This window comes from Nocardia sp. NPDC055053 (assembly GCF_053608285.1).
In genome coordinates this window covers 1-56,881 of the sequence record NZ_JBSGVD010000038.1, presented here as the reverse complement: position 1 = coordinate 56,881, position 56,881 = coordinate 1, and the positions used below count along the sequence as shown (strand labels likewise).

56 protein-coding genes and 1 pseudogene (1 of these 57 cut by a window edge) are annotated in these 56,881 nt (G+C 66.8%); 34 read left to right on the top strand and 23 right to left on the bottom strand.

The features are described from left to right. Positions 1–1,272 carry the 5' portion of an acyl-CoA dehydrogenase gene (locus ACWF82_RS28960; protein WP_452506260.1) on the bottom strand. Its footprint begins 558 nt before the window's first position, so 1,272 of the gene's 1,830 nt are visible here — the first part of the coding sequence; its start codon is at positions 1,270–1,272; its stop codon lies off the left edge, out of view. 230 nt (positions 1,273–1,502) lie between these two features. Beyond that, the gene (locus ACWF82_RS28955) at positions 1,503–2,711 is read right to left on the bottom strand and encodes a TetR/AcrR family transcriptional regulator (RefSeq protein WP_452506258.1); all 1,209 of its coding nucleotides are present in this window, start codon (positions 2,709–2,711) and stop codon (positions 1,503–1,505) included. Between the two features lie 275 nt (positions 2,712–2,986). Between ACWF82_RS28955 and ACWF82_RS28950 the strand changes: the two genes are divergently transcribed. The 8 genes from ACWF82_RS28950 (at position 2,987) to ACWF82_RS28915 (ending at position 11,050) form a co-directional block, all read left to right on the top strand. Continuing rightward, entirely contained in the window at positions 2,987–3,811 is an 825-nt protein-coding gene (locus ACWF82_RS28950; protein WP_452506256.1) for a lysophospholipid acyltransferase family protein, read from the top strand. Between the two features lie 106 nt (positions 3,812–3,917). Next, the gene (locus tag ACWF82_RS28945) at positions 3,918–4,778 is read left to right on the top strand and encodes an alpha/beta fold hydrolase (protein ID WP_452506272.1); all 861 of its coding nucleotides are present in this window, start codon (positions 3,918–3,920) and stop codon (positions 4,776–4,778) included. After that, positions 4,775–5,800 carry a VOC family protein gene (locus tag ACWF82_RS28940; protein ID WP_452506254.1) on the top strand — a complete coding sequence of 342 codons (1,026 nt, stop codon included), beginning with the start codon at positions 4,775–4,777 and terminating at the stop codon, positions 5,798–5,800. The genes ACWF82_RS28945 and ACWF82_RS28940 overlap by 4 nt, the downstream gene beginning before the upstream one ends. Further along, the gene (mhpA, locus tag ACWF82_RS28935) at positions 5,797–7,551 is read left to right on the top strand and encodes a bifunctional 3-(3-hydroxy-phenyl)propionate/3-hydroxycinnamic acid hydroxylase MhpA (RefSeq protein ID WP_452506252.1); all 1,755 of its coding nucleotides are present in this window, start codon (positions 5,797–5,799) and stop codon (positions 7,549–7,551) included. The genes ACWF82_RS28940 and mhpA overlap by 4 nt, the downstream gene beginning before the upstream one ends. Then, positions 7,548–8,363, top strand: coding sequence for a 2-keto-4-pentenoate hydratase (locus ACWF82_RS28930; RefSeq protein ID WP_452506251.1), 816 nt, complete (start codon positions 7,548–7,550; stop codon positions 8,361–8,363). Before mhpA ends, ACWF82_RS28930 begins: the two co-directional genes overlap by 4 nt. Next, positions 8,363–9,307, top strand: coding sequence for an acetaldehyde dehydrogenase (acetylating) (locus ACWF82_RS28925; RefSeq protein ID WP_452506248.1), 945 nt, complete (start codon positions 8,363–8,365; stop codon positions 9,305–9,307). The genes ACWF82_RS28930 and ACWF82_RS28925 overlap by 1 nt, the downstream gene beginning before the upstream one ends. After that, positions 9,304–10,314, top strand: a complete 1,011-nt coding sequence (gene dmpG, locus ACWF82_RS28920) for a 4-hydroxy-2-oxovalerate aldolase (protein WP_452506246.1) — start codon at positions 9,304–9,306, stop codon at positions 10,312–10,314. The genes ACWF82_RS28925 and dmpG overlap by 4 nt, the downstream gene beginning before the upstream one ends. 94 nt (positions 10,315–10,408) lie before the next feature. Continuing rightward, a complete protein-coding gene (locus ACWF82_RS28915; protein ID WP_452506245.1) occupies positions 10,409–11,050 on the top strand; it encodes a TetR/AcrR family transcriptional regulator in 642 nt (213 codons plus the stop codon). 196 nt (positions 11,051–11,246) lie between these two features. Here the strand turns inward: ACWF82_RS28915 and ACWF82_RS28910 are convergent, their stop codons facing one another. After that, positions 11,247–11,918, bottom strand: a complete 672-nt coding sequence (locus tag ACWF82_RS28910) for a TetR/AcrR family transcriptional regulator (RefSeq protein ID WP_452506243.1) — start codon at positions 11,916–11,918, stop codon at positions 11,247–11,249. Positions 11,919–12,182: 264 nt separating this feature from the next. Between ACWF82_RS28910 and ACWF82_RS28905 the strand changes: the two genes are divergently transcribed. The 5 genes from ACWF82_RS28905 (at position 12,183) to ACWF82_RS28885 (ending at position 16,933) form a co-directional block, all read left to right on the top strand. Then, on the top strand, positions 12,183–12,671 hold the full coding sequence (locus ACWF82_RS28905; protein ID WP_452506241.1) for a DUF6841 family protein: 489 nt from the start codon (positions 12,183–12,185) through the stop codon (positions 12,669–12,671). Continuing rightward, the gene (locus ACWF82_RS28900) at positions 12,664–13,566 is read left to right on the top strand and encodes an alpha/beta hydrolase (protein ID WP_452506239.1); all 903 of its coding nucleotides are present in this window, start codon (positions 12,664–12,666) and stop codon (positions 13,564–13,566) included. The genes ACWF82_RS28905 and ACWF82_RS28900 overlap by 8 nt, the downstream gene beginning before the upstream one ends. Further along, complete coding sequence (locus ACWF82_RS28895; protein WP_452506238.1) at positions 13,566–14,447, top strand: alpha/beta fold hydrolase; 882 nt, start codon at positions 13,566–13,568, stop codon at positions 14,445–14,447. Before ACWF82_RS28900 ends, ACWF82_RS28895 begins: the two co-directional genes overlap by 1 nt. After that, the gene (locus tag ACWF82_RS28890) at positions 14,444–15,301 is read left to right on the top strand and encodes an MBL fold metallo-hydrolase (RefSeq protein WP_452506236.1); all 858 of its coding nucleotides are present in this window, start codon (positions 14,444–14,446) and stop codon (positions 15,299–15,301) included. The genes ACWF82_RS28895 and ACWF82_RS28890 overlap by 4 nt, the downstream gene beginning before the upstream one ends. Positions 15,302–15,520: 219 nt before the next feature. Further along, positions 15,521–16,933: a class I adenylate-forming enzyme family protein gene (locus ACWF82_RS28885; protein ID WP_452506234.1), complete on the top strand. Its 1,413-nt coding sequence runs from the start codon at positions 15,521–15,523 to the stop codon at positions 16,931–16,933. 221 nt (positions 16,934–17,154) lie between these two features. Here the strand turns inward: ACWF82_RS28885 and ACWF82_RS28880 are convergent. After that, positions 17,155–17,486 (bottom strand): annotated as a pseudogene (locus tag ACWF82_RS28880) (PaaI family thioesterase); the annotation flags it as partial. Between the two features lie 84 nt (positions 17,487–17,570). Then, positions 17,571–17,699: a hypothetical protein gene (locus ACWF82_RS28875; RefSeq protein ID WP_452506232.1), complete on the bottom strand. Its 129-nt coding sequence runs from the start codon at positions 17,697–17,699 to the stop codon at positions 17,571–17,573. 366 nt (positions 17,700–18,065) lie between these two features. On the opposite strand from ACWF82_RS28875, the gene ACWF82_RS28870 reads away from it, so the two are divergent. The 3 genes from ACWF82_RS28870 to ACWF82_RS28860 all read left to right on the top strand — a co-directional run bounded on the left by ACWF82_RS28870 (position 18,066) and on the right by ACWF82_RS28860 (position 20,840). Then, positions 18,066–18,728 (top strand): trypsin-like serine protease, encoded by a 663-nt coding sequence (locus ACWF82_RS28870; protein WP_452506230.1) that lies wholly within the window; start codon positions 18,066–18,068, stop codon positions 18,726–18,728. Between the two features lie 555 nt (positions 18,729–19,283). Next, complete coding sequence (locus ACWF82_RS28865; protein WP_452506228.1) at positions 19,284–19,916, top strand: helix-turn-helix transcriptional regulator; 633 nt, start codon at positions 19,284–19,286, stop codon at positions 19,914–19,916. A 66-nt stretch (positions 19,917–19,982) separates the two neighbouring features. After that, on the top strand, positions 19,983–20,840 hold the full coding sequence (locus ACWF82_RS28860) for an alpha/beta hydrolase (protein ID WP_452506226.1): 858 nt from the start codon (positions 19,983–19,985) through the stop codon (positions 20,838–20,840). Positions 20,841–20,923: 83 nt separating this feature from the next. On the opposite strand, the gene ACWF82_RS28855 is transcribed toward ACWF82_RS28860, so the two are convergent. Then, the gene (locus ACWF82_RS28855) at positions 20,924–21,412 is read right to left on the bottom strand and encodes a DUF6326 family protein (RefSeq protein WP_452506224.1); all 489 of its coding nucleotides are present in this window, start codon (positions 21,410–21,412) and stop codon (positions 20,924–20,926) included. A gap of 159 nt (positions 21,413–21,571) precedes the next feature. On the opposite strand from ACWF82_RS28855, the gene ACWF82_RS28850 reads away from it, so the two are divergent. The 4 genes from ACWF82_RS28850 to ACWF82_RS28835 all read left to right on the top strand — a co-directional run bounded on the left by ACWF82_RS28850 (position 21,572) and on the right by ACWF82_RS28835 (position 25,278). Continuing rightward, complete coding sequence (locus tag ACWF82_RS28850; protein ID WP_452506222.1) at positions 21,572–22,711, top strand: sensor histidine kinase; 1,140 nt, start codon at positions 21,572–21,574, stop codon at positions 22,709–22,711. Continuing rightward, positions 22,708–23,364, top strand: coding sequence for a response regulator (locus tag ACWF82_RS28845; RefSeq protein WP_452506220.1), 657 nt, complete (start codon positions 22,708–22,710; stop codon positions 23,362–23,364). Before ACWF82_RS28850 ends, ACWF82_RS28845 begins: the two co-directional genes overlap by 4 nt. A 209-nt stretch (positions 23,365–23,573) precedes the next feature. Beyond that, positions 23,574–24,443: a CPBP family intramembrane glutamic endopeptidase gene (locus ACWF82_RS28840; protein WP_452506218.1), complete on the top strand. Its 870-nt coding sequence runs from the start codon at positions 23,574–23,576 to the stop codon at positions 24,441–24,443. A 112-nt stretch (positions 24,444–24,555) separates the two neighbouring features. Further along, positions 24,556–25,278, top strand: coding sequence for an alpha/beta fold hydrolase (locus ACWF82_RS28835; protein WP_452506217.1), 723 nt, complete (start codon positions 24,556–24,558; stop codon positions 25,276–25,278). Positions 25,279–25,432: 154 nt separating this feature from the next. Here the strand turns inward: ACWF82_RS28835 and ACWF82_RS28830 are convergent, their stop codons facing one another. Further along, positions 25,433–25,981 carry a DUF1062 domain-containing protein gene (locus ACWF82_RS28830; protein ID WP_452506215.1) on the bottom strand — a complete coding sequence of 183 codons (549 nt, stop codon included), beginning with the start codon at positions 25,979–25,981 and terminating at the stop codon, positions 25,433–25,435. A gap of 449 nt (positions 25,982–26,430) precedes the next feature. Between ACWF82_RS28830 and ACWF82_RS28825 the strand changes: the two genes are divergently transcribed. Both ACWF82_RS28825 and ACWF82_RS28820 read left to right on the top strand, forming a co-directional pair. Then, complete coding sequence (locus ACWF82_RS28825; RefSeq protein ID WP_452506213.1) at positions 26,431–26,895, top strand: hypothetical protein; 465 nt, start codon at positions 26,431–26,433, stop codon at positions 26,893–26,895. Positions 26,896–27,056: 161 nt separating this feature from the next. Continuing rightward, complete coding sequence (locus tag ACWF82_RS28820; protein ID WP_452506211.1) at positions 27,057–27,794, top strand: class I SAM-dependent methyltransferase; 738 nt, start codon at positions 27,057–27,059, stop codon at positions 27,792–27,794. 483 nt (positions 27,795–28,277) lie between these two features. Here ACWF82_RS28820 and ACWF82_RS28815 read toward each other — a convergent pair whose 3' ends face one another. From ACWF82_RS28815 to ACWF82_RS28760, 12 genes are all read right to left on the bottom strand, one after another. After that, positions 28,278–28,748: a hypothetical protein gene (locus ACWF82_RS28815; RefSeq protein WP_452506209.1), complete on the bottom strand. Its 471-nt coding sequence runs from the start codon at positions 28,746–28,748 to the stop codon at positions 28,278–28,280. Further along, a complete protein-coding gene (locus ACWF82_RS28810) occupies positions 28,727–29,407 on the bottom strand; it encodes a LuxR C-terminal-related transcriptional regulator (protein ID WP_452506207.1) in 681 nt (226 codons plus the stop codon). Before ACWF82_RS28810 ends, ACWF82_RS28815 begins: the two co-directional genes overlap by 22 nt. Then, positions 29,404–31,839: a hypothetical protein gene (locus tag ACWF82_RS28805; protein WP_452506205.1), complete on the bottom strand. Its 2,436-nt coding sequence runs from the start codon at positions 31,837–31,839 to the stop codon at positions 29,404–29,406. Before ACWF82_RS28805 ends, ACWF82_RS28810 begins: the two co-directional genes overlap by 4 nt. A gap of 720 nt (positions 31,840–32,559) precedes the next feature. Then, positions 32,560–33,756: a hypothetical protein gene (locus ACWF82_RS28800; RefSeq protein WP_452506203.1), complete on the bottom strand. Its 1,197-nt coding sequence runs from the start codon at positions 33,754–33,756 to the stop codon at positions 32,560–32,562. Between the two features lie 3 nt (positions 33,757–33,759). Beyond that, positions 33,760–35,079, bottom strand: a complete 1,320-nt coding sequence (locus ACWF82_RS28795; protein ID WP_452506201.1) for a radical SAM protein — start codon at positions 35,077–35,079, stop codon at positions 33,760–33,762. Between the two features lie 15 nt (positions 35,080–35,094). After that, a complete protein-coding gene (locus ACWF82_RS28790; protein ID WP_452506199.1) occupies positions 35,095–35,649 on the bottom strand; it encodes a hypothetical protein in 555 nt (184 codons plus the stop codon). A gap of 483 nt (positions 35,650–36,132) precedes the next feature. Continuing rightward, a complete protein-coding gene (locus ACWF82_RS28785) occupies positions 36,133–36,270 on the bottom strand; it encodes a hypothetical protein (protein ID WP_452506197.1) in 138 nt (45 codons plus the stop codon). Between the two features lie 840 nt (positions 36,271–37,110). After that, complete coding sequence (locus ACWF82_RS28780; protein WP_452506195.1) at positions 37,111–37,590, bottom strand: hypothetical protein; 480 nt, start codon at positions 37,588–37,590, stop codon at positions 37,111–37,113. Beyond that, entirely contained in the window at positions 37,587–38,222 is a 636-nt protein-coding gene (locus ACWF82_RS28775; RefSeq protein ID WP_452506193.1) for a hypothetical protein, read from the bottom strand. The genes ACWF82_RS28780 and ACWF82_RS28775 overlap by 4 nt, the downstream gene beginning before the upstream one ends. Next, a complete protein-coding gene (locus ACWF82_RS28770) occupies positions 38,219–38,779 on the bottom strand; it encodes a hypothetical protein (protein ID WP_452506191.1) in 561 nt (186 codons plus the stop codon). Before ACWF82_RS28770 ends, ACWF82_RS28775 begins: the two co-directional genes overlap by 4 nt. Beyond that, positions 38,776–38,925, bottom strand: coding sequence for a hypothetical protein (locus tag ACWF82_RS28765; RefSeq protein ID WP_452506190.1), 150 nt, complete (start codon positions 38,923–38,925; stop codon positions 38,776–38,778). The genes ACWF82_RS28770 and ACWF82_RS28765 overlap by 4 nt, the downstream gene beginning before the upstream one ends. A gap of 137 nt (positions 38,926–39,062) precedes the next feature. Then, on the bottom strand, positions 39,063–39,548 hold the full coding sequence (locus tag ACWF82_RS28760) for a hypothetical protein (RefSeq protein ID WP_452506188.1): 486 nt from the start codon (positions 39,546–39,548) through the stop codon (positions 39,063–39,065). Positions 39,549–40,574: 1,026 nt separating this feature from the next. Here ACWF82_RS28760 and ACWF82_RS28755 point away from each other — a divergent pair. The 9 genes from ACWF82_RS28755 (at position 40,575) to ACWF82_RS28715 (ending at position 50,778) form a co-directional block, all read left to right on the top strand. Then, positions 40,575–41,465 carry an SDR family NAD(P)-dependent oxidoreductase gene (locus ACWF82_RS28755; RefSeq protein WP_452506186.1) on the top strand — a complete coding sequence of 297 codons (891 nt, stop codon included), beginning with the start codon at positions 40,575–40,577 and terminating at the stop codon, positions 41,463–41,465. 64 nt (positions 41,466–41,529) lie between these two features. Then, positions 41,530–43,197 (top strand): acyl-CoA synthetase, encoded by a 1,668-nt coding sequence (locus ACWF82_RS28750; RefSeq protein ID WP_452506184.1) that lies wholly within the window; start codon positions 41,530–41,532, stop codon positions 43,195–43,197. Between the two features lie 76 nt (positions 43,198–43,273). Continuing rightward, positions 43,274–44,941: a 4Fe-4S binding protein gene (locus ACWF82_RS28745; RefSeq protein WP_452506182.1), complete on the top strand. Its 1,668-nt coding sequence runs from the start codon at positions 43,274–43,276 to the stop codon at positions 44,939–44,941. Between the two features lie 146 nt (positions 44,942–45,087). Further along, positions 45,088–46,293, top strand: coding sequence for a cytochrome P450 (locus ACWF82_RS28740; protein WP_452506180.1), 1,206 nt, complete (start codon positions 45,088–45,090; stop codon positions 46,291–46,293). Then, entirely contained in the window at positions 46,293–47,090 is a 798-nt protein-coding gene (locus ACWF82_RS28735; protein WP_452506178.1) for an SDR family oxidoreductase, read from the top strand. The genes ACWF82_RS28740 and ACWF82_RS28735 overlap by 1 nt, the downstream gene beginning before the upstream one ends. After that, on the top strand, positions 47,087–47,290 hold the full coding sequence (locus tag ACWF82_RS28730; RefSeq protein ID WP_355280367.1) for a ferredoxin: 204 nt from the start codon (positions 47,087–47,089) through the stop codon (positions 47,288–47,290). Before ACWF82_RS28735 ends, ACWF82_RS28730 begins: the two co-directional genes overlap by 4 nt. 31 nt (positions 47,291–47,321) lie before the next feature. Continuing rightward, on the top strand, positions 47,322–47,873 hold the full coding sequence (locus tag ACWF82_RS28725; RefSeq protein WP_452506176.1) for a nuclear transport factor 2 family protein: 552 nt from the start codon (positions 47,322–47,324) through the stop codon (positions 47,871–47,873). Next, the gene (locus tag ACWF82_RS28720; RefSeq protein WP_452506174.1) at positions 47,867–49,129 is read left to right on the top strand and encodes a hypothetical protein; all 1,263 of its coding nucleotides are present in this window, start codon (positions 47,867–47,869) and stop codon (positions 49,127–49,129) included. Before ACWF82_RS28725 ends, ACWF82_RS28720 begins: the two co-directional genes overlap by 7 nt. A gap of 26 nt (positions 49,130–49,155) precedes the next feature. Further along, positions 49,156–50,778, top strand: coding sequence for an acyl-CoA synthetase (locus ACWF82_RS28715; protein WP_452506172.1), 1,623 nt, complete (start codon positions 49,156–49,158; stop codon positions 50,776–50,778). Between the two features lie 120 nt (positions 50,779–50,898). Here ACWF82_RS28715 and ACWF82_RS28710 read toward each other — a convergent pair whose 3' ends face one another. Continuing rightward, the gene (locus ACWF82_RS28710) at positions 50,899–51,453 is read right to left on the bottom strand and encodes a TetR/AcrR family transcriptional regulator (RefSeq protein WP_452506170.1); all 555 of its coding nucleotides are present in this window, start codon (positions 51,451–51,453) and stop codon (positions 50,899–50,901) included. A 106-nt stretch (positions 51,454–51,559) separates the two neighbouring features. Here ACWF82_RS28710 and ACWF82_RS28705 point away from each other — a divergent pair, with 106 nt between their 5' ends. Both ACWF82_RS28705 and ACWF82_RS28700 read left to right on the top strand, forming a co-directional pair. Beyond that, on the top strand, positions 51,560–52,390 hold the full coding sequence (locus ACWF82_RS28705; protein WP_452506270.1) for an SDR family oxidoreductase: 831 nt from the start codon (positions 51,560–51,562) through the stop codon (positions 52,388–52,390). 81 nt (positions 52,391–52,471) lie between these two features. Beyond that, positions 52,472–53,056, top strand: a complete 585-nt coding sequence (locus tag ACWF82_RS28700; RefSeq protein ID WP_355280378.1) for a TetR/AcrR family transcriptional regulator — start codon at positions 52,472–52,474, stop codon at positions 53,054–53,056. 43 nt (positions 53,057–53,099) lie between these two features. On the opposite strand, the gene ACWF82_RS28695 is transcribed toward ACWF82_RS28700, so the two are convergent. From ACWF82_RS28695 to ACWF82_RS28685, 3 genes are read right to left on the bottom strand one after another with little or no spacing between them, the layout of a single operon-like run. Further along, positions 53,100–53,753, bottom strand: a complete 654-nt coding sequence (locus ACWF82_RS28695) for an MBL fold metallo-hydrolase (protein WP_452506167.1) — start codon at positions 53,751–53,753, stop codon at positions 53,100–53,102. Continuing rightward, positions 53,750–54,835, bottom strand: a complete 1,086-nt coding sequence (locus tag ACWF82_RS28690) for an S-(hydroxymethyl)mycothiol dehydrogenase (protein ID WP_452506165.1) — start codon at positions 54,833–54,835, stop codon at positions 53,750–53,752. The genes ACWF82_RS28695 and ACWF82_RS28690 overlap by 4 nt, the downstream gene beginning before the upstream one ends. 22 nt (positions 54,836–54,857) lie before the next feature. Continuing rightward, complete coding sequence (locus tag ACWF82_RS28685; RefSeq protein ID WP_452506163.1) at positions 54,858–55,598, bottom strand: glucose 1-dehydrogenase; 741 nt, start codon at positions 55,596–55,598, stop codon at positions 54,858–54,860. Between the two features lie 83 nt (positions 55,599–55,681). On the opposite strand from ACWF82_RS28685, the gene ACWF82_RS28680 reads away from it, so the two are divergent. Continuing rightward, complete coding sequence (locus ACWF82_RS28680; RefSeq protein ID WP_452506161.1) at positions 55,682–56,770, top strand: NAD(P)H-dependent amine dehydrogenase family protein; 1,089 nt, start codon at positions 55,682–55,684, stop codon at positions 56,768–56,770. Positions 56,771–56,881 lie beyond the last annotated feature (111 nt).

Here is a 56,881-nt window from a genome sequence, read left to right as displayed (position 1 = left end):
GCCGCCGAAGGTCTGCAGGGATTCGGTGAGGTACTGGTAGGCGCGTTCGGAGCCGACGCCCTTGACGATCGGGAGCAGCAGATCGTTCACCCGCGCGGCGAGTTCGGCATCGGCGCCCGACACGTGCAGCGCGGTGACCGGGTCCTGGTGGGCGGCGGTGTAGAGGTAGATCGCGCGTAGGCCTTCGGCGTAGGCCTTCTGCGTCATCAGCGAGCGCCGGACATCCGGGTGGTGGCTGATGGTCACCTTCGGAGCGGTCTTGTCGGCGATCTGGGTCAGGTCGGCACCCTGGACGCGGGTCTTGGCGTATTCCAGCGCGTTGAGGTAACCGGTCGACAGGGTCGCGATGGCCTTGGTGCCGACCATCATTCGCGCTTCCTCGATCACCTGGAACATCTGCGCGATGCCGTTGTGCTCGTCACCGACCAGCCAGCCCTTGGCCGGAACGCCGTGGCCGCCGAAGGTGAGTTCACAGGTGGCCGAGGCCTTGAGTCCCATCTTGTGCTCGACATTGGTGACGAACACGCCGTTGCGGTCACCGAGTTCTCCTGTCTCGGAGTCGAAATGGAACTTCGGCACCAGGAACAGGCTCAAACCCTTGGTCCCCGGTCCCGCGCCCTCGGGGCGGGCCAGGACCTGGTGGAGGATGTTGTCGGACAGATCGTCGGCATCGGCCGAGGTGATGAACCGCTTGACGCCCTCGATGTGCCAGGAGCCATCCTCCTGCTCGACGGCCTTGGTGCGGCCGGCGCCGACATCGGAACCGGCGTCCGGCTCCGTCGGCACCATGGTCGCGCCCCACTTCTTCTCGACCGCGATCCTGCCCCAGCGCCGTTGTTCGTCGGTACCGATGCGCTCGACGATATCGGCCATGCCGGGCCCGGTCAGGTACATGTACGCCGCGGGCTGGGCGCCCAGAAGAAGTTCGTTGATCGCCCACGCGAGCATGCGCGGTGCCGCGATGCCGCCGATGGCCTCGGACTTCGCGACGCGCCACCATTCGGCGTCCTGCCACGCCCGGACCGAGCGCTTGAACCCCTCGGGTAGTCGCACGGTGTGGGTCGACGGATCGAATTCCGGTGGATTGCGGTCGGTTTCGGCGAACGAGGCCGCCACCGGCCCCTCGGCGATCCGGGCCGCTTCGACGAGCATCGTGCGCACGGTGTCGTCGTCGAGGTCGCCGAACGCGCCGGAACGCAGCACGTCCGCCAGGCCGAAGACCTCCAGCAGGTTGAACTCTAGGTCTCGGACGTTGCTCTTGTAATGGCCCACGGGCCCAGTCCCTTCGATGGTCCGGTCGATGCGACCGGAAGGTGAGGTCGAGAGTGCGCAGATCCGATACGCGCCGTGGGCCATTGTGATTGCGCGCCGAGGCGCTACGCAACCGTAAGTTACTGGCCGCTAAGGAAACTAATCTGATGTTCGTTCTCGGGGCCGATGTCAGTGGCAAATAATCCGGAGCTAAGTTGGTCCTTGCTAAGTTGGGTGGTAGCAGTACGTCGTCAGTCGTGCAGCGCGATGCGGTCGCCGATGGCTGTCAGCGCACCCGCGAGGTTCCGGCGGCTGAGGGCGCGGGGATTGCGCACCGCGTCGATCACGACCGTGCTGATCGCCTGGATGAGGATCCGGGCCTCCGGCGGTGTCAATTCGGCATGGGCCGTCTGCAGCAGCCGGGCCCAGCTCAGGACGCCGTCGCGATGGATCCGGCGGTAGCGCGTGGCTTGCGGGTCCGGCAGGTGCCCGACCTCGCTGACGGTGGTGCCGAGCAAGTCCGGTTGCTCGAGCGCGAATCCGACGAACGATTCCATCAGCAGATGTACCGCCTCCCGCGCGTCGCGGCCCTCGGCCAGTGCGCGGGCGGTGTACATGCCGATCCATTGCTCGTTGCGCACGATGATCTCGTTCAGCAGGTCGGCCTTGCTCGAGAAGTGGTGATAGAGCGCGGGACCGCGCACGCCGACAGCGGCTCCGATGTCCTCGATGCCCACCGCGGCATAGCCGCGGGAGTTGAACAGCCGTGCCGCGGCGCCGATGAGGCGTTCGGGCCGGACGGCGCGCTCGAACTCCGCGGCTTGGGGCGGCGCCGCCTGCGGCCGGGGTGCCCGGTGCGCGGTTCCGCCCGGGGGCAAGTCGGTGGTGAGAAGCCGCAGGATCGCGGCATCGAGCACGGAGGTGAATGTGGATGTCGGCAGCTGCTGGCGGTGGTACGACGGGCTGACCGCGACCGAGAGGATGCACCAGCTGAGCAGCTCGACATCCTTGCCGGGGAGCTGCGGGCGCCGCGCACGCACCGCCCGGCGCAGGTAGCCGGTCAATCGAACCGCGCGGACCAGCACCGAATAGCGGTGCGCGGGGGTGAGGTTGCGGAACTCGAGCTGCCACAGCCGGGGCAGCCCGCGCAGTTCCAGGGCGATCGCGACGAGTTCCTCGAATACCCGATGCCCGCTCGCGTCCTCGGCCGCCGCGGCGTCCAGCCGGGAGGCCGTCGCGTCCAGTCCCGACATCAGGCAGTGGCCCAGTAGTTCCTGTTTGTTGCGGAAGTGGCGATACAGCGCCGTCGACGAAATCCCGACGGCGGTGGCGATATCGGTCATGGACGTGCCGTGGTAGCCCGCCTGGGAGAAGGCGTCGGCGGCCGCGGTGAGGATGGTGGCGCGGCGGTCGCGGGGGCGTCGGCGGATCGGCGGGCCGGCCGGGGTGCTGGTGCTCATCGCCTCCCAGTGTGGCCTACCGGCGCCCTGCCGCCAGGCCCGGCGTCGCCGCGCGTACCCGCCCGTTTTCGGGTGTGCCTTTCGGTCGGCCGGGTGGATCAGCTCACACTTTGTTGGGTTGAGCATCAAGAATGATCACTTCATCAATATAGTGGGTTTCGCAGGGAAGAGGGGGATGGGTGGTTCGGCAGCGGCGCCGGATCCGAGTTCTCGTCAATCGTCGAAATGTGTGGGCCGCCGCGCGCGGCGACACAACGCAAGGGAAGCGAGAAACAGTGCCTGACAGTGGTTTGCAGCCGCTCCACGATGGGCCGTTCGACGACTCGCCGCACGACCGGGGGTGGGCGGGGTCCGAGTCGGTCATCGTGCGAGTCCTGCTGTGGGTGTTCCGCTGGTATCACCGTCACGAGGTCGGCGGCGTGCTGACGCCACCCCCCGGGCCGGTCCTGTTCGTGGCCAACCACGGTTTCGGTGGCGTCTTCGACCTCAATGTGCTCGCCGCGCGCTCGGCCTATGTCCGGATCGGGGATCCGCGGGGTGTGATCACGCTGACGCATCACATGGCCTGGGTGATCGGGCTCGGCCCGATTCTGGGCAGATTGGGTGCCGAGCCCGCGACGGGTGAGAACGCGTGCCGGGCGCTCGGGCGTGGCGAGCATGTGCTCGTCTTCCCGGGCGGTGATGTCGATGCCTTCAAGTCGTGGGGGGAACGCAACCGGGTCGTGTTCGACGGCCGGACCGGTTTTGCGCGGCTGGCCATCGAGGCCGCCGTGCCGATTGTTCCGGTGGTCACGTCGGGGGCGGGCGAATCGCTGATCTGCCTGTCCGACGGGCGCGGGCTCGCGCGCCGGCTCCGCCTCGACAAGGCGCTGCGGCTCAAGCGCCTGCCGGTGACGCTGTCGCTGCCCTGGGGCCTGACTGTCGGGATCGCGGGGTTGCTGCCCTACATCCCGCTGCCGACCAAGATTCGGACCACGGTGCTCCCCGCGATGCGGCCGAGGCCGGGGGAGTCGGCCGCCGAGTTCGCCGAGCGGGTCCGCCACGCGATGCAGGTCGAGCTCGATCGCCAGACCGTGCGCCGGATACCGCTGCTCGGGTAGCACCGGCCGCCGTCCAGTTCTGAGTTTTTCATCAGAATGGCTTGACGAGGGATCAATCGGATGTGATGATATTATCAACTTCACTGGGAGGTACATCGTGACAAGCATCGACAAGGGAGTCGACACCGGCCGGACGGTGCAGGTCGGCGACCGCGAGATCTACTTCACCGAGTTCGGATCAGGACCCGCGGTCGTGCTGCTGCACGGCGGTGGCCCCGGCGCGACCGGGCTGTCGAACTACTCGCGCAACATCGAGGCGCTGGCGGAGCACTTCCGAGTGCTCGTGCTGGACATGCCGGGCTACGGCCGGTCGTCGAAATACATCGACCAGTCCGACCCCTTCGGCTACCTGGCGCGCGTGCTCGGCGAGTTCCTCGACGTCCTGAAGATCGACTCGGCGCACCTGATCGGCAACTCCTACGGCGGTGCCGCGGCGCTGCGACTGGCGATGGACCGACCAGGGAAGGTCGATCGTCTGGTCCTGATGGGTCCCGGCGGCGTCGGTTCCACCCGCGCCCTGCCCACCCAGGGCCTGCAGGAACTTCTCAACTACTACCGGGGTGATGGTCCCAGCCGCGAGAAGATCATCCGGTTCATCCGTGAGTACCTGGTGTACGACGGTGCGACAGTGCCGGACGAACTGATCGAGGAGCGCTACCGGGCCAGCATCGAACCCGAGGTCGTCGCGCACCCGCCCTTGCGCCGGCCTTCCGGCTTGTTCGCCCTGCGCACGCTCTTCCGGATGGACCTCACCCGGGACTCGCGCTTGAGCAAGGTGCCGCACCCCACGCTGGTGGTGTGGGGCGAGGACGACAAGGTCAACCGGCCGTCCGGGGGCAGGATGCTCGCCGAGACCATGCCCGACTGCGATCTCTACCTGGTGGCGCGGACCGGTCACTGGGCGCAGTGGGAACGAGCCGAGCTGTTCAACACCCTCGCGATCGCCTACCTGAAGGCCGAGCGGTGACCGGCGAAGGCGTATTCGGCGATGGATCGGTCTTCGGGGCCGTCCACCTGGGTTACGTCGTCGTGGAGTCCCAGCGGATGTCGGACTGGCGGCGCTTCGGTGCCGACGCGATCGGCATGCACGCCGACCAGGTGGACTTGTCCACGTTGCGCTTCCGCCTCGACGACCACGCCTGCCGGTTCCTGGTGGAGCGCGGCCCGCAGGAGGACGTGACCGCCATCGGCTGGCAGGTCGACGACCACCAGTCCTTCGACCGAATCATTGCGCGGGTGTCGGATCGCGGTGTCCCGATCACCGAGGGCAGCGCCGAGGACGCGGCCCGCCGCGGCGTCGAGCGACTGTGGCGGTTTCCCGGCCCCAAGGGGATCGTGCAGGAGATCTTCACCGTCCCGGTGACCACCCCCGAGCCGTTGCGCATGCTCAGCTCCGGGTGGGTGACCGGCGAAGCCGGGATGGGACACGTCGCGATCGTGTCGAGAGAGCCCGAAGCGCTGCGCGGCTACTACCAGACGGTCTTCGACTCCCGGCTCAGCGACTACATCGACGAGAACGTCTCCGGCCTCACCCTCAAGATCAGGTTCCTGCGGGTGAACGAGCGGCACCACTCGATCGCGATCGCCAACATCCGGGGTGTGAAGATCGACCCGATCCGAACCAGGGTGCAGCACATCAACATTCAGTCGGGCTCGCTCGACGACGTGTTGGCGGCCTACGGGCGGGTCACCGATCTCGGCTTCCGGATGGCCTGGTCGGTCGGCCAGCACACCAATGATCGTGAGCTGTCCTTCTACTGCATCACCCCTTCCGGATTCGAACTCGAGGTCGGCTGGAATCCGATCGTGTTCGGTCCGGAACGCGAATCCACCTGGGAGCCGACCACTTACCAGGGCATCAGTATCTGGGGTCACACGCCGGTCGGCGAGACCGTGCTGGACAAGTTCGCTCAATTCCGGCAGGTCGTTCGGACCCTGCGGACCCCCGAGATCACTGTTCCCCAACTCACCGGAGGCATGGCGCGATGACATCGTTCGACTACGACGTGGTAGTCGTCGGGCTGGGGCCCACCGGGCTGACCCTGGCGAACCTGCTCGGCCGTCGCGGCGTGCGGGTGCTGGTACTCGAGCGTGAGCCGGAGTTCTACGGCCTGGCGCGGGCTGTCTACACCGACGACGAAGGCATGCGGATCTTCCAGTCCGCCGGTGTGGCCGACGAAGCCTCGGCGCAGATGAACCTCGACTGCACCGTGCAGTGGGTACGCAGCGACGGCTCGGTGCTCGCCCAGTTCAACCAGGCCTCGCGCCCGCTGGGCTGGCCGGTGGCCAACTTCCTGTACCAGCCCTACCTGGAGAACACGCTCGAAAACGCTCTCGAGCGCTATCCACACGTCACGGTTCGCCGCGGGCGTGAGGTCCTCGGCTTCGACCAGGACGCCGACGGTGTCCTCGTCCGGCATGCCGAATGCCGCGGCACCGGGTACGGCAAACACGACGCCGACACCGACCCGGCCACCGCCGAGGAGGTGCGGGCCAAGTTCCTCGTCGGCTGCGACGGCGGCCGCAGTGTGGTGCGCACGCAGCTGGGCATAGACATGACCGGCACGAGCTTCCCCGAACGCTGGCTCGTGGTCGATCTGCTCGCCAACGACGGCGTCGACGCCTTCCGGCATCTGCCGTACTTCAACTTCGTCTGTGATCCCGAGCTGCCGACGGTGTCGTGTCCGCAACCCGGTGGACACCATCGGTTCGAGTTCATGCTCAACGACGAGCAGAGCAAAGAGGAGATGGAGGATCCCGGCCAGGTCCGCGATCTCATCGGCCACTACGTCGACCCCGACGAAGTGACGGTGCTGCGCAAGCTGGTCTACACCTTCAATGCCGTGGTCGCCGACCAGTGGCGCGAGGGACGCGTCCTGCTCGCCGGTGACGCCGCGCACATGACCCCGCAATTCATCGGCCAGGGAATGAACTCCGGTGTCCGTGACGCCGACAACCTCTCCTGGAAGCTCGGCGCCATCATCCAGCACGGTGCCGGTCTCGATCTCCTCGACACCTACGAAACGGAGAGGCGACCACACGCCAAGGCGATGATCGACCTGTCGGTGCTGAACAAGAGCATCGTCTCGGTCAACAACAGGCTCGCCGCCGGCGCCCGCGATGTCGCCCTGGCCACCGCGCTGAAGGTCCCCGGGCTCAACACGTGGATCCGGGAGGCGAAGATGAAGCCGTCCCCGCGGTTCCGTCGCGGCGCCTACTTCGGACTCCCACGCAAGATGGTGCGCGGCGTCGAGGGCACGCTGGCACCACAGCCGGAAGTCCGCACGTTCGACGGACGACACCAGCGCCTCGACGACGCACTCGGCCTCGGCTTCGCTGTCGTCGGTTACGGTGTCGATCCGCGTGATGGTCTCAGTGTCGCCCAGCGCAACGCCTTGCAGATCCTCGGTACCCGGTTCGTCACCGTGTATCCGACCGGCGGCCGCCCGCAGGGCGAGCCGGGAGATGCACGCCTCGCCGCCACCGACTACGCCGATGTCGAGGACCACACCGGCGATCTCGCCCGGTGGTTCGCCAAAGCCGGTGTCGCCCACGGCGGCACGGTGCTGCTCCGCCCGGACAGGTACGTGTTCGGAACCAGCGCGAAATCCGACGCCACCGAACTGGTCACCGCACTGCTGGCCCGTCTCGCCGTCACCCCCGCGATGCTGACCGCCAATCACAACCCCCTGCGCGTCGTGGCGTCCGCAACGCCGAGCACTCTGGAGGAAGCCCGATGACCACGACCATCAAGGGACTGCCCGCTGTCCGCGCCGCTGCCGAACGACTCGCGACCGCGACAGACCTGGGCGTGCCCGTGGCAGCGGTGCGTGACCTGATCGGTGCCGACGACATCGAGTCGGCCTACGCGGTGCAGCATCTGGGCACGCGTCGGCGGATCGAGGAAGGCGCCCGGGCCGTCGGGCGCAAGATCGGCCTGACCTCCACGGCCGTGCAACGGCAACTCGGTGTCGACCGGCCCGACTTCGGTGTGCTCTTTCACGATATGGACGCGAAGGCCACTCCGGTGTCCGAGCGGCCCAGGCTGTTGCAGCCCAAGATCGAGGCCGAACTCGCCTTCGTCCTCGGTGCCGATCTGACCGGAGACGACCTCGATCCCATCACCGTGCGTGGCGCCGTCGACTACGCCGCACCCGCACTCGAGATCGTGGACAGCCGAATCGCGGGCTGGGACATCACTTTCGGTGACACGGTGGCCGACAACGCCTCGAGTGGCTGGTTCGTGCTGGGTGAACAGCGACTCTCGCTCGACGATTTCGAGCCGCGCGAGATCACGATGACCATGCGCATCGATGGCGAGATCGTTTCGCGCGGAAAGGGTTCGGACTGCCTCGGCGACCCACTGCTGGCGTTGGCCTGGCTCGCCCGCACCGCCCAGGCCCTGGGCGATCCGCTGCGCGCGGGAGAGATCGTGCTCTCCGGCGCGCTGGGGCCGATGGCACCGCTGGTGCCCGGCGCGCGGGTACACGCCGAATTGTCACAGCGCTCGGGGCCGCTCGGCACCGTCGACTTCGCATTGGAGGAGAAGTGATGAGCCGCACCAAAGTCGCCGTCATCGGATCAGGCAATATCGGCACCGACCTGATGATCAAGGTGTTGCGCCTGTCCGACACCCTCGACATGGCCGCCATGGTCGGTATCGACCCCGACTCCGACGGGCTCGCCCGCGCAAGCCGGCTGGGGGTGCAAACCACCGCGCGCGGCGTCGCGGGGCTGATCGCCCTGCCGGATTTCGAGGACATCGAGATCGTTTTCGACGCCACCTCGGCCGGCGCGCACAAGGCCAACGCCGCAGCCCTCGCGCCCTTCGGCAAACGCCTGATCGACCTGACACCCGCCGCCCTCGGCCCGTTCGTCGTTCCCGCGGTGAATCTGGATCAGCACCTGGCGGCCGACAACGTCAATATGGTCACCTGCGGTGGGCAGGCGACGATTCCGGTGGTCGCGGCGATCGCCCGGGTCACTCCGGTGCCGTACGCCGAGATCGTCGCCTCGATCGCGTCGAAGTCCGCGGGTCCCGGTACCCGCGCCAACATCGATGAGTTCACCGAGACCACGTCCCACGCGATCGCCGCGGTGGGCGGCGCCCACCGCGGACGAGCGATCATCGTCCTCAACCCCGCGGAGCCGCCACTGATCATGCGCGACACCGTGCTGGCGCTCATCGACACCGCCGACGCCGAGGTCCACGCGAGGATCAAGGAGTCGATCCTCGCGATGGTGGCGGATGTCGCCGCGTATGTGCCGGGGTACCGGCTGAAGCAGGACGTGCAGATCACGCCGGTCGAATCCGGAGCTCCACTGCGCACGCTCGTCGGGGACGCTCCGGTCACCCATCAGGTCAGTGTCTTCCTCGAGGTCGAGGGCGCCGCGCACTACCTGCCCGCCTACGCCGGCAATCTCGACATCATGACCTCTGCCGCGGTGCAGGTCGCAGAGCGGATCGCCGCATCCACCGAGGAGAGTGTCCGATGACCACCGAAGTCTTCCTGCAGGACGTCACCCTGCGCGACGGAATGCACGCGCTGCGCCACCGCGTCGACCCCGCCGCGGTCGCGCGGATCGCCGCCGCGCTCGACGCCGCCGGTGTGGACGCGATCGAGGTCGCCCACGGCGACGGACTACATGGCGGCAGCCTCAACTACGGACCGGGCAGCCACACCGACTGGGAATGGATCGAAGCAGCGGCAGGTGCGCTGCAGTACGCCCGGCTGACGACGCTGCTGCTGCCCGGAATCGGCACCATCGAGGATCTGCGCCGTGCGTTCGATCTCGGCGTGCGCTCGGTCCGGGTTGCCACGCACTGCACCGAGGCGGACATCGCCGCCCAGCACATCTCCGCTGCACGCGAACTCGGCATGGACGTGTCCGGCTTCTTGATGATGAGCCATATGAACAGTCCGGAAGGTTTGGCCGACCAGGCGAAACTCATGGAAACCTATGGCGCGCACTGCGTCTACGTCACCGACTCCGGCGGGCGGCTCACCATGGACGGTGTCCGCGAACGCGTCCGCGCCTACCGGAATGTGCTCGAACCCGGCACCCAGATCGGCATCCACGCCCACCAGAATCTCTCGCTGTCGGTGGCGAACAGTGTCGTCGCGGTGGAGGAGGGGGTGACCCGCGTCGACGCGTCCCTGGCCGGACTCGGCGCCGGTGCAGGCAACACTCCGCTCGAAGCGTTCGTCGCGGTGGCCGACCTGACCGGCTGGGAACATGGTGCCAACCTCGATCAGCTCACCGACGCGGCCGACGACCTGGTCCGGCCGCTGATGGATCGGCCCGTCCAGGTGGACCGCGAGACGCTGACGCTCGGCTACGCCGGCGTCTACTCGAGCTTCCTGCGCCACGCCGAGAACGCCTCGGCCACCTACGGTGTCGACGTGCGCACGCTGCTCACCATCGCCGGTCGGCGAGGGCTCGTCGGTGGGCAGGAAGACATGATCGCCGACATCGCGCTCGACCTGGTCGGCAATTACTGAGACTTCCGGCCCGCGCCGGTCGGAAGGTGACGCGGCCCCAGCTTTGTCACAGGAGCTGGGTCCGCTGTCGCCACGGGATGGAAGTCGGTGGACGGTGATCGCCGGTGCCAGGCGGTACGGTGGCCTGCCCGTCAACGTGCGAAGAGCGGAGCGACGGCGGCAGTTCCTGGACGCGGCGACTCGCGTCTGCGCGGAGCGCGGCCACCTCGCTTGCTCACTCGCCGAAATCTGTGCGTCCGCCGGCTTGTCGAAGCGGCAGTTCTACGAGGAGTTCGAGACCCGCGACGATCTACTCGTCGCGGTCTACACCCGGATCCAGGACGACGCGGCCGCCGCGGTGGCACGCGCGCTGGCCGACCTCGCTGTGCCCACCGACCCGGTGGCGGCCCTGCGGGCCGGCCTGAGCGCCTATCTCCTCTCGATCGGCAGCGAGCCGTATCGCGCCAAGATCGCCCTGTTGGAGGTGACCGGTGCCGGTGAGCACACCGAACAGCGGTGCAGGGCGCACGCGCACAACTGGGCGGCGCACATCCAGAGTTCACTGGCGACGACCGGGATACGGCTGGGTGGCGACACCGCCCCGCTGCTCGCCGCCACGGTCAACGCCATCGCCCGTGAATGGATGCTGCGCGAGACCAATCCGCCGCTGTCGGACCTGATCGGCCTGCTGACGGACCTGGCGCTGCTGCTCGTTACACGAGAGGCTTCGCCAGATTGCGGGGCAGCGGATTCCTGACGATCCGCTCCGGTCATCGAACAGCTGGTATCTGTTGGGCGTGCTGGTGCATCGCCGATGTCCGTCCCGGAGCATTTCCAGCGCCAAGGACTTTCAGCAGGCCCCCCCGAGTAATTTTCCGGAGCCCCGCACGGCCATGGCGAGCGACCACCGATTCCGGGGCGATGCCCAGTGGAAAGATGTTGTGCCGTAATCATTACCGGCCTTGCGACGTGCCGTAGCCGACCAGGAACATCCGGACCGCGCGCTGCACCACCTCCGCGATGTGCTGCTCGGTGACCGATTCGCCGAGCAGGGCGCGTTCGCGCAGTTCGCTGTAGACCAGCATCCCGAATTGGCGTGAGGCCGCGTCGGGGTCGGGAATCGACAGGGTGCCGCGTGCACACTCCTGGCGCAGATAGTCCGCCAGCGTGGTGCCGAAGCGTTCCATCACCTGCCGGTACACCCCGGCCAGCTGCGGGAATCGTGGCACCTCGGCGATGATCAGCCGGTAGAAGCCCAGGTGCTCGGGAGCGACCCAGTTGTGGGCGGCCTCGGAACCGAAGCGGGTCAGCACCTGCTCGGGGTCGTCGCCGGCCTCGGCCATCGCGGTGGTCGTCGCCGCGTGCGAGCGTGCCACGAGCTCGTCGACCACCGCGATCAACAGGTCTTGCTTGCTGGGGCAGCGCGCGTAGATCGTCTTCTTGGACACCCCCGCGGTCTGCGCGATACGCGCGACGCTGGCGTGGGCGTAGCCGTGCTCGACGAATTCGGCCGTCGCGGTCGCCAGTATGTTGCGCCACCGCGCGGCCAGCTCGGAGCTTGGCGGCCGACCAGGGCTGACCGTCCGCGGCCGGGCCCGCTGCGAGGTGTCCGTCCCAGTTGCCATGTCCCCGACCTTCCCACATCACATCTTTCGCGACCAATGACGTCCTCAGTGCGACCCACGCACCCTTGACAAATGGTACTCGTAGGTTCCTATACTCTAAAGGAACCCAGAGGTTCCAATAATTTCAGGGTTCCGCAACCCCGCCATTCGGGAAGCCGGCGCACAGCGCGCCGCTATCTGCGGTGAAGAGTCGCGTTCCGGCGCAGCTCTTCCCGCGACGTTCGAAGTCCAGCCGGTTCTCGGCTGCGAAGGAGGATCCCGCACATGTCTGAAGATCCGTTGTCGGCTACCCGCGCCGACGTGCAGTCCTGGTTCTTCGAGGACTACCTGCCGCGCTGGGTGGCGGTCGCAGCCGGGCAGTCACCGGACGGGCCCGCGTTCATCCACGACTACTGGGGCACCCCGTTGCATGTCGCCGCACTCGGGCAGTCGCTGTGGTGTCTCGACGATGCCGCAGTGCTCGCGTTCCTGGAGGTCAATCACGCACCGCTGCGTGACTCGGGCTACACCCACACCGTCGTGCCCGACCGCCGGGTCACCGTGTATCACTCCGCCGGTGCCGCGATCGAGGTCATCTGGTCGCGCCGACGCTCCGACGAGAGCGAAATCCAGCGGTGGGCCGTGCATTTCGAAGTCGCCAAGTCCGCGGCCGGCTGGCGGGTGGTCGGTATGCAGGCCACCGACACCGTCAAGGACACCCTGGCCGAGATCTGGCCGCAGCACTCGCTGAAGGAGATCGTCAGCCATGGCTGAACCGAAATATCCACCGCTGGAGATGCCCGAAGGCCTCGCCCGCGAGACCGTGACGATCTGGAGCAACGGCATCGCGCTCGATGCCGACATCTACCGGCCGGTGAACCTGGCCCCCGATGCCCAGGTGCCCGGTGTCGTGCTCGGCCACGGGTGGGGAGGCGGCAAAACCACCGCCGAACGCTACGCCGCCCTGTTCGCCGCAGCTGGAATGATCACACTGACCTTCACCCACAGCAGCTGGTTCGGCTCCGGATCACCGCTGCAGCTGGTCGGTCCCGCGCCCGAGCTGGATGACAACAATGAGGCCACGGCCCGGGTTCGGTTCATCCGCGATCTCATCGATCCCTGGGCCTGGACCCAGAATGTACGCGCCGCCCTGGACTACCTCGAAGGCGAACCGAATCTGGATCGGTCGCGAATCGGATTGTGGGGCACCAGTTTCGGCGGCGGCATCGCCATTCATGTCGCCGCCAACGATCCGCGGGTCAAGGTGCTGGTCGTTCAGGTGCCGGCGATCGCCCTGTCGAAGACATCCGCGTGGGAACTGGCTCAGCACCGCGCGATCGCCACCGCACGCGGCGATTTCGCGGCGATTCCCCAAGGGGTAGACCAGTTCCCCGATTCCGACGGCACCCCGTATCTGGCGGCCCTGGCACGGTTCGACCCGTCGACACAGCTCGACCGGCTGACGATGCCGACCCTGATCATCGACGCCGGTGAAGAGGAGCTGTATCCGACCGCCGACAACGGCAAGAACGCCGCGGCCGTCCTCGAAGCCAACGAGGTCCCAGTCGCCTACCACGTCGTGCCCGCGATCTCGCACTACGGCATCTACTTCGACGGTTTCGAGTTCGGCAGCCGCACCGCACTCGACTGGTTCGACAGGCACCTGTGATGGCACCCGCTGAACGCACTCTCGTCGTCGCGACAGCGCTCGGCGATCTCCACGTGCACGACAGCGGATCGATGGATCGGCCGTCCGCGCTACTGTGGCCGAGCCTGTTCACCGACGGCCGGACCAGCTGGAGTGCCCAGCTCCCCGGCCTGGGCGCCCTCAACAGACGGACACTGCTCGTCGATCCCTGGGGTACCGGTGCCAGCGCCCCGGCCACCCGCCGATTCACGATGGAGGAGTGCGCGGAGGCAGCATTCCGGGTTCTCGACGCCGCCGGTGTGCACCGTGCCGTGGTGCTGGGTCTGTCGTGGGGCGGGTTCGTGGCATTGCGCATGGCGCTGGCCGATCCCGAACGGGTCACCGGGCTCGTTCTGTCCAACACCAGCGCCCGCCGTATGCCGCTGGCCGGCCGGGCACGGGATCGCGCGCTGGCGTTGCTGCTGCGCGCCGGTGTCCCCAGCGGTCCAGGCGCGATGGTGGCCGCCGGCATGCTCGGGAAAACCACCCGGCGCACCCGCCCGGAGCTTGCCGGCGAACTGGGCGCCATGGTCGACCGTCTCGATCGGGGAGGGCTGGCGCGGGCGATGCGCTCCGTGCTGGCCGATCGCAGTGACATCACCGGCTCACTGGACGAGATCCGATGTCCCACATTAATTCTCGACGGTACCGAAGACCGCCAGTTCGACCGCAGTCATGCCCGCGAACTGGCCGAGCGCATCCCCGGTGCCCAGTTGGAGATCTTGGCGCGCGCCGGACATCTCGGCCCCCGCGAAGCCCCCGACGAAGTGATGACACATATCGAGAAATTCCTGACCACCCTCCCACCCCTGCTGACTCGACCGGCGCGGACACGCGCGCCGAAAGGACCCCTGACACCATGACTACCTTGCGTTATGAAGTGTTCGTCAGCGACGGCGTCCCGCGCTCGCGACCCGAACGGCTCCCCGACGGCGGCGCCATCGTATCCTCGCCGCTGGCCACGACGCTGATCATCGGTGAGCACGACGCCGTGCTGGTCGATCCGCCGTTCACCCACGGCCAGATCGACCGGGTCTGGAATTGGATTGCCGGATTCGGCAGGAAACTGACCCACGTCTATGCCACCCACGGCCACGGCGACCACTGGTTCGGCACCGCAGCCCTTCTCGAACGGTTCCCCGACGCGATCCCGTATGCCACCGCGGGCACGATCGAGGTGATGTCCATGAACGCCGAATTCCGTGCCTATGTCTGGGATTCCGACTTCCCTGGCCTGATCCCGGACTCGCCGCTGATCTATCGGCCGATACCTGCGGAAGGCTTCGATCTGGAAGGCCACAAACTCGTGCCCGTCGAGGTCGGTCACTCCGACACCGACGCCACGACAGTGCTGCACGTGCCCTCGATCGGCCTGGTGGTCGGCGGCGACGTCGTCTACAACGGTGTCCACCAGATGCTGCTCGAGACCGGCAGCGGCGGCCACGGCTTCGATGCCTGGCTGGCCGCACTCGACGTCGTGGAAGGTCTTGCCCCGCAGGCGGTCGTCGCCGGTCACAAGAACCGGGCACTGCCCGACGATCCGGCAATCATCGACCAGACTCGCGAATACCTGCTCTTCGCCCGTGCGCTGCTCGAGAGCAAGCCGACACCGCAACAGTTCTTCGACGAGGTCGTCGCCCGCTTCCCGGACCGCCTCAACGTCGGCCCGGTCTGGTATGGGGGTCACGGCTTGCTCGGTGTCCCACTTCCACGGTGACGCCCTGCGCGTATCACCGCCCGCTGTCCGGCCCCACCGGTCATGCGCACCCTGCTGGATTCATCGAAAGGATCCCGGCGATGTCCATCGTCCCTGCGCCCCAGCCGAACACGGCGAGCGCGTACACGCCTGAATTCGAGCATATGCCTTCGGAGGCTGTCCCTGCCCCGCCCCGCACTGTTGTGGACGCGTGGACCGCGCGGGTACATTCCCGCCTTCGTGATCAGCATGCTCGCGGCATGGAAAGCCGGAGCGGGGGCCCTGCTGCTCAACCCGATGTATCGCGGCGCCGAACTGCGCAGGCTGATCGACGACTCGAGGGTCTGCGGTCTGATCTGCCGCGACCTCGACCTGGCGCAGGTGCAGCGGACCGTCGAGTCGAGCACAGTCGGCTGGATCCTGACCGCGTGCGAACGGGACTTCCAAACCGAGAACGACCCGCGTGTGTTCACCGACGAACCCGCGCCGGCTGCTGACGGGCAGCGATGTGTCGCAACGATATTCGCCGAATCCGGACAGCGAACCCTTGCTCCGGTGGCTGTGGGCCCGGATGACGTCGCGTTGCTGTGCTACACCTCGGGAACCACCGGACCGCCGAAGGGTGCGGTATCCACCCACCGCAACGTGCTGGCGGCCGCCGAGAACTTCGCGCGCTGGCAGAGTGTCACCGACACCGACCGGCACCTCGCGGTCGCCCCGCTGTTTCACATCACCGGCGCCGTCGCGAGCGCGGTGACCGCGCTGGTTCACCGTATGCCGTTGATCCTCATCAACAGGACACGCCCACAGGTGGTGCTCGACGCGATCCGCCGCCACCGGCCGACCATTACGATCGGCTCGATCACCGTGTTCAACGCCCTGCTGACGCTAGCCCATGCCCGAGCCGCGGATCTGGAGTCGGTGCGGCTGATCTACTCCGGCGGCGCACCCATCCCTCCCGCCACCATCGACGCCTTTCACCACCGGTTCGGGGTCTACATCCACAACGTGTTCGGCATGACCGAAACCGCCTCGACCGTCATCGCCGTGCCCGCCGGCGTCACCGCTCCCATCGATCCCGGCAGCGCGACGCCGGCGATCGGCATCCCGATGAGTTCGGTCGAGGCCCGCATCGTCGGTCCGGACGGTGAGGCCCTGGGCGTCAACACCGCCGGTGAACTGCAACTGCGCGGCCCGCAGATCACCCCCGGCTACCTCGGCAACCCGCACGCCACCGCCGACGCCATCACCGACGGCTGGCTACGCACCGGCGATGCCGCGATCCGAGACGAGAACGGGTGGATCTACCTGGTAGACCGGCTCAAGGACCAGATCAACGTCTCGGGCTTCAAGGTCTGGCCCCGCGAGGTCGAAGACGTCCTCTACGAACACCCCGCGGTACTCGAGGCCGCTGTGGTCGGCGAACCCGACCCGTACCGCGGCGAAACGGTCGTCGCATACGTGTCCCTCAAACTCGATGCCTTCATCAGCCCTGCCGCGTTGCTGGCATTCGCCGCCGAGCGACTCGCCGCGTACAAGCGGCCCCGCAAGATCCATATCGTCGACGAACTGCCGAAGACCGCGTCCGGCAAAATCCAACGCCGCCAAATACATTCGGCACACCACTCCACATCCGCCGACCTCGGCACCTAGTCGGGTTTCTGCCCCGCCAGACCGAAAGGCCGGCAGGTTCCGGTCGCCGCGCCCTTCGACCGGACCGGTGCGGGACCTTCGTGGCCCAGCCCGTTTACGTCGCAGCGATTTCCGGTCCCTGCATAGGCGCACCGACCTCGGTGCGCATCAACTTCACCTGATCGTGCGGCAGCGTGTTCATCGCGCGCAGCAGCTGCAGCCCCGACAGCTGGGTGGGGTCCGGCGGTCGCGGTCCGGCGGCCCACGTGCACGGTGGTGCCGGTCGCGGTCAGCCGTTGTCCGTGGGTGGCGACCGAACGGATGTAGTTGACCTTCAATTCCAGGGTGGAATATCCGAAGCCGGGCCCCAGAGTGGTGTGCACCGCGGTGCCCATCACCGAGTCCAGCAGTGTCGCGCATATCCCTCCGTGCACGGCCCCGAGCGGTTGGCGAAGTCGGGGCGGGTCTCGATCACGACACTGACCCGGCCTTCCTCGAGTTCGATCACGCGCATTCCGAGTAGCCGGACGATGCTGGGGATGCTGAAAGGAACTACGTGATGACCACCACCCATGACAGCGCCGCTGTCATCGCACGGGATGGTCTCATGCTGTGCACTCCTGGTGGTTCTGCTCTTCGGGGGCAACGTTCTATCGGCTCATTGCGGCATTGCCGGAGAGAGTCGGCATGCGGTCGTCTCGGCCATGAAGCGCCTGTCAGCGGCGATCACCCCGATGGCCCGTTCATCGCCACCGGGTATCGAGTCCGGGTAGTCTTCTTCGAGCATGTCGTTGATCGTCTACGCAGTTGGCCGTGTTGGGATGTGCGGATGAGTTCGACCCGTTCGTGGCAGCCGCTGACGTTCGCGCTGGTCGCTGCCCATTTGCTTGGCGACCGCGCAAAGTCTGCCGGGACCGCCGAGCGGATCGACGCGCCACCGGCCGGGTCGGGTATGTGCTGGTCACAGCGACAGAAGTGGCGGCTGAGATCGGCGTCCGGCCCTCCCGCCCGGCAAGTTCACGGTCGAAACCATGGCGATGCCGGCCATGCCGACCGACCCGCACCAACCGGTGAGCCCGCAAAATATCCACACCGGTTCCCCCGTGACCCGGCCCAATATCACAGCTGAGCATTGTCGAGAAAGGGAAAACCCGTGAATCTCGAGAAAACCATCTCCGCTGCACTCTGCGCCCTCGGCCTTGCCATCCTGCCCGCAGTTCAGGCACAAGCCGACGACAACGTCGTCGTCGGCCCGGGAACCTCGATCGGAACCTGCACCATCGCCTCCGTCGGCACCGACAACCACGGCAACCTTGTCGCGCTGACCGCCGGGCACTGCATGCGCGTCCCACACCAGCGCGTGCGCGTCGGCGGCCGACAGGTCGGGAATTTCGCGGCGTGGTCCAGCACGTGGCCTTCGGAGCCCTTCCGGGAGGACGCCCAGCTCGACTACGCGGTGATAAAGCTCGACCCCAAGGTCGTCACGCCCACCAACCTCACCCCGGAGGGCCATCGCGTCGACCGCATCGCCCCTTACCTCGATCCCAGACAGCTGCTGTGCAAGTACGGCCAGATCACCGAGCACACCTGCGGCAACGTGCTGGAACGCGACCGCAACGCGGTGCGGTCCTGGCAGCTGGTCTTCCCGGGCGATTCCGGTGGTCCGGCCTACGTGGGTTCGGCGCTGGTCGGCATCGCCTCCTCGATCAACCTGTTGCGCGTCTGGGCCCCCGTCCAGTTCACCGGAATCGGCGGCGTGCTGGCGGACCTCGCGGCTCAGGGTGGCGTCGGCGCCGGCTTCACCCCGATCAGATAACGGGCCGTCCCCGCGCAGGTGGACGTGGCGGACGCGTTTACGCCTACGACGCACCCACCCAACCTCGAGTGCCCCGCATTACTGGAGTGTCGCCGAGAATCCGATCCATCGCGATCGGTAGGTTCCGCCGGGGAACTGCCCGGGTCGCCGAGGATCGGTGAGCGGACTGGTGTCGTGAGAACTGTTCTACCGCAGAGGGATCTGTTTCCAGGTGTCGATGACCTTGTCGAAGGTCTGTCCTCCGAGATAGACCTCAACTCCGGCACCGATCGCGAGCACCGTGACAACGGCGGCGGCCACAGCAGCGATAACTGGGCCACGGCGTCGACGCTGAGGTGTCTGTGGGGGTCGAGCGAATGGCGGAGCAGCTCGTTGCAGGACCCCTGGAAACGGCAGTGTCGCAGCGCTCCCGTGCCGCGTATATTACAGCCGATGCACGCGTCGGACGGGCGACAGCCAGTGATCTCGCGGTGGTCTGGCATAGGGCGTTTGCGTCCCGGTGTGCTCGAGATCGAGGGTCCGCTGGGAAGTCTGCCGGGACATTCTCACCACTCCGTGCAGGTGGCCGTCGCCCACCGGGGGACGTTCGTCATCGAGGATCTCCATGGCCGTCAGCGACGTACGAACGCGGCGATCGTTCCCGCCGATCAGTCGCACGCGTTCAGCGCCGCCGGCGCCTGGGGCGTCGTGGCGCACGTCGAGCCCGAGTCTTCTCTGGGTGCCGAGCTGATCGAGCTGGTCGACGATCCGTCCGACGTTCGCGCCTGGCATCACGCGGGACAGACCCTGACCAAGGGGCACAGCGCGTACGTGGAAGGCCGCCTGCGCTCTCCCGGAAACACCTCGCACCCGCTCCATCCGGGAGTCGCCGCCGCGCGCACCCGCCTTCAGACCGAGCTGGACTCACGACCCATCCGGCTTCGCGACCTCGCCGCGACTGTTCATCTGTCGGAGAGCCGGCTGGCCCATCTCTTCGCCCAGGACCTCGGAATCACCTTCCGGGCGTACGTGAGATGGCTCCGGTTGCTCCGGGCGACCGCAGCGGTCGCGCAGGGGCGGACGCTCACCGATGCGGCGCACCTGGCGGGGTTCACCGACAGCTCCCATCTCACGAGGACGTGTCGCCGAACCTTCGGCGGCCCGCCCACCGCGTTCAGCACGATCCGTTGGGAGATCCTGCCGACCTAGCAGGTTGGTCCAATCCTGGACACAGGGGAAGGGGCGAGGCTCGAGCAGACCGGAAAGGAACTGCTCGTGAACACATCACCCATCTTCGACTCCTTCACACCGGACGGCGGCGGCCCCCGACTCACCTCGCTTCACTGGGTCCCGAGCGGGCCTGCGCGGGCCAGTGTCGTCATCATGCACGGTCTCGGCGAGCACGCTGCCCGCTACGACAGCACGGCTCGGTTGTTCACCGCGGCCGGTTTCTCCGTGCTTGCCATGGACTACGAAGGATTCGGGCGATCCGAAGGACGCCGCGGCGACGTCCGATACCGGTCGACAGCGCTGGCCGTGGACCATCTCATCGCACACGAGCGTGCGCGAACGGGCGGCGCGCCGGTCGTGCTGTACGGCCACAGCCTGGGCGGGCTCTACGCGTTCCTCTACGCAGCGGACCGGCCGGGGACGGACCTGGCCGCGGTGGTGGTGACCGGACCCGCTTTCGACTCGGAGCTGCGGAACCAGCGACTCAAGGTGGCCGTGGTCAGGAGCCTCGGCCGCGCCTTCGCCACCCTGACATTGCCGAACGGGCTGCGGTTCGAGCGTGTCAATCGCGACCCCGACGTCGTCGCCGAACGGTACGCCGATCCCTTGGTCCATGGGCGAGCGACCGCGCGCTTCGCGATCGACGTCCTGGCACAGATGGATCGCGTGGCATCGGCTGCCACCCGAGTCGCCGTACCACTACTCGTGGTTCACGGAGACGCCGATCTGATCAATCCGGTCTCCGCCAGCCGCCAGGTGGTCGACCTCGTGCCATCGGCGACACTGCGGACCTGTCCGGGCGTATACCACGGGTTGGAGGACGAACCCGAGGGGCCGGTCATCCTGGCCGAGGTCATCGCATGGATCGACCGGACGCTTCGCGGCGAGAGGAGTTCGGGGTAGCAACTCCGGACAGTTCGGCTGATCTCGCGACTTCATGCTCCTGATGTGCATGAAGTCGCGAAAGCCATTGCACTGCTCTTCGTTCACGCTTGCTGCTGCGCGCGAACGGTTTCGGGGCCCTGGCTGGTCGCCATTGTCGCCGAAGCTGCGGTGCGGGGCCAGGTCCAGGCGTACCGCAGGATGAGGGCGAGAAGGAACATTTCCAAGACGATGCCGAGACCGTAGAAGTACAGCCAGGACTCACCCGTTCCGTTGAATGCCGTGACGGGGAGGTAGAGCGAAGCCACGATGAGGTTCGCGATGCGGCTCACCTTGGCGGGCAGCGTCATCGACAGCACGATCATGAAGATCGGGATTGCCATGAGGATCAGCGCCGTGGTCGAAAACGTCTGGGAGAGATCGAATTCGAAGACCTTGCCGTCGAGGATCTCTTCGATGACGCCGGGCGTGAAGAAGTTGAGAATGTCCACGTAGGCGTACAGGAACATGAAGCTCGTCCACGCTGCGGCGAGCTTGGCTCGCACCGGCATCGGCTGGTCTTCCAAGGTGGTGGTGGGTTGACGTGTACTCATCATGGGCTCCGTGGTAGGGCGGATCGGTAGGTCCACGATGGCTGAGCCCGACGCCGGGCACACCGGCCCGGAGGCTGGAGTTCGCCTGGCTGATGGCATGAGCTCTCTCTCGTACTTTCGGCGGGTACGCCGAGGCGCGCCGATCCCTATGCTGAATCCGTGGTCACTGTCCGGCGTTCCCTCTGGCATGAGCCGCGGCCTGGTGACGCCCCGCCCATCGGTCGGCTCGACTGGCTGCTGGTGGGCGTGTTCGCGGCCGCCGCCTTGGTCGAGAGCATCGTTCGGCCGGGCTTGGCCTGGCGACCCCTGGTGGCGGTGCTCGCCCTGGTGCTGATGCCGGCCCTGCTCTGGCGGCGAAGCCGCCCCCTGATGGCCGCCCTGGTCGGGTGGGGCGTCGCCGGGCTGCTCTCGGTCCTGCAGCTGACTGCGCATGCCGGGGACCTCGGCCTCTACTCCATGATGGCCGTCTTGATCCTGCTCTACTCCCTGGTTCGGTGGGGCTCGGGACGGGAGATTGTCTTGGGGACGGCGTTCGTGGCAGTCGTCGTCGCGCTGGGGATGTACGCCTCCTCCGCGGGCTGGGCCGACGTTTTCGGCGGAAGCGTCCTCTTGCTGTTGTTTGTCGCCCTGGCCGCGGTGTTCCGCTACCGCGCGGACCTCTGGCATCGCCAACAGCGCGAGATCCGCAATCAGGAACGGGTGGCGCTGGCGCGCGAGCTGCACGACACCGTGGCCCACCACGTCTCGGCCATCGCGGTGCAGGCGCAGGCCGGTGGCGTGGTCGCCGCCATCCAGCCTGAGAAGGCTGCCGAGGTCCTGGCCGCGATAGAGTCCGAAGCGTCGCGAACCCTGGCAGAGATGAGATCCATGGTGCGGGTGCTGCGTGAGGAGGAAGCCGTCGCCTACTCACCGCAGCTGGGTGTCGCCGACCTGCCTGCTCTGGCGCGCGCCGATGCGACGCCCACCGTCGAGGTCTCGCTGGACGGTTCGTTGACCCGGCTGGCACGACCCGTGGACGCCGCGCTCTACCGGCTCGCGCAGGAGTCGCTGACCAACGCCGTACGGCACGCCAGGAGCGCTACCCGCATCGGGATCGACGTATGCCGGGAGGGCGACACCGTCAGGCTGCGGGTCAGCGACAATGGACAGACCGAGCCGGGGCCGGTCCCGGAGCCTGGATTCGGCCTGCTGGGCATGGCCGAACGCGCAAAGCTCCTCGGCGGATCGCTCTCCGCGGGGCCGGGGCCCGCGGGTGGTTGGGTGGTCGAGGCGGTGCTGCCCGTGGAGGCGCCGGCATGAGCATTCGTGTGGTCGTAGCCGACGACCAGGACTTGGTCCGGACCGGGCTGGTGATGATCCTCGGCGCGCAACCCGACCTCGAGGTCGTGGGGGAGGCGGCAGACGGGCTCGCAGCGCTCGACCTGGCGACCCGGCTGCGTCCGGATGTCCTCCTGGTCGACATCCGGATGCCCGGGCTCGACGGCGTCGAGGTGACGCGACGACTTGCCGGGCCAGGCGTCACGGACCCGATGGCGGTCGTCGTGATCACCACCTTCGACCTCGATGAGTACGTCCTCGGCGCCCTACGCGCCGGCGCCCGCGGCTTCCTGCTCAAAGACGCCGGGCCGCAGCTCCTCGTGCAGGCCATCCACGCGGCGGCCAACGGGGACGCGCTGATCGCCCCCAACGTCACCCGCCGGCTGCTGGTGACCTTCGCCGACCAGGCGCCGGTGGTACCGGTCCAGCCCGTCGACCCGCTCACCGAGCGCGAGGAGGAGGTGCTCGCGCTGGTGGCACGCGGCCGGACAAACGCCGAGATCGCCACCGAGCTCTTCGTCGGCCTGAGCACGGTCAAGACCCACGTCGCATCGTTGATGAGCAAGCTCGGCGCCCGCAACCGCGTCGAGATCGCGATGTGGGCATACGACACCAGACGCGTGCGAGCCGATTAGCGGCGGGAAGTCGGGTAGGGGCCTTTTTCAGGGTGAATCTCCGGGTCTTTCCGGGATCCGGAGACCGAAACAGATTGCTACGGTCCGTGCATGAACCGAGATTCCTGTTCTCCGACAACGAATTCTGGTATGCGTAACCGGTTGTCGACGTCGCGATCGAAGCGAAGGTGGGTAGGCAGGGATTCTGTTGTCAGAGGTGGCGGGCAGCCATGACGACAGTCCGTGCGCGCGGCAGTTCTTCCGGATCGACTGTCACCGATGTTGCGTGGTTCTTCGCGATCGCCATCGTGCTGTGCTACGCGCTGTCCGTTCCGATGGTCTTTCGGCTGGTCTCCCCGGACTTCGACAACCTGATCGTTCCGATCCTGCAACTGACCCCGCTGCTCGCTGCGATCATCATGTGGCTCGTCCGACGACCCGGAACGTTCCGGGAGACATTCGCCATCGGGTGGCGCGGCACACCCATGTGGGCCGGCATCGGCATCGGCCTCATCACCGCGATCGCCGCCATCCAGGCCGGCATCGCACTGGCATTGGGGATCTGGCCGCTCAACCCGCTCGACCAGATCTTGGCGGCGACAGTATGGGTCGTTCCGGTCTTCCTCATGCAGTCGGTCTTCGCTATCGGCGAAGAGTTCGGCTGGCGCGGCTGGCTGGCGACCCGCGCCGCGTCATGGGGATTCTGGCCGCTGGCCGTTGTCAGCGGTTCGGTCTGGATCGTCTGGCACCTGCCGGTGATCGCCGTCATCGGAGACCGTCCACCGTGGGACATCGTCATCTATTTCGCGGGCATGTTGCCGTGGGCGCCGCTGCTGCTCGCACTTCGTTGGCGGTCGGGCAGTGTCTGGCCGGCAGTCATGACGCACGGAGCGATCAACAGCGTCCGGGTGTACCTGCTGCAATCGGTCCCCGACGCGACAGATCATCTGCTGATCGAAGCGATCGGCTGGGTGCTGACGCTCGCCGCCGCGCTGTGGCTGATGCGCACGAGCCCGGCGCCGGTCGTCCAGGGAGCCGCTGAAGCTCGCGCCCTTCCACAGCTCGGCGGTGGCGAAGAGCGGGTATCCCAGCGACCCTGACCAAGCCTGCGGGATCCCCGGATTCGGTGCAACTTCCGAAAGGAGCCTGCCCCATGAGAGTTGAGTTCACAGAAGAGGGCCGAGCTGCACACGAGAGGACAACATGCAGTCGATGACTGTCCCCACCGACGACGGCACTCTGCTGCACGTCGGCGTCACGGGAAGCGGTCCGGACGTCGTGGTGCTGTCCGGTGGGCCGGGCTGCATCCACTATCTCGAGTACGACACGCTGGCGCCTCGCGGAATGCGGGCGTGGTATCCCGAGCCCAGAGGGGTCGGACGCTCCAACGGCGGCCCTCACGACCTTACTCAGGCAGTGGCCGACATCGAGGCAGTGCGGCGAGCCGCAGGTGTCGACAGCTGGGTAGTGCTCGGCCATTCCTGGGGTTCGGATCTGGCGGTGCGCTACGCACTCGATCACCCCGGCCGTGTCAGATCTGTGGTCGGCGTCGCCGGACACGGACTACACAAGGACCGCACCTGGTCCGAGGCATACAAATCCTCGCAACACCTGGAAGCCGACCTCGAGATCAGCTGGGAACCAGCCGTTCACGCCGCCCTGACCGCGTCATTCGTGGACTGGATCCACGAACCTGACCTGCTCCGACGGCTGGCCGATTCCACTGTCGCCATGACATTCATCGGCCCGCAGCACGACATCCGCCCGTCCTGGCCACTGCGGCAACTCGCCGCTCTGATCCCCGACGGCAGGTTCGAGGAGCTGCCTGGCGTCGCCCACAACCTGTGGTCGACCGATCCGCAGGAGTGGGTCGACCTCGTTACCAGAGCATGCGCGACGCCCAACCTATCGGCGATGCCACCATCACAGTCATAGTTCGATGTCGCCCCAACACTTCCCTTGCATCGGCAGTTCAGAGAACGGACGGTGTCCTTCTCTGAACCGTCTCTACTACTCGAGAATCGTTCGTAACCCAGGCAGAGTCCTGTCCGGCGCGCTCTGCCGGACAGGACTCCGGTTTCAGTCTGGCTCAGCGCTTGAGTGTGAAGGTGAAGTCGCCGGAGAGCTTGCCGCTCAGTCGGACTGCCGAAACCAGGTTCCCCTCCGTGAGGAGTTTCTCGACCTCGGCCCGCGAAAGACCGAAACCTTCGGCGATCAGGCGGACCGGCCGGACCGGGATCCGGGCCACAAAACGAACTGAGACGTCAACCACCTCGCAGTCCAGATGGTCCGATTCGCCGATATCTAGCCGCCACGCGTTGTCCCAGTCGAGGGCAACGCGATTGCGGCGCTGCACGACCGAATCTTGAAGCAGCTCAGCGGTCAAGGCGGGGTCGTTGTCATGTAGCCGGTCCAGCAGCTCAGGTCGTATCAAGCGCACGTTCACTCGCTCCAGGACCGTGAGCTTGGTGGTTTCACCGCAACCGGTACACAGCGCGAGGAGCCAAGCGTCGATCAGCTTGTGGTGTGCGTTGACGCGGAATTTTCCGTTTGCCCGGAAGCGCTCGGACGCGCACGAGTGGCAACGTCGGAGAACTAGCGGCAGGCAGGTGGGCACGACGTCCCAGATTTTGAGCATAGAAGTACACCCGTTTCAGTGAGAAGTTCGCAGCAAGAAGGAGCGCGGCGCACATGCGCGGCGCCCGATGATTCAGCGCTGGGGCGGTCTCACTGGATGTACAGCGGAATGTCCTCAACTAGACGACGTAGTTGGGCAGCATGGTAGTGATACACAGCGCCGCCGTTCCAATGGTTTTCGGGTGCTCATCGCCAAGCTCTGTCCGCTGGATCGAGCACGAAGCCGGAAATGACTCCTGGCAGCGACGAACTTCCGCCTCACGGCGAGGTTTACGCAAGTTGCCGGCGTTTGGTGTCGATGTGGCGCAGGGTCTGTTGTAGGGCGTCGACCTCGCCGAGCCACTGCTTGTCGCGGGCCTGATCGAGCCGGTCGCGGCTGTTGGCGGCCATGTCGTCCAGGCGCGGTAACTGTGCACGGTCCAGGCGCAGGAACGGGCAGCGTACGCTCTATTGACTGAACCGCCCGGCGAAGAGTACCGCACGCCGACCGACGAAGAGTGGGATGCGTTCCTGTCCCATTTCGAGAAGCGGAAGGTATCGGTCGGGACCTGCGCGCGAGCATTTTCAACGCCGTGTGTTCATGAACACGCATGTGTCCGTTGTTCGCTCCTGAGACCGGACCCAGCCCAACGGGCCAGGCTCGAGGAGATCCGCGACAACCTCGAAGCCCGCATCATCGAAGCCAAACGCGAAGGCTGGCTCGGTGAAGTTGAGGGCCTCCACGTCAGTTATGCCGGCGTCAAGGACAAGCTCGCTCAGATAGACGCCACGCTCAGTCGAACGGCGACAGGAACCGAGCTCGGCATCCCGGCGTTCGGATCCATCTCCGGACGAGCCCCTGCCCGTGACGGCCGACCATCGGCCAGTAAGAACCTCGGCGCGGTTCGGCACGCCTTGTCGGCAGACAGACTGTGACCGTTTCGAACCGCGCATTATGCGGCAGAAGCGGATGTTCGGGTTGGGCTGTCGTAGTGTCGAGTGGGCGGTGATGGTCTGGCGCGCAAAGGGACTCGGATTCTGTGCGTGGACGGGGAGCGTTCAGGCACATCCGCTACCGCCGTGTTAGCGTCGGGCACGTGGGGACAACAACGCAGCAAACTGACTCCGGCGGCGCGGCCGCGTACGACCCGATCGCCGAAGCCTACGCCGAGGAGAACGCGACGAGCCTCCTCAACGAGTACTACAACCGGCCTGCGATCCGGAACCTGCTCGGCGACGTGACGGGTAAGCATGTGCTGGACGCCGGGTGCGGCTCGGGTCCCACGCTCGTCGACCTCATCGAAGGCGGAGCGACTGCGGTCGGAATCGACGGCAGCCAGGCCCTGATCGACATCGCCACAGACAGAGTTGGGGGCGCCGCAGAGCTACACGTCGGGGACCTGGCTGCCCCACTTCCGTTCGGCGACAACACATTCGACGACGTTGTCTGCTCCCTCGCGCTGCATTATCTCGAAGATTGGCGCTCCCCGCTGGCGGAGATGCGCCGCGTGCTCAAGCCCGGAGGCCGCCTGATCCTCTCGGTGGAGCACCCGCTGGTCATATGGTTCACGCAACTCCAGGCCGGCGAGACCACAAACTACTTCGCCACGCGCCAGCGCAAGGTGACCGATATGGCCGGGCAGACCGCAGACCTAACATTCTGGGATCGGTCCTTGTCGACGATGTTCCAGACATTCTTCGACAGCGGATTCCGTATCACCCGCGTCGAGGAACCGGCACCTGCCCCGGAAGCGGTGGAGCGGTTCCCCGAGTTCTTCCAGGACCGCGAGGACCCGAGGTTCCTGGCCTTCCTGTTCCTGGTGTTGGAGGCCTGACTCCTACGCTGCTCCAGCCCGCCGAACTCCGCTCAGTCGGACAAGTTCGCTCATCGGCAGAAGATTGCGTTCTGGCGACGTCGGGGATGGGCCTGGCCAGCTAGTTCAGAGAAGCACGCGTGCTCATGGATGCAGGGGTGCCATAGGGGCGGAAGCAGTCGCCGAGCTCGATGCGGCGCAGCAGGAAGTGCTTCTCGAACTCGCCCCACTCCTGCGCAGTGGCGTCACGATATTCGACCGATTTGCGCAGGGCGCGCGCCGGTGGGCGATGAACTGCTGGTGGTGGGCGATGACGGCCTCGGGGAACACCGCGGCGTAGCCGCGGGTGGTGTCGAGGTCGAGGTGGCCCGGCAGCGAGGCCACGACGTGCAGTGGGAGCCCGGATCCGACGGCGTCGGTAGTGAACAGGCGCCGGAAGTCATGCGGGGTGGACGTGGGCCTTGGCGCGGCGCTGGATTGCGACCAGGACCTAGACCTCGGGGCTCATCGGGATGAGGCGTTCGATGTCGGTTTTCGACGCTGCGATGCGCAGCAGCGGGACCAGGGCACCGTGGTCGCCGGCGTGTAGTGGCGGCGGTAGACGACGCCATCGACGATGAATTCCTCACCGTGCGAGGTCTTTTCGGCGGTGCTCAGCAGGTCATGGACCCAGCGTCTGCGATCCGCGGCGGTGGTGGTCAGTGCCGGGAGCAGTCTGTTCAGGACCCTGGTCCGTTGCTGCATGCGGGCTTTGACCCGGACGCGGGTCTTCTGCACCGAGCGGATGTCGCTGTCGCGCACCGGCGGCCCGAGGCCGCCGGTCGTGCCGCTGCCGTGTCCCGATGCTGGGCAGCGGGTGTCGAGATCCCGGGAAGGCGGCAATACCGTAGGGATCCAGAGCTCGATGGTGTGTGCTGCCCGGCGTCGCTGTCGGTCGCGAAGAACGTGCTGGTTCACGTTGATCGAGGCCGCCACCACGCTTTGGGGGCGATACCGGCCCGTTGGGCAGCGTCGCGCAATTCGGATTTCGTTCGGGCTGGGTGGCCGGAGTGCTCATATTTGGCTTTGATTCGGCTGATGTAGCCGTTGACGGTGTTGACTGAAAGGCCAAGGAGTTCGGCGACACCTTTGGCGGTTTCGCCCGATGCCCACAGGGCGAGCACATCGCGTTCGCGGGTACTGAGATGGGGAACGAATCCGGCGTCGCCGTCGAGGGCGGCGGCCCAGTCGACCGAGGTGACGGTGCCGTTACGGGCTGCGGTGTGGATCGCGGTGGCGATGACCGACTCGGGTTCGGACTTGCGCACGATACCGAGCACTCCCGCGCGTATGGCCTCTCGCACCAGGTCGGGGCGTTCGGCGGAGGTGAGGACCAGAATCTGATAGCCCGCCGCGGTGAGGTGGGCGATGTTGTCGGTGGGTGTGGTGGCGTCGCCGAGCACGAGGTCGAGGATGACCAGGTCGCGGGCGTCGCCGGTGTCGATCAGGTCGGCAACACAGGAATAGTGAGTGAGTGTGGCGGCGATGTTGGATTCGCGCAACGCCGAAGTCAGCCCGAGGACCCAGATGGAGTGGTCTTCGATGACTGCGATGTCGAGCGGGTCAGCGCTGTCCTGGAGCAAGGTATCGGTCATGAGCAGGACACCTTCGGGTCCGTGAGGGTTTCAGGGCGGGTGTGGGCAGTCGATTCTTTGCCTTCGGCGTCGATCGTGGTGCGCGAAACGGTGGTGTCGGCGCGGGTGATCACGATGGTCGCCCGGTTGGCGTGGTGGGCGGGAGTCAAGCGAATGGTGACAGTGTCCTCGGTGTCGGCGTTGGCGAGCGCCGTGGTGGCGGCATGGATGAAGTTGTCGAAGTGGCGCGGATCGGGGAAGGAGCTTGTGGTGCTGTCGTCGATGAGGACGATGTGAACACCTCGGGTGCGTGCGGCATCGACAGCCTCGTCGATGCCGGGGTGGCTCAGCCCCGGGGCACGCAATGTCGCGCGCAACGCGGCTTCGAGCCGAACGGCGGTGTCGCGTTCGGGTGGGAGCAGAGGACGGTCAGCGATGATCTCGAGCAGTGGGCGCGCTCGGTCGTTGATGGTGGCCAGTTGTTCTTCGCGTTGGGCGGTTCGGGCCCGAATCGCCGCCGCGGCGGCGGTATTGGCCGCGGATCGGTCGCGTACCTGCCGGGTTCGGCTGAGCAGTGCTCGGATGGTTCGGGTGAGCAGGAAACACAGCGCCAACGCCATGAGCGCTGAGATCGACTCGGCCACCCAGTAACTCACGTTGACGTGTGAGCGCGCGGCGGCGAGTAGCGGTGCTGCTGTGCATCCCAGGGTGAGGGCGGTCGCGGCGAAGAGGCGTCCGCGAATACCGAGAATCATCGCGAACGACCCGCTGACGTACCCGGGCCAGATGATCTGGCTCACCAGCGGTGGTGTCGAGGTAGTCATGACCAGCAGGTCAGCGGCTGGTAGCCCCAATGTCACCGCCGTCGTCGGGGCCATGGGCAGTGGGTCGCCGGGCCACATCACCAACACATATGCCCCGGCGATCACGACGCACGCGGCCGCGCAGGAGGTCAGGACCGGAGTCGCTGCTCCCGCATAGGCCATCGCCGACGCGATGACTGCGGCGCACAAGACCGCAACAGCTGACCACCTCACCCGCGAATTCAGTACATCGAAAACACCGTAGTTGGATTCGGCCGGGCAATCAGCAGGATCGGGCGGAGACCAGATGAGCCGGACGCAGGTAGCGGGTTCGGTGACGATGACAGCGTTTGCTCCAGGTAGTGCTTCGACCCGCGCTCGCAGTCGTGACAGCCCGAATCCTGTTGCGCTGGAGGAGAATCCAGGACCGTTGTCGCTGACTCGCACCTCTAGATGGTCCGTTGAAACCGCGACATGAATCACGACCTTTGGCTGCGGGTGGCAGTGGCGGTAGCTGTTGCGGACAGCCTCGCGTGCGCATTGCGCGAACACCTCGACCACGGATGCGGGATAGCGGGCGACGGCGTGTGCGTCGATGCTGATAGACGTGGCGACGGCCGGGTAGGTCGCACGGCACCGGGTCACGATGGTCTCAGCGAGTTGATGCGCGGCCAATGTTGCCCGCCGCTGTGGCGGAGGTACGGTGTCGAGTTCAGCGACAGCGAGAGCCGCTTCGCGCCGGACGTCAGCGCTGGCAGGCAAGCGGGCCGCGGCAAGCAGCGCACCGAGGACATAGTCGTGGATCACATCGGCCACCCGGTCGCGTTCGATGGCACGGGCGCGTGCCGCGGCATCGTCGGCGAGTTCGCGGTGGTACAGGTCCCAGGTGTCGTCGAGTGCGATGGCTGCGGTGAGCGCCATGCGTGCGAGAACCACTGAGACAACCGTGAACAGCAGGTTCCCCGCTACGCTCACCAGCATCCAGCGGAGAGACAGATCGTCGAGATTGAGGTAGTGGATGGCGCGCGAGACGGCGAACGAAGCAACGGTGTAGGTCAATGCGAGGCGGGTCGACCACGCTACCGCGGCGGCCAGTGCTGGGATCGCGCTGAGCCCTTCCAGCCAGATCGATGCAACCGCCTCGACGCGGCTGCCGTCGTGGGCGACGAACCACGTCACACACGTCACCAGGTATGCGATCGCGAACGCCGACAGCGCGAAGGTGGTGAGACGGTGGTGACGTGTAGCGACCGCCGAGATCAACAGGAGGAGCGAGCCGAGCCCGCACGCGGCCGATGCCGGCCCCCACCACGCGGCCAGATGCGCGGTGGACAAGGGGAATTGGAGGCCGAAGACGAGCCAGTAGCAGCCTGCCAGCCCGGTGATGAGGGCGGCTAGCCGGGCACGAATCCGAACGAAGGCGTGCGCGGCCAGCGGTGATGGGATGTCTGGGCCCGGTTCAGGTGGCGGGGAGGGTTCGGCTGTTGCGAAGTTGTCGATCGGCGATGGCGACAAGGCTGAAGGTGGCCTCCACGTATTCGGCCGCGGCGTTGTTCGGTGGCGGCGCGGACGGGCTCTGCAGTTGCTCGTACATGGTCTGCGCGGCGTCGAGCATACGGGAATGCATCGCCGAGATCTGTTCGGCGGCATAAGCTTCGGACGCCACCGCAGCGAGATTCGCCGTAGGCGTCACTGTGCGTTTGCCGTGGCTTCGTGCCAGGTAGGCGAGGATGTCGAAGGCCAGATATTGGGCGGCGGTAAAGCTCAACACGATCGCGGCGCGCGTGGCCATGGTGGAAACGTGGCTGTGTCGGGCAGCGAACTCGGCAGTCAGCGCGTTGGGGTGAGCGCTCAGTACCGACTCCACCCTGCTGGTCGTCCACGGGCTGTTTTCCCACTGCCGTGAGCGGGAGAACGCTACGAAGCCGCGCAACCGGTTGCTGAGCGTGGCGCAGGGATCGGTGGTCGACTCGATGACGGCGAGAGTGTCGAGCAGTTGGTCGACGACTGGATCGGCGGCCATGCTTTCACGCTCGGCCAACCCGTGAACGACACGGGCCAGCGCGCCGAACGCGTCGATAGGGCCGCGTGCTTGCTCGTCGACGAGGTCGAAGAACAGCCACCGAATTCCGACCTCGAGCGCGGTCGCCCAGCGCAGCGACCGGGCAACCGAGGCAGCAATCTTGGGGTGGCTGCCTCGATACAGGCTCTCGCCGGCGGCCGCGGCGATCAGGTCGAGCCGGGTGCTCAGGTCGTCGTCACGGAACAGACCCAGCTCGTAGAGCTGCTGAGTGTGTTCGGCGGTAGCGGACTTGGCGGACTCCGTCGCTGTCTCGTCGATGTGGATAGTCAATCCGGTTGTGGGCACTGTCAATTTCGGTCGCTCCTGTCTCTGGTCGGGCACTCTTCATCCTCGCGTGGGCCTCGCCGAGGGCCGATGGTCTGGTCCGGTCGGCTTCGCGGACGCGCGCACTGCCACCACGCCGCGCCGTACACCGCGGTGACACCGCCATAGATCGCGGCCAGCCGAGCGAATCGCCACCAGGTCCGTGGGTCGGCTACGGCCATGTCGATGAATTCGAGCAGCCAGCGGCCGAAGTTGATCGCGATGATCGCGGCGGTGACCGCGTACACGGAGGCGAGCACGATGATGAATCGGCGCTCGACCGCCGTCCCGGCGCCGAATTCTCGCGCGAGCTTGACTGGAGTGGCCCATGTGGCCGCGACGCGACGCGCGCCCAGCCAGTCGCGGATCGCCCAGTACCCGTCGGTCTTGTCGCCGGGCCGCAACGCGAGTATCGCCGCGGACGATCCGATGAACAGCGCCACCACCAACACCGGTGAGGGCCGCAGGTGATAGCACAGCGCCAACGCCGAGAGGGTGTACCCGTCAATCGCTGGACCTGCCAGCGCGGATCGGATCCGTTCACCACGGGGATGGGTTTCCATCACGGTGAGATCGACGTAGAGCACCGGCGCGGCTAGATACAGTCCGATTCCGGCGGCGGGCCGATGTCCGAGACCACGCGCGACCGCATAGTGCCCTGCTTCGTGCAGCAACCCCGACGCGGTCAAGATCGCCACGACGACCGACAGTGATCGCACGGGATTGTCCAGGACATACGAAAGCCCCTCGCGTACAGGAAAACCGACTATCACCACACCCGTGATTGCCACGACCTGAGCCAGCCCGAGGACGATCCCGGCGCGGCTGGTCAACGGGGTGACGATCCTGGCCAGGCCCGCGACGATGGCGGTCAGCGTTCGGGACGGCCGGCGCACGATCAGGTCGGTCAACGTCGGCGCATAGCGCGGGTGGTCACTGCCGGAGGGCTGCGGGTGGTCGACGTCGAGCACTCCGGCCGCTGCGAGTGCGACCAATGACTCGCGCGTGCGATCGTCATCGAGCAGCAGCACAGTTTCGCCGGTTGCGAGTCGGCGCAACAGGGCGTGGGTGTGCTCGTCGACGCATACCGGCGACCGATCGGGCACGACCACGATCGGGTTGTCGGGCGCACCCAGGACTACGCCGCGAGCCAGTCGCGGCATCGGGGTTGTACCGGTCATTGGTTACTGGTTCGCGAGTGCCACGATGCGGGCATCGAATTGCTCGGCGAAGCCGTCGCAGACGCCGAAGCGGCCGAGGGCGTCGCTGTCCAGTCGCGCCCCGCAGCCGCCGCCGTGGGCGAGCGCGACGCTACATTCGCGGCAGTTCTCGAGGCGGTCCACCCGCCGCTGCCGCCACTTGTCCCAGATGGGAAGCTGCACGACCGACCCCGAGGAGAACCGACCCACCGCGAGTTCGGGGCGCCCGACGAGTTCGTGGCAGTTGTAGACCATCCCCTCGGGTGAGAAGTAGATGTTGCGCGCGGGTGCACCGCACGCGTCGAACACCGGCTGATCCATGAGCCGTCCCAGATACTCCCCCAGCGGGGTTCCCGTGCCGATCGGGTCCAGATATTCAGGAACCGGAACCCCCATCGACCGCAGCTCTTCGGTCATTTCGGTCAGGCTCAGAAAGTGCTCGCCAACACCGCGGTCGGGTGCCAGCGGGTCTGGCGCGACGTTGATGTACTGCAGCTCGAGACCTTGCTCGCCCAGCAGTCCGCGCGCCTCGAGCAGCTCGCGCAGCGCCGGAACACCCGCGATATTTCGCCGGTCGAGATTGACCCGCACCAGTACATGCGCGCCCGCGCGCACCGCGAGGGTGATGTTGTCGACGATGACCTGGAAGGTCGGCTGGCCCGCCAGCGGAACGCGGCGGCGGTCGTGGATCTCGGGTGGGCCGTCGAGACTGATCTGGAGGTCATCGAGCATGCCAGGGCCCAGAATGTCGGCGAACTGCTGCAAGTAGACGCCGTTGGTGGTCGCGCGGGTGGAAAGGCCGAGCTCGGATGCGGATGTCACCAAGTAGCGCACGACCTCGGCGGTACGCGGCAGCAAGGGCTCGCCGCCGAACAATTCCAGGTGATGGACGCCGCGCTGGGCACTGACGTTCTTGACCGCGTCGATGACGCGGGCAGCCTCATCCAGCGAGAGGTAGCGTTGCGGAATCGACCGCATCCCGGTGTCGGCTTGAAAACAGTACGAGCAGGCCAAGTTACAGGCGTTCGTGGTGACGACCGCGATATTGGCAGCCTGGGTAGAGGGCACATGGGAGCCGACGTAATCTACGAACCACGACAGCTCATCGGCGCGGGACAGTTCGGTCAGGTAGCCGACGTCGAGCGCATATTGACACAGCTGCTGATCGTCCGGAGTTTCGGTGGGCGCGGTCAACACGCTGACTCTGTCGGTGGGAATGATGTCGGCCACGCGGCGGGGAAGGTTGAGTAGCAGGCTTGTCCCGTTTCCCAGGTCGATGATTCTGGTGTAGGTGCTCAGTCTCATGGGTTGCTCGCGTCTTCAGAGGTTGGCGGCGGTGAGTGGGGCAAGGGCAGCGGCGAGGGCGGCGAGGAGATCGCCGCCCTCGGTATCGGCGGCGCAGAACAGGCCATCAGGGTTCACATCACACCACCATGTGATGCCGTCCCGGTCGACAAGGACATCGGCGGTGAACACGTTCACACCCAACACGGTCGCAACGGCGACGGCGTCAGCGCTGATACCGGTGTCCTGGATGCGCTCGCGGCGATGATCGACGTAGCGTCGGTCGATCGTCGCGACGGCCGGGTCGACCGGATGCTGGGCAACCAAACTGACGTGGCCGAAGGCGTATCCCACCCGCACTTCACAGCATGATTCGATGAGGTCCTGGTAGAAGCCGGGGCATGGCTGCGCCCCATGACGTTCGTCGGTAACCTCCATCGTCGATGCCCGCCCGCCGTCGCACGACTGGTCGACGTCGATCGGCTTCCACACCTGCCGGCGTGCCACCACAGGCTGGCGCTCCGTGACCCAGGTCGCGGGAACCCGCACGTGCGACGAGATGGCCGCCAGTGTGGCGACCTTGTTGTCCACTGCGAGCGGGTCGCGTGACCACCGGTCCGGCCTCGCCACGTAGTCCTGACGCAGAAGGCCGAGAATCGTTGCATTCCACTGCCGTTCGGCGAAGTTTCGCTGACCTGGATCGGGAAGCGAGTCGACGGTGGCGATGGCCCGCGGCGGTGAGCTGCGCCAGCGCCGAAAGACGATCCGGGTGGCCGAACCGATCTGGTCGGAGGTGAGCACGTTCGAATCGGTCGAGAGTCGCCAGCCGTGTCCCAACTGTGCGCTGAGATGGTAGCGGTGTGCTGGCAACGACAGTGGAAAGAAGTGCGAACACCGACCGGATTCGATCAACCTGACCAGGTCGGGATCGTCGAAGTCGGCGAGCAGGAGGGCGGTTTCGGCAGAGGACGGCATACGAGTAGGACCACATCCACTTCGACAGACAACAACACCAGGACGGCGACTCGCGCTGCCGGCAGTGGCCCCGACACCACCGCCAGCAGCGTCCCGGGCCTAGTTGCCGTAGCTGAAGCAGCTACACATCTTGCCGGTGCCCTTCATGCTCACCCGCGTATCTGTCGGCACGACAACGCTCTTGAGGAAGGCCGGAGTTTCCTTCAACTCGACGGTCTTCTCGCGATTGTTCTCCATGATCTCTCCTGCTCGGTCGAGGACTTCTTCTCCCGCTGGAGCGTGCGAGGAACCTCCTCGCTACCAGCAACTTCAACGCTATCGACGCGTGGTGCGCGGTGTCTATCAGCCAATTTCAGGTGTCACGGTTCGAACGGCTAAATGTTCGACATGCTCAATAGTGAAGCGGCAGAAGCTATCCCGTGCTGCTCTGCACTCGAGTAGCGACGTCGATGCAAGAGAGGTACGGGGTCGAGCCCGGCCACACGACCAGCGGGTTCGGGCCACGAGCACACCGTCCCGACGCGATGCGGGCCGTCATCGGCTCCAACGCCTTGCCACAGCCGTCGGCCGCCATACCGCCTCTGTCCGGCACAAACCCCCACTACGGCAACGCGCACAACGCCACGGACAAACCCAGTGAGCAGGACGATCACCTGGGCGCCGATCTCGTCGAGAGTGGCAGGAGCGTCGGGGGTTCCGGCGACGGTGGGCTGGTCGGTCGTGAGTCGGACTCTCCGGAAGTAGTCGGTCAGGCGAGCTGGGCGCGGGTATCGTCGAACCAGGCGATCGTGGCCGGGGCGCCGCCCTCGACGACAGCGCGGCCCGCACTCATACCGAACAAGTCGTAAGCACACCGGGAGAGCACCGCGCTGGGGTTTCTCCGAACTCGGTGAGGACGTCGTCGTCGAGAAGCAGTGCGACGCCGAGTACTTCGCCGGCGCTCCAGGTGTAGCGGTAGATCCCAGCCACGGGCGCGGACCGTGCGGGCACGGGAGAGTAGGTCGGCCCGGCGGGCGGCGCGCCGATGCTCGGTGGATGCCGGCACCATGTCCTCGATGCCCATGCCCTCGGCGCCGATCAAGTCTCGCCCAGGAACTCGGCGAGCCGTTCGTCTTGGTCGCGTTTGCGCTCGAGGTAGGCGGGGGTGTCGCTGATCTGCACATCGTCGGCCAGGCCGAGCGCACGCACGACCGCGGCCAGTACCGCGCGGGTGTAAGCCTCGCCGAGTTCGGCGCAGACCACCGTGCGTAGGTCGACCGGGACGCCGCCGCCGAGGCTGACCGCGAGGTTGAGCAGCCGACGCTGGGCTCCGTCGAGCGGCCCGAGGTCGGCGGCGGCCAAGGCCGTCCAGTTCACCCGGGCGATGAGGTGGTGTCGGTCGTCGCTGTCGGTGATCAGGCGGGTGTCGATGTGGGCGCGGACGTCGCGGCGGTCGAGCAGGTCGACGAAGTCGAGGAGCTCGACAGCGGCACGCTGGTGGCGGCCCTCGGCGAGGTCGCCGCCGGTGATGAGCCAGGCGCGCAGCTTGTCGGTGGGGACGATGGCGATGTCGGTCATGAGATGGAATCTCCGGAGGTTGGGAGTGTGCGGTCGGGCGCGGTCTCGTCGGTGGCGGTGCGGGGCAGGTAGATCGAGCGCGCCATCAGCAGGTCGTGGCAGCCGGGCCCCCAGGACGGGCGGGCGCTGGCGCGCGGTAGCCACTGGTCGGCGATGCGTCGCCAGCTGTCGGGTCCGTGGGTGGTGTCGGCGTAGTGGGAGACGATTCGGGCCAGCGATTCGGCGACGGGCACACCGCGCTCGGGTGTGGTCCAGGCCCGCAGCACGGTCGCGATCTGTTCGCGGGCGTCGAGGTCGACGCGGGATGGTTTCGGTCCGGTGTTCGGCCGGGGCGGGTCGGCGGGGTGGCGGCGCCGGTTGAGCCATGCTCCGGTGTGCCGCAGCCACATCAGTGCGCGCGGATCCCAGACGGCAGGGTCGTCGGCGCCGGTGAGGGTGTGATCGGCGTAGCCGAAGTCCCACGGGCGATGGCGATGGCATACTTCGTGGTGGACTTGGTCGACCGCGGCCGTGAGTGTCCCCACCGCGCGCCGCCCGATCGCCTCGATTGTCGCGCAGAGTGTCTCGGCTTCGCTGGGTAGGTACCCCGGTGTGGCCGCGAGCGCAGCGGCGTGGGTAGTGGATGCGGTCATGCGGGGTCTCCGGTGCGGCGCTCGGCGAGGTCGGCGGCGAGGGCGTCCCGGATCGGTGCGAGCTGGGTCAGGGCGTTGTCGAGGAAGCCCAGTGCGCGCTCTCCGGCGAGCATGCGGGCTTCGTCGCTGTAGTCGTCGGGGGTGCGGGCGGCCCACTGGTCCAGCGAGATCGAGATGAATCGCGTCGGGACGACGAACCGCTGGAACGCCCGCACCACCGCCCAGCCCGTCCCGCCGTGCTCGAGCTCCGGGAGGGGTGCGCCCGGACCGGCGGGCTCGGGCGCCGAGGCAACGGTGGCGGCCAGGCGGGCGCGGACCGCGGTGAGGTCGATCAGCGTGGTGTCGATGGTGGCCAGCGCGTGGGCGCCGATGTCGGATCGGGTGGCGGGCGCCAGCGTGGCCCACCGGCCGTGTCCGGCCCACTGGCTCAGCGGGACTCGGAGGAAGTCGAGGAAGTGCACGATCAGCTCGCACTCGCGGGCGATCGCGCGCCGGTCGGGGTACTTCTCCTCCACCGCCGTGGTCCGGCAGGCCAGGCGCTGGTCGCGCTCGCTCACTCGGCAGCTGCGGGGTGCTCGGCGGCCAGGAAGACGGGGAACTGGTTGGTGGCGAACGGGTTTGGCTGCGCCGTCGTGGTGTCACTGCGACGTTCGGCGCTGAACAGCGGCGCCGGTGCGGGCTGGTCCCGGTACGGGTCGGTCATGGTCGTTCTCCCTGAATGGTTGGCTCAGCTGCGGTTTCGGTGAGCGTAGCGGTGGCCACCGACCGTTTCCCCCGGTCGCCGTACTCATTGAGTGCGTCGAAGCCGTGGAATCCGCCGGCCCAGACATGGAGTTCGGCTCAGCCGCCTGATGCCCAGATCTGGCTGGTGAACTCGACATCTTCGTTGCGGAAGACTTCGGCTGATCCGGCGTCGATGTAGGTGGGAGGCCTGAGAGGTCGTCTGCTTGCTGGGGGAGATGTAGGCGGGCGGGTTGGTGGGATGTTCTTCTCGAACCATGAGTCGCTCCGGTGTTGCTGCGACTTCACGAGTTTTTCCAAACTATCCCGCTGCGCGAACCAGTTGCGTATAGAGGTTTCCAGAGTGTTGGAGAACCACTGGACGCATGCGCTCACATCGCTGGCGCCGGAAACGGTGAACTCGGGACCGAGAACACCTCCACGAGCGTGGAATGTGCTGTCGGTCCGCCCGTCTATTACGATATCCGGCGGTAGAGGCGATAATTTTGCGTCGTCCGGCAATGATCCGATTACGTCGCCGACGGCGGGGGAGAACAACACGGCAAGCCCGGACACTGTGATGGTCGCATCGCGCTGGATCATCATGTGCGCAGCGATATTCCGCGAAGTGTTCGTGATGGGGCCGGCCGAGGAGAACCATCTCCCCGTCGAATCCAGGGCGGGGCATCCCCGTATCCGAAATCGGTGATGGCGAGCGATAATTGCTCGGCCAACGACCTCCGCAAATCGATCAGGGAATGGGTGATCTCGGGCTCCTGTGAATCTACGGATCTGTGGGAAGGCTGCGACGGGTCTAGGACGGCATGCCCCGGCTTAGTGACTCGGCCCTTCTGTAAATCGAACTTCGCGCAACGCGCCCAGTACGTTACGCGATTCGTGCAGACCTGGCTACAAAGAAGTCCTTGAATATTCAGGCCGGGCACCATTGGAGTTCTCTGCTCGGTCGCCGTCGTCGCCGAAAACGCGGGAGCGGTGTTGCGAGATCTCCCCGCAGGTTCGAAGTTGGTGCTCCCATTGGTGAATCAGACGGTGGGGAGCACTGCTCCGCTGTCGATATCGCGCCAACCGCATCGTTGGGCCCGAAAGTAGCTGGGGTGTCCGGCCCGGAATTCTCGGATGCAGAGAGTCTGACGCGGGCGGTTGGCTGGGTCGCTGACTTCGTGTCGGTCGAGGGCGCCGCCTGGTGCGAGCCGCGCAACTCGGTGAGCAGATGATCGAATTCGATCGACGGGCTGATCCGAGGATGTCGGTAAGACGTTCGGCGTGCGCAACGGGCGAGGCAGTGCTGGGGGTCGCACGGCGCAACTCGGCCCGGCAAGCCGCATCCCAACCGGCGACGCCGACAGGTCGACATCGCCATCGATGGTCGGTGGTGTGCTCCGAGTGAGAGAGTTCGATGTACAAGTGTCAGAATGTGTGATAGACATCTGTCCAGACACTGGGAGGTCTCAGTTGGAGGGTCGCTTCCGGTCGTAGCGGTCATGCACTCCATCCGGAGAACGTGCAAGGTGAGGAGAGCCTGATGCGGCGGAGAGCGAGTGCTCGATGTGATGTCGAGTGTTGTCCGGATGTCACAGCGGTGTGCGGGCTGGCTATCGCGGGTGGTGTCGGGTGAGCCAACCGCAGATCATGTTCGGCCGGGGGGCGGTGGTTGTCGGCGGTAGCAGCGGGGTGGGATTTGCTGTGGCGCGCCTGCTGGCGATGAACGGTGCGGGAGTCGTGATCAACGGGCGGGACGGGGCGGCTGTGGATCGGGCCGTCGCTGAGATCCGTGCTGCGGGCGGCGCGGCGTGGGGTGTCGACGGGTCGGCGGCCGATGCGCTGGTCGCGAACAAGCTGGTCGGAACATGTGTTGCCGAATGCGACGCGGTGGATGTGCTCGTCAATTGCGCCGGGATCGCGGAACCGTCCGGTTCCTCGATTCTTTCGGTCGATCCGCGGGATTGGCAGGCGCAGTTGGATTCTCATCTTGCGACGACATTCACGACCTGCCGCATCGCCGCCCCGCGCATGGTGGCCCAGCGGCGTGGCCCGATCATCAACACCTCGTCCTTCGCGTTCCTCGGTGACTTCGGTGGTACCGGTTACGCCGCTGCGAAAGGCGCGGTCAACAGCCTCACGCTGGCGATCGCGGCTGAGTTGAGAGACAGGGCGGTGCGCGCGAATGTCGTCTGTCCTGGCGCTCGGACCCGGCTTTCCTCGGGGCCGGTGTACGAGGATCACCTGGCGGAGCTGTACCGCCGGGGGATGATCGACCAGGTGACGATGGACGCGTCGCTGGATCCACCACCCGCCGACTACGCCGCCGCGTTGTATCTGTATCTGAGCAGTGCGTCGGCGGTGTCCATCACGGGTGAGATCTTCGTTGCCGCAGGAGGATTCGTCGGAAGGTATCGACGGCAGACTCCGCAGGTCCTCGGCTACCGCGATCACCGGACATCGCCGGTCTGGCCGATCGAGGACCTGCATCGAATGATCGCCACCGATATGGATGCCACGTAGTAGACCGGCCGGTCCGGCAACGGTTTCTGAGTGAAATTGATGAATCAAGCTACATACCATCGGGATGGTTTCAATGGTGAAATTCAATCTGTCGGAAGTCTTCGCCGCTGTCGCCGCGGCGGTGCCTGATCGGGAATTCATAGTCTGGCGCGACCGGCGGATCAGCTATGGCGAGGCAGACCGGCGCAGCAGTGGATTCGCCGGCTTTCTCGCAGCTCGGGGGTTCGGTTGCCGGATCGAGCGGTCGTCGTTGGCCGGTCATGCCTCGGGCCAGGACCATGTCGGCATCTACCTGCGCAACTGCACCGAATATCCGGAGATACTCGTCGGTGCCTACCGGTCGCGCACAGTGCCGTTCAACGTCAACTACCGCTACGTCGAAAAAGAGCTCGTCTACCTGTTGCGCGACGCCCAGGTCAAAGTGCTTGTCTATCAAGCGGAATTCGCCCCCAGGGTTGCGTCGATTCTCGACGAATTGCCCGGACCGGTATTGCTCGTCCAAGTCGCCGACGACAGTGACCATGAGCTGCTGCCGGGAGCCGTCGCCTACGAAGACGCGGTCGCGACCCCGCCGCCGGACGGGCTCCCCGCGCCCAGTGGCGAGGACCTCTACCTGCTGTATACCGGCGGCACGACGGGGATGCCGAAGGGCGTGCTGTGGCAGCAGGACGACATCTACATGGCCGCCATGGGTGGCACCCGATTCGGCACCGGCGAGCAACTCGGCTCCTATACGGAGCTCGTCGAATCGGCACGGGCGACCGAGGGGTATTACCGGCTCGTTGTCGCCGCGCCGTTCATGCACGGGGCAGGCGGGTGGTTGCTGTTCCAGACGGTGACTCACGGGGGCACACTGGTCTTGCCCTCGGTGACAGACCGTTTCGACCCGGCCTCGGTGCTCAGGGCGGTGTCGCGGGAGAGCGTGATCGCGCTGCCGATCGTCGGTGACGCGATGGCTCGTCCGATCGCGGGTGAACTCGAAGCCGGTCACTACGACCTGGGCACGCTCGCCGCGGTGCACAACGCCGGGGCGCCACTCACCCCGACTGTTCGTCAACGGCTGATGACCGCACTGGGCCGCGAGGTGATGGTGATCGACTCCGTGGGTTCCTCGGAATCCGGGATTCAGATGACACAGGTCTACGGTTCCGCCGACCCGCAAGCAGGCGGAAACTTCGCGCCCCAGAGCTCGGACACCGCGATTGTCGACGAAGAGATGAGCCGGGTGCTCACCGAGCCCGGGTCGCACGGCTGGCTGGCTCGGCGGGGCCGTATTCCGCTCGGATATCTCGACGACGAAGCGAAGACGGCACGGACGTTTCCGATTATCGACGGACAGCGCTGGGCGATTGCCGGAGATCGCGCGAATCTCCGCGACGGTGGCCAGATCGAACTGCTCGGCCGCGACAACCTGACCGTCAATTCCGGCGGCGAGAAGATCTTCGTCGAAGAAGTCGAGCGGGCCATCGCGGCGCATCCTGGCGTAGCGGATGTGGTGGTGGTCGGACGGACGTCGAGTCGATGGGGGAGCGAAGTCGTGGCGATCGTGGAACTGATGAACGACACCGTCACCGACGCGGAATTGCTCGCCGAAGGTGCGAAACACATTGCCCGCTACAAGCTTCCGAAGGCGATTCTCCGATGTTCGGAAATCGTGCGTTCGCCTACCGGGAAAGCGGATTACCGGTGGGCGCAGGACTTCGCGGTGCGCACGGGCATGGCCATGGGCTGAACGGAGGTACCGCCGACATTGTGGCTGGAATGCCGCGCCGATATTGCATGAACTCTAGTCCGAAGTGAGGACACCCATGGCCTTCGTGATCACCCAACGTTGCTGCAACGACGCCAGCTGTGTGGTGGAGTGCCCCGTCGACTGCATTCGGCCCCGGCCGGACGAGCCGGCGTTCGCCACCGCCGAGATACTGCACATCGACCCCGAAACCTGCATCGACTGCGGTGCGTGCGTGGAGGCGTGCCCCGTCGACGCCATTTTCGGTGCCGACGAACTGCCACCAGCCCTGGAGCGCTACGCCGACATCAATGCCGCCTATTTCGAGCGCAATCCACTCGACACCGCCATCGCGCCGGTGCCGAACCCGATCCGCGTGCCACGGGAATCGGCGACGCTGCGCGTGGCCGTCGTCGGCACGGGCCCGGCGGCCTGCTACGCGGCCGAGCAGCTTTTGGGACGTGGCCGGGTCGAGATCGACATGTTCGACCGGCTGCCCGCGCCGTGGGGGCTTGCCCGCTACGGCGTAGCCCCCGACCATCCCGAAACCCGCGGTGTGACCGACATGTTCAACGCCGCCTTCAAACGGGACGCGGTGCGGATGCACCTCAATGTCGACATCGGTCGAGACGTCACCCACGACGAGTTGCTCGCGCACTTCCACGCCGTCATCTATGCCGTCGGGGCCTCCGGTGATCGCCGGCTGGGCATCCCCGGTGAGGATCTCGCGGGCAGCTACTCGGCGACCGAGTTCGTGGCCTGGTACAACGGACATCCCGACTTCGCCGACCGGCGCTTCGATCTCTCGGGCGAACGCGCCGTCATCGTCGGCAACGGCAACGTAGCGCTCGATATCGCCCGCGTCCTCACCGCCGATCCGGCGACGCTGGGTCGCACGGACATCGCCGACAACGCGCTGGAAGCACTGCGGCACAGCAATATTCGTGAAGTCGTTCTCCTCGGCCGCCGGGGTCTGCGGCACGCCGCGTTCACCGGGCCCGAGTTCCTGGCCCTGGGTGAGCTCGATGTCGACGTGGTGATCGATCCCGCCGACATCGATGACGACGTGGCCGAGGCGCTCGCGGATCCCTCGACCGATCCGGCGCTGCGGCTCAAGCTGGCCCTGGCCGAGGAATACGCGCGACGGGCGGATACCGGTGATCGCAAGCGCATCGTCTTCCGGTTCCTCGTCTCCCCGGCCGAGGTGAGCGGCGCTGATGCGGTGGACGCGGTGCGGATCGTCCACAACGAGTTGCGCGCCTCGGCCGGCGGCGCGACAGCGGTAGCCACCGACCGAACGGAAGTCGTACCAACCTCGTTGATCCTGCGGGCGGTCGGCTATCGAGGCAATCCGATGCCCGATGTCCCGTTCGACTCCGCCGCGGGCGTGATTCCGCACCGACATGGCCGGGTGATCGATGCGGCGGACGTGGTCGTACCCGGCGTCTACACCGCCGGCTGGATCAAGCGGGGCGCGCGCGGTGTGATCGGCACGAACCGGGGTGACGCCGAGGAGACCGTGACCGGGCTGATCGAGGACTTCCTCGCAGGCAGTCTGACGGAGCCCGATCGAGACCGCGAGGCGTTCGAGGAACTGCTCACCCAGCGCTGCCCGCAGCGCATCGACCGTGGCGGCTGGATGACGGTCGATGCCGCCGAACGGGCCAATGGCGCTCTGGCGGGGCGGCCCCGGGTCAAGTTCGTGCGCGCCGGGGAGATCGTAGACCTCGCGCTTCGCGGAATGTGACTGTGTCGCGGCGTATTTCGCGATGAGCATTGTTCCGGTGTCTCGTCGATGAGAGTGTCCAGACACATGTCCAGTCGATTGTCCCTCCGGCCCGGTCGGCTGACCGGGGACCGGACACGCCCGCTATTGAATTCGAGGTACACGTGATGCCGTCGGCCGCAGTGGAGCCGTTCACGTTCGATCCGTACGACTACGCGTTTCATGACGATCCATATCCGACCTACGAGCGCCTGCGCACGCAGAACCCGCTCTACCACAACGCGGATCTGGACTTCTGGGCCCTGTCGCGCCACGCCGATGTGATCGCCGGATTCCGTGACCACGTTCGCCTGTCCAGCGCCAACGGGGTCTCCCTCGACCCGGCTGCCTGGGGACCGCACGCGCACAAGACGATGTCGTTTCTGGCCATGGACGATCCGCGGCACATGCGGATGCGCAAGCTGGTGTTCAAGGGCTTCACGCCGCGCCGGGTCGCCGAGATGGACAGCCGAATCCACGAGCTGACCCTCGAGCACCTCGAACCGGCGCTGGCCAAGGGATCCTTCGACTGGATCGAGGACTTCGCGGGCAAACTGCCCATGGACGTCATCTCCGAATTACTCGGTGTCCCGGTCGCCGACCGTGCCGAGGTGCGGCGGCTGGCCGATCTGGTGGTCCACCGCGACGACGGGGTACTCGATATGCCCGCCGCGGCCATCGAGTCCGCGCTCGAACTCATCGTGTACTACAGCGAGATGGTCGCCCGCCGCAGGCAGCTGCCGACCGACGACCTCACCTCGGCCCTGCTCGACGCCGAGATCGACGGTGACCGGCTCACCGACGAGGAGATCATCGGGTTCATGTTCCTGATGGTGGTCGCGGGCAACGAGACCACCACCAAACTGCTGGGCAACGCGCTGTACTGGGCCGCGCGCACCCCGGGCGAGTACGCCAAGGTGGTCGCCTCCCCTGACCTGATACCGGACTGGGTCGAGGAAACGCTGCGGTTCGACACCTCCAGTCAAATCGTCGCCCGCAGCGCCACCACCGACATCGAGATGCACGGCCGGACGATCCCGGCGGGCGCGAAAGTGCTGCTGCTGATGGGGTCCGCCAACCGGGACTCCGCGGTCTTTCCCGACGGCGACATCTTCCGCATCGACCGGCCGGAGAAGGGCGCGCTGGCCAGTTTCGGCGCCGGCGTGCACTTCTGCCTCGGCGCCCATCTGGCGCGGCTGGAGACCACCATCGCGCTGCGCGAGTTCGCGTCCCGGGTCGGTGATTACACCCTCCACGACGCCGGGATCGTGCGGGTGCATTCGACGAACGTGCGTGGCTTCGCCACGCTTCCCATCACTACGGAGGTCCACTGATGCCCCGCTTCGCCCCCCAACCCGACTCCCGTCCGGCGCTCGTCGCGGGAGCATCATCCGGCATCGGCGCGGCCACCGCACAGGCGCTGGCCGAGGCCGGTCATCCCGTCGTACTCGGTGCGCGTCGGCTCGACGAATGCGAGACGCTGGCGGCCAAGATCCGCGCCGACGGCGGGCAGGCGCTGGCCTGTCGCCTCGATGTCACCGACACCGACTCCGTCGACGGCTTTGTCACCGCCGCGGAAGCCGAGTTCGGGCCGACCGAGATCCTGGTGTCCGGGGCCGGGAACCTGGTCTTCGGCCAGGTCCACGAATTGACCCCCGAACAGTTCCTGCGTCAGGTCGATGTCCACCTGGTCGGCCCGCAGCGGCTGGCCCACCGGGTGCTCCCGGGCATGATCGAGCGCGAACGTGGCGATTTCGTCATCATCAGCTCCGACACCGCGCCGTCGCCGCGCCCGCGTTCGGGCGCCTACCCCGCCGCGAAGGCCGGCCTGGAAGCGATGGCCCAGCAGCTGTGGATGGAGCTGGAGGGCACCGGCGTTCGCGCCTCGGTGGTGCGGCCCGGCCCGACCAAGACGTCGATGGGCACTGAAACCACCGCCGAGATCATCGGGCCGGTCCTGCAGGACTGGGTGACCTGGGGATTCGCCCGGCATTCCGAGATGCTGCGCGCGTCCAATCTGGCCGCGGCCGTCCTGGCCGTGGTGTCGGCGCCGCGCGGCGCGCATATCCGGCTGACCGAGGTGCAACCCGAGGCGCGAGTGCGGCCGAGGACTGACGGGAGCCTCGCGTGAAAATCGTCGTCGACCTGGATCTGTGCCAGGGCCACGCGGTCTGCGCGGCCGAGGCACCCGAGGTCTTCACCGTTCCCCGTCGCGGCAAGGTCGAGATCCTCGACACCGATCCCGCGCCGGAAGCCCGTGCCGCGGTCATGGACGCCGCGCGCTACTGCCCCACTCGCGCGCTGTCGATCATCGACGGCGACGACAACTGACTGCCCGACATAACCCGAAAGGACTGAGAACATGGCTGTTTTCGATCGCGCCGAGCTCGACGAGATGGTGACCCGGTGGCTGCAAGCCAACAAGGACTGCGAGGCCGAGGGCGACTGGCGTCCGCTGGCGGAGTATTACACCGAGGACGCCACCTACGGCTGGAACTACGGTCCGACACAGGAATTCATGGCGGTCGGCCGTGACGAGATCCGCGACATCGCCATCGGTGTGGAGATGGACGGCCTCGAGGGCTGGACCTACCCGTATCAGGAGATGGTCGTCGACGACCGCAGCGGCACGGTGATCGGTTTCTGGAAGCAGATCGCCGACACCACACGTCCCGACGGCAGCCACTACTCCCCGGCGGGGATCGGCGGCAGCTGGTTCCGCTACGGGGGCAATTTCCAGTGGTCCTGGCAGCGGGACTTCTTCGACTTCGGCAATGTGAGCTCGCTGTTCCTGGAGATGATGTCGGCCGACGCGCTGTCGCCGGGCATGAACAAGCGCATCACCAGGGCCGTCTCCGGTGATCCGCTGCCGGGCTGGTACAAGATCGGCGAAGCTCCGGTGCCGCTGTGGTGAGCGAACCGGACCGCGCGCGCAGCGGCTTCGCGGACCTGAGCCGGACCGAACTGGCGATCCTGGTGCCCGAACTGCTGCTGAGCGGGCACCTGATCGACCGCTCGGGGATGGCACACAGTATCGCGGCTTTCGGCCGCGAGGGCATGGCCGAGGTGGCCATCGAAGAATGGCAGGTGGCCAGTCCCGTCTACACCCGGCGGATGCAGCGCGCGCTCGGCTTCACCGGCGACGGAGTGGAGACGATCTTCAAAGGGCTGCAACTCGATATCGGGGCGCCACCGCAGTTCATGGACTTCCGCTACCGCGTGCACGACCACCGGCACGGCGAGTTCTGGCTCGATCACTGCGGCGCGCTCGCGGACGTGGAACCCATGGGTGAGTCCTACGTGCGCTCGATGTGCCACGACATCGAGGACCCCACCTTCGACGCCACCGCTCTGGCCACCAACCCGCACGCCCAGGTGCGGCCGATCCATCGGCCGCCACGGGTGCCCGCCGACCGTCATCCGGTCTGCGCGTGGACGGTTGTCATCGACGACTCGCATGTCCCGCCACCGGTTCCGGCCAACTTCGAGACCGTCGCGCGATCGCACGCCGCCCAGGTGGTGCTGGATCCGATCGATCCACTCGACCCCGGACTCGGCGACTACGCGGGCCCGCTGCTCAGCGATCTGCGGTTCGGCGACTTCTCGCGCTCGGCGCTGATCCGGATGGCCGACGAGGTGTGCCTGCAGCACCACCTGCTGACCCTCGGATTCCTCATCGCGGTCGGTGCCAGGGCCGAGGACGCGGCGGCCGCCGACATCGGGCGCAGGCAGTTCGCCGGCATCGCGGGCCTGACCGCCGAGCGGCTGCGCCTGGCGCTGGGTCTCGGTGACGACGATGCCGCCCTTGCCCAGGTGCTGCGGCGGCATCCGGCCTGGAACCCGCTGTGCTACACCGGCGTCCGTGTCGATCACGCCGACATCGGGGTGCGCGTGCGAATCCCGAAGCGCAGCGGGGCCGTGACCGACAAGGTCTGGCCCGCGCTGATCGACGCCACGCACCTGGCACCGTTGGAGGCGATGGCGCGCGGGGTGAACCCGCGTTTCACGGTCCACGTCATCGACGACACCGACGATGAACTCGCGGTCGGATTCCTCTTGGCGGAGAAGCCGTTCGCCGAGTCGGGCGATGTCGCCATCACCCGGTTCAGCACCGGTGCGACCTTCCAATTCGCCGACCGTGGCATTCCACTTCCGCTTACCGTGGTCTGACAGCACCACCGAGAGAATGAATTCCTATGGCGTGCACCTTCGCTGACCTGTTCGAGCACGCGGTAGACGCGATGCCCGGGCGCACCGCGCTGATCCACGGCGATCGGCGCATCACCTTCGATGAACTCGACGCCCGGGCCAATCGCCTTGCCCACCATTTGATCTCGATCGGCGTCGGCCCCGGAGTCCATGTCGGATTCCAGATGCACAACAGCATCGAGACCATGGAAACGATCATCGCCTGCTTCAAGGTGCGGGCGGTGCCGATCAACATCAACTACCGCTACCGCGCCGAAGAATTGCGCTACCTCTACGACAACGCCGATATCCATACCCTGGTCTTCCACCGCAGCTATGCCGAGCCGGTCGAGCAGGCGCTGCGGCAGGTGCCGCGGGTTCGTCACGCGATAGTCGTCGACGACGATCTGGGCAGCGATCACCTCGACACCGGCGCGGCGCGCTACGAGTCCGTACTCGCCGCATCGACGGTGCGGCCACAGGCGGCCCGCGACGCCGACGACCTGTTCGTGATGTACACCGGCGGCACCACCGGCCTGCCCAAAGGCGTCATGTGGCGCCAGGAGGACATGTGGCGGGTCCTCGGCGGCGGCATCGACTTCTACACCGGGGAACCGGTGGCGGACGAGTTCGCGCAGTCGCGCGCCGGCGCGCAAGCCGAGCCGACCCGGTGGCTGATCCTGCCGCCGCTGATTCACGCGGCGGGGATGATGCCCACCTTCGCCGCGCTGTGGAGCGGCAACACCATCGTCTACGAATCGAGATTCGACCCGGCCGCCATCTGGCGGACTGTGCAGCGGGAACGGCCCGCGATCATGGTGCTCACCGGTGACGCGATGGCCCGCCCGCTGCTCGACGCGTACCGGATCGCGCTGCCGGACGCGAGCTCCCTCGTGGCCGTCGCCTCGGGCGCGGCACTGTTGTCCCAGCCGGTGAAGAACCAACTGCTCGAACAGTTCCCGTTCGCCGTGGTCACCGATTCCATCGGATCGTCGGAGACCGGGTTCGGTGGCATCGGCTTCGCGACCAAGCACGACGATCCGGGGCGAGGTCCACGGGTGCAGACCGGTCGCGGTGCCGTGGTCGTCGACGAGGACGGCCGCCCGGTCGCGGTGGGGGAACAAGGCTGGCTGGCGAAGACAGGCGCGGTGCCGCTGGGCTATTACAAGGACGACGAGAAGTCCCGGAAGCTGTTCAAGACCGTCGACGGCGCCCGGATGGTGGTCACCGACGATCGTGCCCGCGTGGAGGACGACGGCTCCATCACGCTCATCGGGCGCGGCAATATGGTGATCAACACCGGCGGCGAGAAAGTCTTCGTGGAAGAGGTCGAGAGCGTGCTGAAAGCGCACCCGGCGGTGTTCGACGCGGTGGTCGTCGGCATCACGCACGAAAGATGGGGACAGCAAGTCGCGGCGGTGATGTCACTGTCGGCTGGGGCCGAACCCGACTTCGCCTCGATCATCGCCCACGTGCGCACCCATCTCGCCGGCTACAAGGTGCCGCGGACACTGTGGATCGCACAGTCGGTCACTCGTTCGCCCAGTGGCAAACCTGATTATCGCTGGGCCGAGAACTACGCGACCGACCGCGATCCCGACTACCGGGCCGCGACGTCGGCTCGCCCCTGAACCCTGCGCGCGTTGACGCACGCCCGTGCGGCGCTCTGTCGTCCGGGCGTGTGACAACTGTTGTCGGCCTGCTGTTCCCGGTTCGCGACCGGCCTCTTCGGCGCGAACCGGTAGCTCGGCTCAACGGCCGGTGACCGGCTGTTCCGGAGCTTGCGCAGCGTTCAGCTCGAGTATCCGCGAGCTGTATCCCGTGCCCGCGTCGATGAGCGCATCGGTGTATACCCGCTCGAGCAGGTCGACGGATTCGGCATCGGCATCGGGTCCGAGGGCGGCCATGGCACGGCGGCGAACACGGGCACTCAGCCGATCCCGCAACGCGGTGATCCTGGGGTCGTCGCCGAGATCGGCGGCCGAATCCGCCATGCGGGAGATCGTGAGCGGCGTGGAGGTGTCGTCGGGGTCGAGACCGGGTGCGACGGTGAGTCCGGCCCGTGGGTGGCTGTGCGTGGGCAATGACAGGGTGCGCCATATCGTCTCGGCCGCGAGTCGATCGCGCGAGCCGAAATAGGCCCTCACGATGCCTGTCGTGATTCCGGCGTCGTCGGCGACAGCACGAAGACTGAGACCGCCGAAGCCGTTGCGGGACAGGACACGAATCGTGGCATCCAGGATTCGCGCGCAGGTCTCGGCCCTGTCGCCGGGAATCCGTCGGTCATATTCAGCGGTGGAAGACACTGTTTCGGACACAAGTCTAGATGCTATTCTGGACACCACTGCAAGGCAATGGGCAGCGGCTGAGACAACAGTCATATCCCCCAGGAGGTGCGCAAACTTGATGAGGATGCAACAGGGCATCGGCGGGACCGCGGCGCGCACGATCGCCATCACGGGAGGCGCGCGCGGAATCGGGCGGGCCATCGCCGCGGAGCTGGCGACGCGCGGGTGCTCGGTGGTCATCGGCGACATCGATCTCGACACTGCGGTCGACACCGCGGCAGCTCTCGGCCTCGCGGGAGCCTTCGCGCTCGATGTCACCGACCCGGCCTCGTTCGAGCATTTCCTCGGAAGTGCGGAGAAGGCGGTCGGCCCCCTCGATGTCCTGATCAACAATGCCGGGGTCATGCCCGTCGGGCCCTTCGTCGAAGAATCCGACGACATCACCCGCCGGATACTCGACATCAACGTCTACGGCGTCATCGCCGGCACGAAACTGGCACTGCCGCAGATGCTCTCGCGTGGGCGCGGGCACATCGTGAACATCTCCTCGCTGGCGGGGGAGAACCCGACTCCGGGGATGGCGACCTACTGTGCCAGCAAGCAGGCGGTGCTGAGTTTCACCGAAGCGACGCGCCGGGAGCACCGTGGCCGTGGTGTGCACTTCTCGGTGGTCCTGCCGACCTTCACCCGGACCGAGATGATCGCCGGGACGCGCGCGCCGTTCGGGCTGCTGGCCGAACCCGAGGACGTCGCCAGGGCGGTCGCGGGCCTGGTCGCACGACCGCGCCGACGGGTCACGGTGACGCGCCGAGCCGGTTGGCTGGCCGCGATGGACAAGGTGACGCCGCGGCCGATCGGTGAGTTCATGGTCCGGCGGCTCGGGATCGACCACATCTTCCTCGACGATGTCGACCAGTCCGCACGTCGCGGCTACAACGAGCGTCTCCATCGCTGACTGTGCCACCGTCCCGTCGGTCCGGCGACAGGCGGGGCGCCTTTACCATTCTGGACAGATGTCGGTGTAGTATTCGGACATATGTCTGCTCCTGCGTCGAACCCCATGGAAGCCACCCGGCGCCGTCTGACCGGAAAACAAGCCGAGACGGTTGCCCGGCTGACCAGCGCCGCTGTCGTCGTGTTGGCTCGGGAAGGCTACGCGGCCACCACCATCCGATTGATCGCGGCCGAGGCCGGGGTCGGTACGGCCACGGCCTACACCTATTTCTCGTCCAAGGATCACATCATCGCCGAGGTGTACTGGCGGCGGTTCACCGCCACAGAACCAGAGGACCTCCCCGACGCCGATCCCGCGACCCGCGCCATCGCGGTGCTGCGGCAGGTATCCACGCTGGTCGCCGACGAGCCAGCCCTGGCGGCCGCGATGAGCCAAGCCCTGCTCGGCGAGGACCCCGATGTCGCGCATCTGCGGGTCCGGATCGGCATGGCCCTGCACGAGCGCCTGGTCGAGGCGCTGGGATCGGACAACCCCGAGCTCGTCGAGGACCTCGAGGACCTCGAATTGGTGTACTACGGCGCGATGCTGCAGGCAGGGATGGGACATCTGACCTACGCCGCGGCGGCCGATCGTTTGGAGCGGTGCGCTCGTCGCCTGCTGGGGTGACTCGCGATCCGGTCGATCGCGAGTCACCGCCGTCTCTGGCGTGTTACCAGCCTCGGTCGATCCACTCGTCGAGACAGGGGGCCGCGGTGCCAACCCGGGTACTCAAACCATGACCGGTCAGTACGGTCGTTTCGGGTGGCAGACTGAACAGGCGGTCTCGAATCGAGCCGATGATGGTTGGGAAATCCGAGAAGGAGCGCCCGGTCGCGCCCGGGCCGCCCGCGAAGAGCGTATCGCCACTGAACAGGGCCGATAGCTCCGGCGCCCACACGCAGATCGACCCGGGGGAGTGGCCTGGCGTGTGGAGGATGTGTAATTCGGTGCCGGCCACGGTGATTCGCAGGCCGTCCTCGATCGGCTGGTATCGCGCGGTCGGATGGACCGCGCGCCAGAGCATGTCGTCACCGGGGTGCACCAGGACGGGGGCGTCGACCGACCGGGCAAGAGCGGGCGCGACACCGATGTGATCATTGTGCGCGTGCGTGCAGACGATCGCGCGGACCGCTCGCCCGGCGATCGCCTCGCGAATCGCCTCGGCGTCATGGGCCGCGTCGATGACGACAACCTCGGTGGCGTCCCCGACCACCCACACGTTGTTGTCGACCGCCCAGCTGCCACCGTCGAGTTCGAAGGTTCCCGAGGTGATCACCTGCCGGATGTGCTCGGTGGACGGCGCGGCGGTGGAATCGGGGGTCACCAGGTGACCACCGAGCGCAGGACCCGGCCGGACTTCATCGTGGCGAAGGCCTTCTCCACCTCGTCGAGCCCGATCCGTTCGGTGACGAACAGGTCCAGCGGCAGCCGCCCCTGGCGGTACAACTCGATCAGGACAGGGAAGTCGCGTTCGGGTAGGCAGTCGCCGTACCAGGACGATTTCAGTGCGCCACCATGGGAGAACAGGTCGAGCAGCGGCATGTCCAGGCGCATGTCCGGGGTCGGTACCCCGACCAGGACGACCGTCCCCGCCAGGTCGCGCGCGTAGAAGGCCTGCCGCCAGGTCTCCGGTCGGCCCACCGCATCGATCACGACATCGGCACCGAAACCGCCGGTGTAGTCCTTGATGCGCTCGACCACATCGTGCGCGGTGGCGTCGACGGAGTGCGTCGCGCCGAGTTCGGCGGCGGCCGACAGTTTCGTCTCGTCACGATCGACGGCGATGATGGTGGTAGCACCGGCGAGTTTCGCACCGGCGACCGCTGCCGCGCCGACGCCGCCGCATCCGATCACCGCCACGGTGTCGCCCCGGCCGACCGCACCGGTGTTGAGCGCCGCGCCGAGGCCGGCCATCACGCCGCACCCGAGCAGGCCCGCCACCGCCGGGTCGGTAGCGGAATCGACTATCGTGCACTGCTTTTCGTGGACGAGAGTCTTGTCGGCGAACGCCCCGACACCGAGCGCGGGCGTGAGCTCCGTGCCGTCTTCGAGGGTCATCCGACGCTCGGCGTTGGCAGTGTCGAAGCAATACCACGGACGCCCGCGCCGGCACGCGCGGCAGGCGCCGCATACCGCACGCCAGTTCAGGACGACGAAATCGCCGACCGCGACATGGGTGACCTCGGCGCCGACCCGGTCGACGACGCCGGCGGCCTCATGGCCGAGCAGGAACGGGAACTCGTCGTTGATTCCGCCCTCGCGGTAGGTGAGGTCGGTATGGCACACGCCGCAGGCCAGCGCCCGGACCACGACGTCGTGCGGGCCGGGATCGGGGAGGTTTATCTGGACCATTTCGACGGCGGCGCCGGGCTGGCGGGCGATGATGCCCCGGACCGTTTCGGTCATTGTCGCTGCTCCTTCTGGGTGGTTACGAACCGTTGTGGGCCACCGCGGTCACCAGGCCGCCGTCGACGATGAATTCCGACCCGGTCGAGTAGGACGATTCGTCGCTGGCCAGGAACACCACGAACGGCGACACTTCGCTGGATTGGGCGGGCCGCCCGAGCGGGATGTTGAGCAGGTCGTTCGGGATGCGCTCGGTCATGGGCGTGCGAATGAGGCCGGGGTGCAGCGAGTTCACCCGGATGTTGTGGGGGGCCAGTTCCAGCGCGGCGGATTTCGACAATCCCCGCACCGCCCATTTGGACGCCACGTAGCCGTGTGCCCAGGGCGCGCCGCGCAGCCCCTCGATCGAGGAGACGTTGATGATCGAGCCGCCACCCGCGGCGATCATCGCGTCGACCGAGGCGCGGATACCGAGAAATGTCCCGGTGAGATTGACATCGATGATCCGCTGCCACTTGGCCATATCGAACTTCTGAATCGGCCCGCCGTTGACGATGCCCGCATTGTTGACCAGCACATTCAGCGTGCCGAACCTGGTCACCGCCTGTGTGACCGCGGCCTCCCACTGTTCCAGGTCGGCGACGTCGAGGTGCGCGTACAGCGCTGCGTCACCGAGTGATTCGGCCAGCGCCCGGCCCTCGTCGTCGAGTACATCGCCGATGACGACCTTGGCGCCCTCGGCGACCAGCGCGCGCGCGTGTTCTGCGCCCATCCCGCGTGCGCCGCCGCTGATGATGGCAACTTTTCCGTCTACACGTCCCATGCGGGAGAGGCTAACATGCAAGCTGGAATGAAATCCAGACTAGTGTCTGGAATATAGAGTGGACGAGTGTTTTAGGAGGACGGATGCCTATCCGTGTCGCCCATGTTGGCACCGGAAACGTCGGCCGGTTGGCGCTGGCCGGTCTGATCGAGAGCCCTGACTACACATTGACCGGGGTCTGTGTGTCGTCACCGGAGAAACTCGGCCGCGATGCGGGTGACCTCGCGGGACTCGAGGTCGCCACCGGCATCGCCGCGGTCGGTGACCTCGACGACCTGCTGGCCACCGATCCGGAGTGCGTCGTCTACTGCGCCATGGGTGATACGCGTTTGAAGGAGGCGATCGAGGACTGCCGGCGCCTGCTCGCCGCCGGGGTGAATGTCGTCGGTTCGGCGCCGGGAATGCTGCAGTATCCCTGGAACGCGCTCCCACCCAAGCTCGTCGCGAAGGTGGAAGACGCTGCTGAGCAGGGTGATTCGAGCCTGTTCATTACCGGCGTGGATCCGGGATTCGCCAACGATCTGCTCCCGCTGGCGCTGACCGGAACCTGCCAGACCGTCGAGCAGGTGCGCTGCCTCGAGATCGCCGACTACGCCACCTACGACGGCGCGACCGTGATGTTCGACGTGATGGGCTTCGGGCTGCCGCTCGACGAGGTTCCGATGTTGCTGCAGCCGGGCATTCTCAGCCTCGCCTGGGGGCCCGCGATCCAGCAACTCGCCGCGGGGCTCGGTCTCACCCTGGACGCGATCACCGAGGACTACGAACGGGTCGCGGCGCCGACCGGATTCGATATCGCGGCCGGGCATATTCCCGAAGGGGGTCTGGCCGCGCTGCGCTTCCAGGTCCGCGGCATGGTCGCGGACCGGCCGGTGATCGTCGTCGAACACATCACCAGGCTGCGCGAGGACCTGTGCCCGGACTGGCCGCGACCCGCGCAGGAGGGGGGCTCCTATCGCGTCGAGATCGTCGGTGAGCCTTCGTATCACGTCGACATCTGTCCGACCAGCCGCAACGGGGACCACAACCACGCCGCGATCGTCGCCGCCGCGGGCCGCATCGTGAACGCGATCGCCACCGTCGTGGCCGCGCCGTCCGGTATCCGGACGACGCTGGATCTTCCGCTGGTCACTCGTCCCGGACGGTTCGTCGAGGCCGCGGTCCGGGTCTGACGGCACCGCCGGGCGGGGCCCGCCGCCGGGGCGCCGCGCGGCCCCCCGCGGGGGGGTGGGCCCCCCGGGGCGGGCGGGGGGGGCGGCGCGGTCGAGTCGCGTGGCCCGCGT

Coding starts and splice junctions, on each gene's coding strand:
- ACWF82_RS28955 (WP_452506258.1), bottom strand. CDS start 2,711: ATGAGCACCAGCACCCCGGCCGGCCCGCCGATCCGCCGACGCCCCCGC.
- mhpA (WP_452506252.1), top strand. CDS start 5,797: ATGACATCGTTCGACTACGACGTGGTAGTCGTCGGGCTGGGGCCCACC.
- ACWF82_RS28930 (WP_452506251.1), top strand. CDS start 7,548: ATGACCACGACCATCAAGGGACTGCCCGCTGTCCGCGCCGCTGCCGAA.
- ACWF82_RS28925 (WP_452506248.1), top strand. CDS start 8,363: ATGAGCCGCACCAAAGTCGCCGTCATCGGATCAGGCAATATCGGCACC.
- dmpG (WP_452506246.1), top strand. CDS start 9,304: ATGACCACCGAAGTCTTCCTGCAGGACGTCACCCTGCGCGACGGAATG.
- ACWF82_RS28910 (WP_452506243.1), bottom strand. CDS start 11,918: ATGGCAACTGGGACGGACACCTCGCAGCGGGCCCGGCCGCGGACGGTC.
- ACWF82_RS28905 (WP_452506241.1), top strand. CDS start 12,183: ATGTCTGAAGATCCGTTGTCGGCTACCCGCGCCGACGTGCAGTCCTGG.
- ACWF82_RS28900 (WP_452506239.1), top strand. CDS start 12,664: ATGGCTGAACCGAAATATCCACCGCTGGAGATGCCCGAAGGCCTCGCC.
- ACWF82_RS28895 (WP_452506238.1), top strand. CDS start 13,566: ATGGCACCCGCTGAACGCACTCTCGTCGTCGCGACAGCGCTCGGCGAT.
- ACWF82_RS28890 (WP_452506236.1), top strand. CDS start 14,444: ATGACTACCTTGCGTTATGAAGTGTTCGTCAGCGACGGCGTCCCGCGC.
- ACWF82_RS28875 (WP_452506232.1), bottom strand. CDS start 17,699: ATGCTCGAAGAAGACTACCCGGACTCGATACCCGGTGGCGATGAACGG.
- ACWF82_RS28855 (WP_452506224.1), bottom strand. CDS start 21,412: ATGAGTACACGTCAACCCACCACCACCTTGGAAGACCAGCCGATGCCG.
- ACWF82_RS28845 (WP_452506220.1), top strand. CDS start 22,708: ATGAGCATTCGTGTGGTCGTAGCCGACGACCAGGACTTGGTCCGGACC.
- ACWF82_RS28840 (WP_452506218.1), top strand. CDS start 23,574: ATGACGACAGTCCGTGCGCGCGGCAGTTCTTCCGGATCGACTGTCACC.
- ACWF82_RS28835 (WP_452506217.1), top strand. CDS start 24,556: ATGACTGTCCCCACCGACGACGGCACTCTGCTGCACGTCGGCGTCACG.
- ACWF82_RS28830 (WP_452506215.1), bottom strand. CDS start 25,981: ATGCTCAAAATCTGGGACGTCGTGCCCACCTGCCTGCCGCTAGTTCTC.
- ACWF82_RS28810 (WP_452506207.1), bottom strand. CDS start 29,407: ATGACCGATACCTTGCTCCAGGACAGCGCTGACCCGCTCGACATCGCA.
- ACWF82_RS28805 (WP_452506205.1), bottom strand. CDS start 31,839: ATGCCGCCGAACAGATCTCGGCGATGCATTCCCGTATGCTCGACGCCG.
- ACWF82_RS28800 (WP_452506203.1), bottom strand. CDS start 33,756: ATGACCGGTACAACCCCGATGCCGCGACTGGCTCGCGGCGTAGTCCTG.
- ACWF82_RS28795 (WP_452506201.1), bottom strand. CDS start 35,079: ATGAGACTGAGCACCTACACCAGAATCATCGACCTGGGAAACGGGACA.
- ACWF82_RS28785 (WP_452506197.1), bottom strand. CDS start 36,270: ATGGAGAACAATCGCGAGAAGACCGTCGAGTTGAAGGAAACTCCGGCC.
- ACWF82_RS28780 (WP_452506195.1), bottom strand. CDS start 37,590: ATGACCGACATCGCCATCGTCCCCACCGACAAGCTGCGCGCCTGGCTC.
- ACWF82_RS28775 (WP_452506193.1), bottom strand. CDS start 38,222: ATGACCGCATCCACTACCCACGCCGCTGCGCTCGCGGCCACACCGGGG.
- ACWF82_RS28765 (WP_452506190.1), bottom strand. CDS start 38,925: ATGACCGACCCGTACCGGGACCAGCCCGCACCGGCGCCGCTGTTCAGC.
- ACWF82_RS28760 (WP_452506188.1), bottom strand. CDS start 39,548: ATGATGATCCAGCGCGATGCGACCATCACAGTGTCCGGGCTTGCCGTG.
- ACWF82_RS28750 (WP_452506184.1), top strand. CDS start 41,530: ATGGTTTCAATGGTGAAATTCAATCTGTCGGAAGTCTTCGCCGCTGTC.
- ACWF82_RS28745 (WP_452506182.1), top strand. CDS start 43,274: ATGGCCTTCGTGATCACCCAACGTTGCTGCAACGACGCCAGCTGTGTG.
- ACWF82_RS28740 (WP_452506180.1), top strand. CDS start 45,088: ATGCCGTCGGCCGCAGTGGAGCCGTTCACGTTCGATCCGTACGACTAC.
- ACWF82_RS28735 (WP_452506178.1), top strand. CDS start 46,293: ATGCCCCGCTTCGCCCCCCAACCCGACTCCCGTCCGGCGCTCGTCGCG.
- ACWF82_RS28725 (WP_452506176.1), top strand. CDS start 47,322: ATGGCTGTTTTCGATCGCGCCGAGCTCGACGAGATGGTGACCCGGTGG.
- ACWF82_RS28715 (WP_452506172.1), top strand. CDS start 49,156: ATGGCGTGCACCTTCGCTGACCTGTTCGAGCACGCGGTAGACGCGATG.
- ACWF82_RS28705 (WP_452506270.1), top strand. CDS start 51,560: ATGCAACAGGGCATCGGCGGGACCGCGGCGCGCACGATCGCCATCACG.
- ACWF82_RS28700 (WP_355280378.1), top strand. CDS start 52,472: ATGTCTGCTCCTGCGTCGAACCCCATGGAAGCCACCCGGCGCCGTCTG.
- ACWF82_RS28690 (WP_452506165.1), bottom strand. CDS start 54,835: ATGACCGAAACGGTCCGGGGCATCATCGCCCGCCAGCCCGGCGCCGCC.
- ACWF82_RS28685 (WP_452506163.1), bottom strand. CDS start 55,598: ATGGGACGTGTAGACGGAAAAGTTGCCATCATCAGCGGCGGCGCACGC.
- ACWF82_RS28680 (WP_452506161.1), top strand. CDS start 55,682: ATGCCTATCCGTGTCGCCCATGTTGGCACCGGAAACGTCGGCCGGTTG.